Here is a 53,135-nt window from a genome sequence, read left to right on the forward strand (position 1 = left end):
GCAGCGGCGTCACCCACGCCGCTGCCGGGCCCCTCGGCGCCTGCGGCCGCTCGCCGCTGCGGCCGGGTCAGCGCGTGCCGGTCAGTCGGTCAGTCGCTGACCGAGACCGTGGTCGTGCGGCCCGGGGCGAGGGTGACGGTGGCGGTGGTGTACGTCCGGCCGTCGACCGTCGTGGTGCGGGTCGGCTGCGGGTGGCCGTCGACGGTGAGGGTGGTGTGGGCGCCGGGGAAGCGGGCTTCCCAGGTGAGGCGGTCGGGGCCGGTGTCGGTGAGGGTGCTGCTGCGCTGCCCGTCGTGGCGGAGGGTGACGGTGCCGGAGCCGACGGGGATGTCGGCGACCTGGACCCAGCCGATGTCGGCGGGCAGCTGGGAGGTGGTGGTCAGGGCGTGGGCCGCAGCGTCGGGTTGGACGCCGAGGAGGCCCTGGACGGTCTGGGCGAGCAGGGTGAAGGGGAGCTCGGGGTAGTCGCCGTTGAGCATCCGGCCGCTGGCGTGGGTCCGGTCGACACCGCGGTAGATCTGCCGCATCCACTTCCAGGCGGTGGCGCCGTCGTGGTTGGCGAAGTAGGTGTCGGGCAGGTAGGTGAGGGCCTCGGCGTTGACGGAGGCCTGGGGGCCCGACTCCTGGGTGTCGATGTACCGGAGGTAGTCGTCGAGGCGGGGGCCGGGGGCGAGGAGCTTCTTCATCGGCATCAGCACGCTGGTCTCGTAGCCCCAGCCGCTGACCGGGCGGCCCTGGGTGTCGTAGCCGTGGACGAGTTCGGCGGGGTGGTCCGGGTCGGTGCTCCAGGTGGTGTTGACGTAGGTCCGCAGGGTGTCGGCGGCCTGCCGGTACCCGGCCGCGCCGGCGGTGTCGCCGCGGGCGGCGGCGAGGGTGGCGGCGGCGAGGTAGGCCTGGTACTGGGAGGCGAGGGCGTCGCCGGCCTCGGCGTAGGCGGTGGTGGCGTTCTCGGCGTAGCCGGCGGTGCCGGCGAAGATGCTGCCGCTGGTGGCCTGGGGGATCGGGACGCCGTGGTCGTCGATCGGCCCGGGGTGCCGGGTGATGAAGCTGCCGAGGGTGGTGCGGACGTAGTCGGTGAGGAGCGGGTCGTCGGCGTAGTCGCGGTCGCCGGTCCACTGGTAGGCCTCGCCGGTCTTCTGGACCAGTTCGAAGGGGGCGGGCAGCTCGCGGACGAAGCTGGTGGGGCCGTGGTAGTCGATGGCGGCGTTGGTCCTGGCGTCGAAGTTGAGCGCCCAGACCGGGTAGTCGCCGTTGAGGTCGGTGGCGGAGGCGGCGAAGGCGCGCAGCATGGTCTTGTTCTGGGCGTCGAGGCCGAGCAGGTGGGCGCCGACCAGCTGGTGGGCGAAGTCGCGGCTGTAGAAGGCGGAGCGGAAAGGGTAGCCGGCCCAGTAGGTGGTGTCGTAGGTGCCGGTGGAGGTGCCGCCGGTGTTGTTCTCGTCCATGTTCAGCACGCCGGGGGCGCCGGCCTGTTGGACCCAGCCGTTGGCCTTGGTCTTCGCCCAGTCGAACAGGGCCACCAGCTCGGGGTCGGAGGAGCTGATCCGCGGGTCGTTCGGGGCGGCGGGGGCCACGGACGCGTCGTCGACGTTGATCCAGCCGGACGGGGCGGAGCCGATGGCGAGGGTGATCCGGTCGCCGGGTGCGACCGTGACGCGGGGGAGGGTGTACCTGGCGTACACGGGTTGTTCGGGCAGGGTCAGGGACCGTACGACGGTGCCGTTGACGGCCACCGAGAAGCTGCCCCCGGCCGCGCCGGTGGCGATCCAGGCGGACAGGTCGTACGTCCCGGCGGTGACGGCGGTGAGCTGCCGGCTCACCCGGTGGTCGGGGCCCGCGTCGAGGTAGGCGAGGCGGCCGCCGTAGTGCGGGTTGTTGGTGGCGACGCCGGTGTGATCGGTGAACGTCCAGCCGGTGGTGCCCTGTTCGAAGCCGGGGTTGTCGAGGACCAGCGGCTCGGTGCGGGTGAGGGTCCAGCGCTGGTCGGGGGCGGAGTCGCAGCGGCGGGCCAGCACCGGCAGGTCGGCCCGGTCGGAGTGGTCGGTTCGGCCGGGGTGGTCGGCGGGCGTGGCGTGCGGCGCGGTGAGGCACTGGCCGTCGTCGAGGGCGGTCAGGGTGTGGCCGCCGCCGGGGGCCGGGGAGACGGCGAACCGTTCGTGGTCGGGGTGGCTGCCGCAGTCCTCGGTCACGGCGGTGCGGGCCCGTTGGTGCGCGGGGCCGGTGACGACCAGGCACTGCCCGGTCGCGGCGTTGACCAGGAGGTAGCCGGCGGGGGTCGCGGTCGCTCCCGGGGGCGGGGCGCCGGTCCGGCGCAGCTGCCAGCGCTGGCTCAACAGGCCCTCACAGGCGGCCCGGACGGCCGGGGTGCCGGGCCGGGCCTCGGCGAACCTCGGCCCGAGGCACCCGCCGCCCGGGGCCGCCCCGAGGACGTAGCCGCCGCCGTCCACCAGGGTGTCCTGGGCGGCCCGGGCCGGGGTCGCGGTGGTGACCTGGGCGCCGAGGACGGTGAGGGCGGTGAGGAGGGCGAGGCCGGACGGCAGTGCGGTGGCGCGGACACGGGGCGCGGGGGGCATGCGGGCTCCTTGACGGGGACCTGAGCATTTGAACGTTCAAAATCGCGGCAAAAGCCTTGACCCATGTGATCGGTGACATGTGTTATTTCACATGTCGCATCGGAAGCCGTCAACGGAAAGCGCACGGGCGGCTGCCAGTCCCCCCGATTCCGACCGAGTGTCACCCCCGACCAAGAGCACCCCTGACCGAGCGTCACCCCCCACGCACCCCCACCACCCCCACAGGAGCGCACGTGCGCCTTCTCCCACGCCGCCTCGCGGTACCCCTGCTCGCTTCGGCCCTCGCCGTGACCGGCCTCGGGGCCCTCACCCTCGGAGCGGCCACCCCGGCCGCCGCGCTCGGCAACGGCAACGCCCTCACCCCGCCGATGGGTTGGAACTCCTGGAACTCCCTCGGCACCGAGGTCACCGAGCAACAGGTCGTCCAGACCATCGACTTCATGGCCGCCAACGGCCTGGTGGCGGCCGGCTACAACACCGTCACGGTCGACGACGGCTGGTCGCTCTGGCATCGCGACGGTCAGAGCGCCGACTTCGTCCGGACGCCGTACGGCTCGATGCAGCTGTACGACACCGCCGGGAACCCGGTCGCCGGGACGGACGGCACCGGCAACGACCCCACCTCCGGCCACCTCGTCCCGCGCCCCGACCACTTCCCCTCGCAGACCGTCGACGGCCGGACCGTCAACGGCATCCAGTACCTGGCCCAGTACGCCCACGGCAAGGGCATGAAGTTCGGGCTCTACGCCACGGACACCTACGAGACCTGCCAGATGCACCCCGGCAGCCTCGGCCACGAGGCCACCGACGCGGGCGACTTCGTCTCCTGGGGGGTCGACTACGTCAAGTACGACGACTGCCCGTACGGGCCGCAGATCACCGGCCCGGACGGCCACGACTACGCGACCCAGGGCGAGGGCAAGGAGCTCACCCGCTCCGTCTACGCCCGCGTCCAGACCTTCCAGCGGGCCCTCGACGCCGCCTCCGCCGCCCAGGGCCGCCCGAAGGTCACCCTCAGCGTCTCCGCCCAGCCCGCCCACACCGGCGTGCCCTACCTCCTCGACCCGGCGGACCCGGCCCGCACCGACCCGGTCGTCCGGGCGGCGGGGACGGCGCCGTTCAGCGCGCCCGGCTACGCCCCGACGGGCGTCTGGTGCGGCCAGGTGGCCAACCTGTGCCGGATCGGCGGGGACCGGGACAGCGAGCTCGACGGCGTGCTGTGGAACGGCCAGTTGCAGACGGCCCTGCGCTACCCCGGGAACGTGCGCCCGGGCAGCTGGAACGACCTCGACATGATGTACACCGGCTGGAACGACGTCTACGGCCTCTACGGCACCACCGACACCTGCACCTGCCACAAGCCGTTCACCGACGACGAGTCGCGCACCGAGACCTCCGTGCTCGCGATGCTCGCCGCCCCGCTGATCTCCGGGGCCGACCTGCGGACCGCCGCCCAGTCGCAGCACACCGACGGCGGCCACACCTGGTCCACCGGGATCGGCGCGTCGAGCCTGGCGGTCCTGGAGAACCGGGACGTGGTCGCCGTCGACCAGGACGCGCTGGCCCAGCCCGCCACCCTGGTCGGCGCCGCGCCCACGAGCAGCACGGCGCCGGTGGTGCTCAAGCGGCAACTGGCCGACGGGAGCACCGCCGTCCTGCTGGTCAACCAGGACCCGGCCGCCGCGCACACGATCGGCACGGACCTCGCCTCGCTGGGGCTGACCGGCGGGTTCGGCTACAAGGAGCTGTGGTCCGGCGCGACCGGCACCGTGACCGGCAGCGCCGCGGTCGGCGGCACCTGGGTGCCCGCGCACGGCGTCGCGATGTACCGGCTCACCCCGCAGGCCGCGACCGGCCCGGCGACGGTCGTGGACGACGGCAAGTACCACGCCCTGGGCACGGGCGGCTCCGGCGGCCCGGTGCTGGAGGTCGCGGGCACGTGCAGCGCGCCGCTGGGCGCGGCCGCCGACGTCAACACCTGGTGGCCCACCCACACGTCGGAGCAGTGGATCTTCACCGGCAACCCGGACGGCACCGTGCGGATCAGCGATAACTGCGACACCGCCACCCACGTCCACACCGTCCTGGCGGCGGGCACCTCGCCGGGAGGCAGCGCCTACCTGCTGAACTACTCGCCGGGCAACCCGTGGCAGGAGTGGCGGGTCGTCCGGAACACCGCGACCGGGGTGCTCACCGTCACCAACGTGGCCACCGGGCTCGCGCTCGACGCGGGCGGCGGGGCGGCGGGCACGACGGTGACCACCGCGGCGCCGAACGGCGCTGCGGCGGGGCAGGGTTGGAGTGTCCTCTCGTAGCCCCGACCGCGTGACGTGACCGGGTGACGTGACCGGGTGACGCACCGCCGGGGCCGGGCGCCGGGGTCCGTGGTGGGATGATGGCCCGGACGGTTCCGCAGGTGAGGGGTGGCGCGGCGCATGAGCAGCAGGTTGCGGGTGCTGAGGCAGCAGAACCGGCTGAGCCTGGAGGCGCTGGCCGAGCAGGTCGGCGTCACCAAGAGCTACCTCTCCAAGGTCGAGCGCGGCCTCAGCGACCCGTCGATCTCGACCGCCCTCAAGCTGGCCCGCGCCCTCGGGGTCGACGTCGGCCGGCTGTTCTCGGACGAGGTCGAGCCGGAGCTGGTGACCGTGGTCCGCGCCGGGGAGCGGACCCCGATCGCGGGCGGGGCCGGCCCCGGCGCCCCGCACTACGAGGGCATCGCGACCGGCCTCAGCGGCAAGCGGATGGTGCCGTTCGTGATGTACCCGCCGACCGACGCCACCGGTTCCCCGTTCAAGTCGCACCCGGGGGAGGAGTTCTTCTTCGTCCACGCGGGCGCGGTGGAGCTGGAGTTCCCCGAGCGGACGGTGGAGCTGGGACCGGGGGACAGCGTGTACTTCAACTCGGCGGTGCCGCACCGCTGCCGGAGCACCGGTCCGGAGCCGGCCCACATCCTCGTGGTCATCCACGACGAGCAGGACGGCACCGTGGACCGGGTCCCCAGCCTGCCCTGAGCGCCGCTGTTGCCCGGTTCCCCTGTTCCCCGGCGGGGGTTCAGCCGGTGGCGTCCGCCAGCAGCCGGGCCAGCTCCGCCCGGCGCTCCTCCGCCAGCGGCAGCAGCGGCGGCCGGGGCTCGCCGACGTCCAGGCCGAGCAGGGAGAGGCCCGCCTTGACCGTGGTCGGCAGCCCGCCGCGCATCAGGAACTGCAGGACGGGCAGCTGGCGGTAGTACACCTCGCGGGCCGCGTCCAGATCGCCCGTGCGCACCGCCCGGTACAGCTCCAGCGGGAGTTCGGGGATCAGGCAGGGCGCGGCCGTGCACCAGCCGCTGGCGCCGGCCGCGAAGGCCGCCAGCGCGAGCGGGTTGGAGCCGTTGTAGAACGGCAGCGCGCCGTCGGAGAGTTGGGTGAGGCGGTGCATCCGCTGGATGTCGCCGCTGCTCTCCTTGACCATGGTGATGTTGTCGACGTCCCGGACCAGCCGGTGGATGAGCTCCGGCGGGAGGTCGACCCCGGCCGTCCTGGGGTTGTTGTAGATCATGATCGGGATGCCGACGGCGTCGGCGACGGCGGTGTAGTGCCGGGTGATCGCCTCTTCGTCGAGCGTCCAGTAGGAGAGCGGGAGGAGCATCACCACGTCCGCGCCGGCCTGTTCGGCGAAGCGGGCGCGGCGCACGGCGCTGCGGGTGGTGAGGTCGGCGATGCCGACGACGGTGGGGACGCGGCCCGCGACGGCGGAGACGGAGGCCTCGGCGACGGCGTACCACTCCGGGTCGTCCAGGTAGGCGCTCTCGCCGGTGGAGCCGAGCGGGGCGACGGCGTGGCAGCCGGAGACGACCAGACGGTCGATCAGTGCCGTGAGCCCGTCGAGGTCGAGGCCGCCGTCGGTGCGGGAGAACGGGGTCACCGGGTACGCGATGATCCCTTCCAGGGTGGTCGCCATGTCAGGACTCCTTCCGGGCGGGTGCGGCGGGTGCGGTGCGTGTAGCGGGTGCGGCGGTCGGGGTGGTGAGGGCGTCGCCGTGGCCGGCGCGCAGGGCGCGGCGGGCGTAGTAGGCGAAGTTCGCCTGGCCGCGCTTGGGGGTGGAGATCCAGTCGTGGGCCTCCTGGGCGAGCAGGCCGGGGATCTCCTGGATCTTCCCGGCCGCGCTCGCCAGCAGCTGGAGCTTGGCGGCCCGCTCGAAGAGCAGGGCGAGGGTGCAGGCCTCCTCGACCGTACCCGTGGCGACCAACTGGCCGTGGTGGGCGAGCAGCAGGGCGCGCTTGTCGCCGAGGGCCGCAGAGATGATCTCGCCCTCCTCGTTGCCGACCGGGATGCCGGGCCAGGTCTCCAGGAACGCGCAGTCGTCGTACAGCGGGCACATGTCCATGTGCGAGACCACGAGCGGGGTCTCCAGCATGGACAGCGCGGAGATGTGCAGCGGGTGGGTGTGGATGATGCAGTTGACGTCGGGTCGGGCGCGGTAGACCCAACTGTGGAAGCGGTTGGCCGGGTTGGCCATGCCATCGCCCTCCAGGACGGTGAGGTCCTCGTCGACGAGCAGCAGGTTGTCCTCGGTGATCTCGTCGAAGCCGAGGCCCAGCCGCTGGGTGTAGTAGGTGCCGGGGCGTTCGGCGCGGGCGGTGATCTGCCCGGCGAGGCCGGAGTCGTGCCCGGCGTCGAACAGGATGCGGCAGGTGAGCGCGAGCTTCTGGCGCACCGTCCAGTCGTTGTCGGGTATCGCGGTCTGCATCCGGTGGTGGGCGAGTTCCACCAGTTCGGACTTGCCGGCCTCGAAGGTGTCGGTCATGGCCGTGGCTCTCCTCGGTGACGTGACGCGGTGGTGTCGCGTACGGTCGGGTGCGGTCAGGTGCGGCTGGCGTGCCTGTGGTTGTGCCTGCGGGTGTTCCTATGGGCGTGCCGCAACCGGGTGACACCTCGTTCACTGTAGGACACAAGGTGTCCTGCGTCCATGTCGCCTGCCGGAGAGGGCAGTTCAGCCGGCGGACCGGTGCTGGTGTCGTCGCTGGAACTGCCGGTGCCGTCGCCGCCGTCGGGCGAGCGCGATCAGCGCCGCGCACAGCGCGGTGGCGGCCAGCAGGAGCAGCCAGTTGCGCAGGTACGGCAGCGGTAGCACCGTCGGGTTGCCGGAGTCGCGGCCCGCCCGCAGGACGGCGGGCAGGCCGACGGCGGTCAGCGCGGCGGCCACCACCAGCCAGCCGCGCAGCACCCAGCCGGGGGCCGGGCCTGGCGCGCGGAGGGCCGGGCCCGCTGCGCGGAGTGCGGCCGCCACGGCGGCGCCCGCCAGGCAGGCCAGCGGCAGCCACAGCCCGTCGTGCAGGACCAGGGCGCCGACGGCCCACCACAGCACCCCCGCGGGCTCGGTGACGTAGGCGTCGTCGAGCAGCCCGTACAGGCCGACGCCGGTCAGCGTCAGCCCGGCCGCCAGGGCCGCCCCGCGCAGCCAGGTCGCGAGCGCGGTCATGCCAGCACCTCGATCCGGGCCACCCACTTGGTCTGCAGCACGCCGGGCCGGTTCGGCGCGATGATCCGCGCGGGGAAGCCGTGGTCCGCGCTGAGCTCCTCGCCGTCCACCCGCAGCGCCAGCAGGGTGAGCGGGTCGGCGGCGTACGGGGCGGGCAGCTCGGACACCCGGTACGGCCCCTCGGCCTCCAGCGAGGTGACCCGTACGGCCGCTCCCGGCGGCGCCCCGGCCCGCGCCAGCAGGTCCGCCACCCGGACCCCGCCCCACCGGGCGCTCACGCTCCAGCCCTCGACGCAGGCGATCGGCAGCACCGCCTCGTGCTGGGGGAGTCGGCGCAGCTCGGCGAGCCCGATCCGGAACGGCCGGGGGCCGTCGACCACCAGCCGCCAGTCGGCGGGCACGGTCACCGTCCCGGCCTGGGCGGCCGTACGGTTGACCGGCAGGCCGCCCGCCCCCTGGCCCGGGCGGCGCGGGGCCAGCAGGTCCACCGCGCGCAGCCAGGGCACGGTCTGCCCGGCGGTGGTGAGCGTCACCGCGCCGACGGCCGCTCCCACGGCGGTCAGGAACCCCCGGCGCCCGGCCACCGCCGGGGTACCCCGGGCGCGCCAGTGCCGGGCGACGAGCGGTGCCTTGACGGCCAGGTGGACCAGCAGGCCGCCGATCGCGAGCCAGGCCAGCCAGAAGTGGGTCTGGCGGAACGGGAACGGCCAGGGGTACCACTGGAGCGTGTTCAGGAGACCGGTGCACAGCTCCAGCAGCACGGCCGCCACCAGGACGGCGATGCCCAGCCGCTCCAGGGCGTGCAGCATGCTGCGGGCGGGCGGCCAGTCGAACAGCCGGGGGTAGACCGTCCACAGCTTCGCGCCGGTCAGCGGGATCGCGGCGATGCCGCTGATCACGTGCAGTCCCTGGGTGATCCGGTAGCCGTCCACGGGCCGGGAGGGCAGGTGCGGTGCGAGCCAGTGCGGCGGGTCCTGGAGGAGGTGGCTGGTCAGGCCGGTCAGGAAGCAGACCAGCAGGGCCGCGCCGAGCCACCGGCCGAGCACGACGGCCGTGCGCGGCTCGTGCAGCGCGGAGGTGAACGTGCCGTCGCGGAAGGGGCCGCGTCGCAGGGAGTCGGGCGGGGGAGGGAGCGGGCGGTCGAGGCGGCGCCGGGCACCGGAGGGCTTGGAATCCACCCGTCCATCGAAGCGCGCCGGACGTGCCGTGAGGTGCTGCGACGTCCTTACGGAATGCGAACGGCGCCGACCAGGGGGAGGCCCGGTGGGGCCGCGAGGGCCCTCGGTGTTCGGTCTTGGGGAACCGGACCGTGCCCGTTCCGGTGGGGCGAAACGGGCCGGCACCGGGAGCCTCATGCTCGTCACGGCTGCCAACGTTCCGCCAACGAATCACCAATGCCCCGCTGGTGACGGAAGTCTGGTGTGACGAAAGCCTGGTGACGAATGGTCACCGCACGTAGGGTCCACCCATGAACGACGAGATCACGACCACGTGCGGCAACAGGTTCTACTCGTTCGACGGTCGGATTCTGGAGATCTTCGGCAGTGACCCCATCCGCTTCCACGTCCGGTACCTGCACCTGAGCGTCACCGGCCCGGACCGGAAGGGGAAGCGGACGGTGGAGATCGCGCACGGCCGGCCGGAGGCGCCGGGGGCCCGCTACGTCTGGACGTACACGGCCGCCGAATGGGAGCAGGCCCAGGGCCTGGTCGAGCTGCTGGAGGCGGTGCAGGCGGCCGTCGACTCCGCTGCCGCCGTCTCCGTCTCCGGCCCCGGGCCCGGAGACGGTTCCGGTTCCGGGCCGGGGTGATGCGGCCATCGGGTCGACATGCCCGTACCCACCCGCTCCCCGGGTCGTTGCTCCTGGCACGCAGGGACCGGTCCCTCGTCAGGGCGGCCGGACCGACGGGCAGCGAGCCGCGGCAGCCGAGCTGCGGCAAGCGAGCTGCGGGAAGCGGAAGCGAACGAGGGGTGCGACATGGGGCGAATCACGAGGCGGGGCTTCGTCGCGGGCACGGCGGCGGCACTCGGAGGGCTGGCCGCGGCCGGCCCGGCGCTCGCCGCAGGCCGGGGCGGGCCGCAGCAGAAGCCCCTGCGGGCGACGGCTGAACGGCGGGACGGCGCGCGGGACTTCCGCGGTGTCTGGCTGGCGACGGTGGCCAACCGGGACTGGCCCTCCCGGCCCGGCCTCACCGCGGAGGCCCAGCGCGCCGAGCTCCTCACCCTGCTCGACCAGGCGCAGGAGCGGCGGCTGAACGCGGTTCTGCTCCAGGTCCGCCCCACCGCGGACGCGCTGTGGCCGTCCCCGTACGAGCCCTGGTCGGCCTGGCTCACCGGGGTGCAGGGCCAGGACCCCGGCTGGGACCCGCTGGGCACCGCCGTCCAGGAGGCGCACCAGCGCGGCCTGGAACTGCACGCCTGGTTCAACCCGTACCGGATCGCGACCCACGACGACCCCTCGCGGCTCGTCCCGACGCACCCCGCCCGGGTCCACCCCGACTGGGTGGTGAGCTACGGCGGGCGGCTCCACTACAACCCGGGCCTGCCGGAGGTCCGCAGCTTCGTGCAGGACGCCGTGCTCGACGCCGTACGCCGCTACGACGTCGACGGCGTCCACTTCGACGACTACTTCTACCCGTACCCGGTCGCCGGGCAGCGCTTCGACGACGACGCGGCCTACGCCCGGTACGGGGCGGACTTCCCGGACCGCGCCGCGTGGCGGCGCGACAACATCGACCTCCTGGTGCGGGAGACGGGCGCCCGGATCAAGGAGGCCAACGGCCGGGTGCGGTTCGGGATCAGCCCGTTCGGGGTGTGGCGCAACCGGGCGACCGACCAGCGGGGCTCGGCGACCACGGCGGGCATCGAGGCCTACGACGACCTGCACGCCGACACCCGGACGTGGGTGCGCGAGGGCTGGATCGACTACATCTGCCCGCAGCTCTACTGGAACATCGGCTTCGCCCCCGCCGACTACGCGGTCCTGGTGCCCTGGTGGGACGAGGTGGCCAGGGGCACCGGCGTCGACCTCTACCTCGGCGAGGCCCTGTACAAGGCGGGCGCGTCGGGCCAGCCCGCCGCCTGGCAGGACCCGGCCGAACTGTCCCGCCACCTCACCCTGGCCCAGGACTACGGCACGGTCCGCGGCCACTGCTTCTTCGCGGCACAGGACGTCGCGGAGGACCCCATCGGCGCCATGGCCCGCGTCGTCGCCGACCACTACCCGCCGTCCCCGTCCCCGTCCCCGTCCCGGGGCCGGGACCTGGACCGTCCGTGAGACCGTCCTGGTAGATGCGGACGGCGGCGTCCGCCCCCCTCACGACAGCCCGGTGCCGGAGCGGCGGCGCTCCACGGCGCGGACGAGGTCGGTGCCGATCTCCGCGAGGAAGTCCGCCGCCGTGTCGAGACGCTGCCCGGCCGGGGTGCTGGCGCCCAGCAGGTCGGCGCCGGTGCGGGCGAACTCGGCGAGCAGGGCGTTGCGTTGGGCACTGGCCAGCATCGAGCGGTACCAGACGTCGCCGTTGATGGTGTACTGCTCGCGGCGGCCGTGCTGCCCGTCCCGCTCGCGGCGGATCAGCCCCTGGTCCGCGAGGTAGCCCACGGCCTTGGACACCGAGGCCGGGCTGACACCGAGGCGCCGCACCAGGTCGGCCGCGCTCAGGCTGCCGCTGTCGGTGACGTACAGACAGCTGAGCACCCGGGCCACCATGCGGGGCAGTCCCATGTGGACGAGGAGGTCGGCGAAGCGGCCGGCGTAGTCGTCGACGGCCGCCGGGTCGCGCCCGTCCGGTGCGGCCGGGGTGCCCCCGGACGGTCGGGCGAGGCCGGGCCGGCGTCGGGCCCGGCGGGCGGTCGCGCGCTGGGCGGTCTCCGCGCGGTAGCGGCCGGGCCCGCCGTTGCGGGCGATCTCCCGGGTCACCGTGGAGGTGGGGCGGGCGATCAGCCGGGCGATCGCGGCGTAGTCCAGTCCCTCGGCGAGACCGGTCGCGATCGCGAGACGGTCCTGCGGGCTCAGCCTGGCACCCGGCACGGGTGGCTCCTCTCCTCGGGCCTTCGCACGAGTATCCGGATCCGGGCCGCGCGGTTGCAACCGCGTTTGCATTCGTCGGCATCGTCATTGCAATGATTGACCGTCACTGACCTGCTGTGACGCTGGCGTTGAAGCAATCAGATGTTGATGGATCCTCGAACTCGGCCGTACGTTCTTCACCGACGACGAAAGCCCGACCGACCAGGGGGACCCACCGTGAAGACCACCACCCGCACCGCCCTCGCCACCGGCCTCGCCACCGCCGTGGCCGCCGCCCTGCTGACCGCCACCGCCCCGGCCGCCCTCGCCGCCGCCCCCGATGCCAGGCACGGCGGCCACCAGGGACTCCAGGCCGCGCTCGACCAGGCGGTCACCGTCAACGGCCTGCCGGGGGTCACGGCCGAGGTCCGCGACCACGGCTCGACCTGGTACGGGCAGTCCGGCACCGCCGACCTGGCCACCGGGCAGAAGTTCAAGCCGCAGGACCGGTTCCGGATCGGCAGCACCACCAAGACCTTCGTGGCCACCGCGCTGCTCCAGCTGGAGGCCGAGGGGAAGCTGACGCTGGACGACAGCGTCGAGCAGTGGCTGCCCGGCCTGGTCGACGGCAACGGGTACGACGGGTCGAAGATCACCCTTCGCCAGCTGCTCAACCACACCAGCGGGATCGCCAACTTCGCGATGGACGAAACGGTTTCGAAGGAGTTCCGGGGCGAGGCCTTCCTGCAGCACCGCTTCGACCGGTTCACCCCGCGCCAGCTGGTCGGGATCGGCATCGGCGTGAAGCCCAGTTTCGCGCCCGGCACCAGCTGGGAGTACTCCGACACCAACTACGTGCTGGCCGCGCTGGTCGTCGAACAGGCCACCGGCCACAGCCTCGCCCAGGAGATCGCCGACCGCTTCGCCAAGCCCCTGCACCTCAAGAGCACCTACGAGCCCGCCGCCGACGACACCGGCATCCAGGGGCCGCACGGCCGCTTCTACTCCAAACTCGGCCCGTTCGACGCCCCGACGCTGCCCGTCCACGACGTCACCGAGCTCAGCCCGTCCTGGGGCTACGGCTCGGGGGACATGATCTCCACGGTGGGGGACCTGAGCACCTTCTTCCAGGCGCTGCTGGGCGGCCGGCTGCTGCCGCCGGCCCAGATGGCGGAGATGGTCACCATGAAGGACCCGAAGGCAGGCCCCACGGGGTGGATCCCGAACTCCCACTACGGCCTGGGAATCGGCTCGATCACGCTGTCCTGCGGCGAGGTGTGGGGGATGGGCGGGGCGATCAACGGCTCCTGGTCGTACACGTTCGGGAGCCGGGACGGCCGCCACATGATGTCGACCCAGGTCAACGGCGACTGGGCGAACGGCGAGGCGTGGGGGCCGGTCGCGGTCTTCACGAAGGAACTGGAGGCCGAGTTCTGCGGCGAGGGGAAGAAGTAGGGAACCCGGAACCCGGACAACACCGAGGAGTGGGACGTCGGCCCCACCGACTTCCCACTCCTCGGCCGTCGAGTGCGTCAGGCGCTCTGGACGGTCCCGATGTCCGGCAGCTCCACGAAGGTGACTCCTCTCGGGCCGAACCGCCGCGCGGCTTCGGCGAACCTCTCCGAGCAGAAGGCAACCCCGAGGAGCGGGATGGAGTCGAAGAGGAACAGGTCGCGCTCCGGCGGCGTCCCGAAGCGCAGTTCCCAGACCTTCTTGATCTGCCCGTCGCGGCGGAAGTCGATCCTCGACCCCGCGAGGTCGACCACGTCCTCGACCTTGAGCAGTTCGGTCCGGGGGAACTTCACGAAGTAGTAGTCCTTCGCGGGGATCCGCCTGCCCTTGCTGGACACCACGTTCAGCTTCGCGGCCTGCCAGCCACCGGTGTCGGTGGCCCGCATCAGGGCCAGGAACTCGCCGCTGACGACGTGCCCGTCGAACTGCGTGTGGAAGTCGAAGTCGTAGGCCCGGTCCTTCGTGATCAGCCACAGCTCGGCCGGCAGGTCGGCGAGCGGGGCGTCGCCCGTGGCGTAGTGCCAGGCGTACTGCATCGGCCGGTCGTGGCCGTCGTCCGAGAACTCCTCGTGGATCAACCCGTTGAGGAAGGCCGGGCAGCGGGCCTCGTCCTGGTACGCCAACGCGAAGTGCAAAGCGGTGATCCCCCGTCCACGGCCGGACGCGGAGCCGGCCCCCGCCCCCGTCGCCGCCAGCCTACCGATCAGTGCGGCCGCACGGGATTCGTGAATGCGGCGGTACCGGGCCTTCACCTCGCCGCCGGTCCTCCGTCTCGACCTACGAATATCGCTTGCAGGGCTGCCACGCCCGCACGAGCATCGGCCCATGCCTGTCGATCCGCACCTCTTCGCCGTCTTCCTCGTCACCACCCTCGTCGCGATGGTCACCCCGGGACCGGACATGCTGTTCATCCTCGGCTGCGGGATCCGCGGCGGCGCCCGTGCCGGGCTGCTCGCCACCGCGGGGGTCGCGACCAGTGAGGCCGTTCACATCGCGCTCGCCGCCGTGGGACTGTCCGCGTTCTTCGCCGCCGCGCCGACCGCGTTCACCGCGCTGCGCCTGGCCGGCGCCGCCTACCTGGTGTACCTCGGTGTGCAGGCGATCCGCCACCGCGGCCGGGAGCGGGTCGAGTCGGCGGGCGCGAACGGGGTCTCCGGCCGACGCGCTTACGTTCGCGGGCTGTTGACCAACTTGGTGAACCCGAAGATGGTCACGTTCACGATCGCGTTCCTGCCCCAGTTCGTCGACCCCGGCCTGGGTCGGGTCTGGCTCCAGTTCCTGCTCCTCGGGGCGGTCTTCATCGCGATCGAGTTCCTGGTCGACGGCACCGTGGGCGTGCTCGCGGGCCGGATCGGGGGCTGGCTCGACCGGCGCGCGGCCGCGCGCCGCCGACTCGACGTGGCGACCGGCGGCGTCTTCATCGGCCTGGGCGTACGTCTCGCGGTCGAGCGATAGGGCGTTCCGCACGGATCGACCACCCGTCGGCCCAGCTCAAGGGTGTGATCCTCAAGGCAACGAGGAGTGGGGAGTCGGCCCCACCCCCATACCACACCAGCGCCTGAGCGGCGTCCTCGCCGTGCGCTGTGCGTCCGAGCTCGGCGTCGCTGGAGTTGTCACCCCTGGGCATCCGGTTCTCCGGTCTCGCTCGATACTGTCGCCGGGAAGCAGATCGGCGGGTTCGTCCCACGCGGCGTTGTCGGCTGCCCCGGCTTTCGGGCCAGGAGGTAGGCCTGCTGGCCCTGTCGGGGCCTCTCGCTCCGCGAAGACCACCGGCAAGAGCTCCGGAGGGGTGTGGACGGTCGAGTACCAGGCGAGGATGCCGCCGAGAGTGCCGTCCGGCAGGTCCAGGTCGGTCATCGACCCTTCGTCGAACTGCAGGTCCGGGTGCGTGCGACGGGCGACGGCAACGGTCTCCGGCGACAGGTCGATGCCGAACGCGGTCAGCCCGAAGGAGTGCAGGTGTGCCGTCACGTGGCCGGGCCCGCAGCCGAGGTCAGCGACGGGCCCGGCGTCGACGGCCCGGGTGAGTTCGGCGAATGTGCTGATCATCGCGCGGCCGTACAGGTCGCCCTCGAACGCGGGTGGCACGAGTTGGGCGTAGTCGACGGCAACGGTGTCGTAGGCCACCCGAGTGGCGTGTCGGTAGGTCGGCTCGGTCATGGCTGAGGACGGTAATGCCTGCCGAGGGGCGTCGCGCTGGCGCCGGTGTACGCGGCTCGGTGAGTTCGGGTGCCGGGTGCCGGGTGCCGCCCGGTGTGATGGTGTGCGGCACGCCGCCGTCGGAGCAATCGGGGCGCGAGGGCCGGCCGGTCGTCACGCTGGGCCGGGTGATCACGCTCCGGAGCAGGGATGCCACCGCTGCACGGGTCGCGTGATCCAGCACCCCGAAGCCCCACCTCCAGCCAGCACATCGGGAGACACCAGTGATCGGACACCACGCCCCAGGACATCCCGTCGTCGCAGGAGAGGCGGGCGTCCACGTTCGTGCGCGGTGGTGGCGGGCCGGGGTGGTGGCAGGGGTGTGCGTGGCGCTGGCCGGTACCGGGGTGATCCCCGCGACCGCTGCGGCGACGGGGTTCGCGCCGGGCACCACCCCGGTGCGGACCCGAGGGGCCGACCCGGTGGTCACCTTCGCCTTCACCGGCGGCTCGCAGAGCCTCACCATCCCGGCGCAGGCGGTGGTCACGATCACCGCCGACGGTGCGGGCGGCGGCGACAACACCGGTACCTCCTGTTCCGTCACGGGGACGGGCGGGACGGGGGCGCGGGTCGTCACCACCCTCCCGCAGACCACCGCCCCGACGACGGTCACCGTCAACGTCGGCGGCGCGGGCGGCAAGGGCTGCAACGGCACGGGGACGGGGGGTGCCGGCGGGTTCAACGGCGGAGCTCCGGGTGGGGGCATCCCGGTCACCGGCTTCCGGGCGGAAGGGCCGGGCGGGGGCGGTGCGTCCAGCGTCAGCGTGGGCTCCTTCCTGGTGGTCGCCGGGGGCGGCGGTGCCGCCGGGGGTACCGGGGGCAGCCTGAAGGGCGGCGACGGGGGCAACGGCGGGACGACACCCGACGCCACCGGCGGTACGGCGGGAAGCGCGACCGGCCCTGGAGCCGCGCCGGGGCAGGGCGGTGGCGGCGGCAGCACCAGCACGAACACGGGTGGTCCGGGCGGGGCGGCCGGCACCGTCGCGTTCTGCAACGCCACGACGGGTGCGCCGGGAAGCGGGTTCGTCGGTACCGCGATCGGCACCGGCGGCACCGGCGGGGCGATCGACGGCGGCTGTGCCGCCACTGCCACCGGTGCGGGGGGTGGCGGGGGCGGCGGGTACTTCGCCGGCGGGGGCGGCGGCAGCGCTGCCGTCAACAGGACCGGCACCCTGGCGAGCGGTGGCGGTGGTGGTGGCGGGAGCAGCTTCGCGACCCCGTCGGGGACCGGGACGTCCTACGCGGCCTCGACGATCGGGACGGCGAACCAGAACGGCCAGGTGATCATCAGTTACACCGTGGGCAAGCCGGTCACCACGACCATGACCGCGATTCCCCGGAGCACCCGGATCGGTTCGCCGGTCGTGCTCAGCGACACCGTCTGCCCCGGCGCGGGCTCCACGACCAGGCCCACCGGAACCGTCACGTTCACCGACACCACCACCGGGACGGCCCTCGGCACGGGACGCCTGTTCCTCTCCCTCGGCAGGTGCGCCGCCGGCGGGACGGTCACCGCCTTCCGCACCGCAGGCACCCACACCGTCACCGCCGTCTACAGCGGCGACTCGGTGTACCAGGACAACGCCGCCGACCCCGAGACCATCACCGTGACGGTGAGTCCCTGATCGGAACGCCGCCGCAGCACCGGAGGCAGACCCTGCCTCCACCGGTGGCGGGAGGAACTGGACTCCGCCACCTCCCCGTTCACCTGGTGGTGGGGCACCCTGGCCGATGAGCGGGCCGCCTGGCTGGAGACGAAGGAGTGGCCGGCGCAGCGGCGCCGACCGGCAGTTCGGCCTCACCGGCTGCCGGCCCGCGCGGCTCAGGCGTGGCCGGTGGTGTTGCCGGTGGCGTGGTCGGGGGCTTGGCCACGGGTGTAGGAGGCGAGGCGGTCGGCCAGGGCGGCGACGAGGGCGCGTAGTTCGTCGGGCCGCTCGATGGCGAACGGCCGGTCCAGTGAGGCGAGTACGGCGGGCAGCCAGTCGAGCCGCTCCGCCCGCAGCTCGACAGTCCGCCAGCGCTCGGCCGTCGCGTCGTCCTGGAGGGCGACGCCCTCAGCGGCGTCGTCCGCCAGGCGCGCGACGCTCGCCGGGAGCCCAGCGCGGATCTGCCCGACCGTCCCGTGGATCCGGACCGTCACCTCGTACCGGTAGTCGGCCGTGGCGAACGCCGACAGCACGCGGTCCGCCGGATCCGGGCCGTCGGGCACGTCGAAGGAGCCGGGCAGGGTGCGGGCGTCCGCGATCCGGTCGAGGCGGAAGGTCCGGTCCTCGTCGATCAGGGCGTCGCGGCCCGTGACGTACCACCGGCCCGCGTGGGCGACGATCCCGTACGCGTGCAGGGTGCGCTCGGTGCGGCGCCCGTCGCGGCCGGTGTGGTGGAGGGAGACCGGTCGGCGGTGGCGGACGGCGTCGGCGAGGGTGAGCAGGACCTCGGCGTCCGGGGTGTCGAACTCGCCGGGCCGGTCCGTGAAGGCGAGGGCGTCCAGGAGCGAGTCGAGCCGGCGGGCGAGGTGCTGGGGCAGTACCCGGCGGATCTTCGCCGCCGCCGTCTCGCCCGCCGTGCGCTCCGCTGTGCTCAGGCCCGCGCGGCGGCCGGCGAGCAGGCCGAGCAGGACGGCCAGCGCCTCGTCCTCGCCGAGCATCAGCGGGGGCAGCCGGTACCCGGGGGCGAGCCGGTACCCGCCGTAGCGGCCGCGCACCGACTCCACCGGGATGCCCAGCTCGCTCAGCTGGTCCACGTACCGCCGCACGGTGCGCCCCTGGACGCCGAGCCGGTCGGCGAGTTCGGCGACGGTCCGGGTGCCGCCGGACTGCAGCAGCTCCAGCAGGGTCAGTACGCGGGCGGTGGGTCGGGGCATGGTCGAAGCCTAGGCGGAATAGAGGACCGGTTCTGTCCGGTATCCCGCCTAGCCTGCGACGTGCAGGTTCCCGAGTCCCGTTTCAGGTTCAGCCAAGGAGATCCCCATGGACTTCGTCTCGATCCGCGTCATCACCGCCGACGTCGCCCGCCTCGTCGCCTTCTACGAGCAGGTCACCGGGGTGCGGGCGGTGTGGGCCACCGAGGACTTCGCCGAACTGGGGATCGGCGGGGCCACCCTCGCGATCGCCGGCACCCGTACCGTCCCGCTGTTCGCCCCCGGCTCGGCCCGCCCGGCGGACAACCACAGCGTGATCACCGAGTTCCTGGTCGACGACGTGGACCGCGTCCACCGCAATCTGACCGCCGTCCTCACCGAGGTGGTCGCCGGTCCCACCACGATGCCCTGGGGCAACCGGTCGCTGCTGTTCCGCGACCCCGACGGCAACCTGGTCAACTTCTTCACCCCCGTCACCCCGGCGGCGCGGCAGAAGTTCGCCCGCTGAGCCCGCTGAGCCCGCTGCCCGCCGAGCCCGCTGCCAGGGGAGGCCCGCCCCTGGCCCCCGCGAGTCCGGTTCGACAGAATGTTCCGGTGACGAACTGGACCCGGATCCTGACGATGACCCGCAGCAACTTCCGTGCGGCCGACCCGGTCGAGCGGTGGACCGCCCGGGCGGCCTGGGCGCTGCTGACGGCGACGGCCTGGCTGCTGGTGATGTTCACGACCGTCTTCGGGGCCGAGGTCGCCGGGGTCCCGATGGGCACCGTGAGGTGGCTGGCGATCGTGCTCACGGTGGCGGTCCCCGCCGTCTCCTGGGCCGCCGTCACCTCCGGCGGCCCAGGCGGCCCCGGCAGCCGCAGCGGGACGTCGGCGTTGACGGTCGCGCTGCTGGTGGCGGCCGTCCTGCTCGTCATCGCCTTCGTCTGAGAGGTCGGGGGAGAGCGACGGGAGGGGCCGCGGGTTACGCCTCGCCGGCCAGGAGGCGGGCGTTGACGGTGGGGTGGCCGGCCTGGGCGAGGGGGAAGGCGGTGCCGACCTTCTCGGAGTGCCCGGGGACGTCGATCCGGACGCTCAGGGTGCGGTCCAGGACCTGCTCCCTCGTCAGCCGGAAGTCGATGTTGACGGTGGCGTGCTTGGCGCACGTCTCGCACTGGCGCGGGTTGTTCGGCTGGAAGAAGAACCGCTTCGCGACCGGCTCGCCGTCGGCGAGCAGGCTGACGACGAACGAGCCCGGGATGTTCAGCCGGTTGATGCCCTTCACCCGCACCGAGACCGGGTCCGCGCTGCGGAAGGAGAAGGTACGGGCGGCGTCGATGCTGCCGGAGAGGTTCTCCATGAGGGTCTCCGCGGGGGCGGGGGGCAGGTCCAGCCGGTCGTACCCGATGTCGGTGGCGATGGTCTGGTCGGCGGTCGCGGTGAACGGCGGCAGCGGGTTGAAGTTCGGGTCGGTGAGCCAGCTGTCGTCCCCGCCGGCGAGGGTGGTGCGGAACCCGGCCAGGGTGGTCGCGGTGTTGAGGTGCTGCCAGCGCAGCCACAGCCGGTCGATGTTGCAGTGGAAGAACCAGAAGACCGGGTCGAAGGCGGAGACCTCCTGGACGCCCATCGTCGGCCCGACCGATCCGTGGCCGCTGTCGTGGGCCTGGATCGAGAACTTCTGGTAGCCGTTGATGTCGGACGCGCCCCAGAGGGACTGGGCCATCGACGTGGCGATGTCGTCGAGGACCCCGAAGCTCGTCACGTTCGCCGTGATCTCGGCGACCGGGTAGCGCTCGGTCGTGTACGGGAAGAGCCCGGTGACCGGCGGCGTCGCGGTGGCGCCGGGGTCGGCCGGCAGGACGTACTGGTCGAACGGCGGGTGCTGGAGGCGGTCCGGCAGCGGGGTGGAGATGTCCCAGTAGGGGAGCGTCACGTCCTGGCAGCCCGGGACGGAACGCAGCGCGTCCTCGAACTCGCGCAGGTAGACGCGGTGCCAGGGGTTGAAGCGGGGCTCGTGGTGCAGGCACCAGGCCTTGGGGAGCCCGTGCTGCCCGGCCAGGGTGAAGTAGCCGTCCGGTGCGGTGCTGGAGCGGGCCATGACGCCGTTGAACGCCGTTGTCAGGAGGGCGAATTCGGCGTCGGTGAGCGTGGTGACGTCCTTGCGCAGCCGGGCCGGGGCCGCCCCGCCGGGCGGCGTCGTGACCGGTGTCGAGGTGCCGAGCGGGAAGCCGTTGACGATCCAGTTCTTGAAGGTCTGCGAGCGGTTGGCGCTCCACTTGCCCGCCGCGTCCGGGGGCATGCCCGCGTTGGGCGGCGAGGTGTGGGCGAAGATCGTGAGGGCGTTCTGCTTCACCCCGTCGTAGGTGCCGAGGTCGATGCCCTTGGTGGCCATGTGGGCCACGTCCTCGGGGCGGAAGTAGGTGCGGATGTCCGCCAGGTACGTCGGCGCCGCGACGACCGGATCGGGGTCGGGGGTGGTCGGGGGTGTGGTCACGGGTCCTCCGGCGGGCTCGGGGCGGGTGCTCGGGTCGGCTGCCGGGCGCGGCGTCGGCGCCCTCGAACAGCGATCGCGAGTATGCGGGAGCCCGAAAGGTCTCTGTACGACCGACACGTGCCCGGGTGCGGAGATACGTCGACCGGCCGTCGGAGCGTGACCCGGTCCGGGTGCGCGGCGCGGGGCCGGTGACCTCGCGGTTCGACGACATCGATGTAGACCGGAGCCGCCGACCGTGGGTAGGGTGTGGCTGCTCCCGCCCGTCCGCGGCACCGCGTGCCCGTGGTCCTCGCGCCCTCCGCGCGTTCCGTACCGCTCACCGCCGGTACGACTCGGCCCGGCGCGGGCATGGGCGTCGGCACTCCGGGGCCCGGACCGGAGGTGGTGCAGCCCTCTCCCAGCGATTGGATGGCACGTGTACGACGGGCGGAAGGGATCGTCGAGTCCCTTCGAGCAGACGGTCTACCTGCTGTCCGCGGCCGGCCGGGCGGCGGACGGCCTGCTGGCGGACCGCTGGCGGGCCCGGGGGATGGGTCAGACCCACCTGTCGGTGCTCGCGGCGCTGTCCCGGCAGGGCGCGCACGCCCGGCCCGACCTCGCCGCCCGGCTGCGCCTGCCGGAGGCGGAGGTCTCCGGGGCGCTCGACGAACTGCTGGCCGCCGCGCTGGTGCAGTCGATGGTCGTCCAGGTCAACGGCCGCCACGAGGTGGTGACCCTCACCGCTGCGGGCGAGGCCGCCCTGGAGGGGCTGCACGGCGACGCCGCCAGCGTCCAGGAGGACCTGCTGGCCCCGCTGACGAAGGGCCAGCGCACCGAACTGAACGCGCTGCTGCGGCGGGTGTGCGCCCGGGCGGCCCGCATCGCGGCCGGGCCGCAGTCCGTTTCGGGCTGACGCGCCGGGGCCGCCGACGCGCCGGGTTCCGTCGTCGGTTGACGCGCCGGGTTCCGTGGTCGGTCCGGTTCAGGCCGCGCCGCCTCGGGGCCCCGCCCCGACCCCGTGCTCGCGGAGCGGGCCGACCTGCCAGCCCCGGGTGGCGCAGTGGTCGAGCAGCCGGGGCAGGGCGCCGAGGGCGGAGCGCCAGGCCTCGGGGGCCGAGGTGCAGTCCGAGTCGTGCAGCAGGACGGTGCCGCCGCCGTAGAGGTCCGCGGTGACGGTGCGGTGGACGGTGTCCGGCGTGGCGCGGCCGGTCCAGTCCTCGCCCCAGCTCGTCCACAGCACCGGGGCCAGGCCGAGCCGGCGGGCCGCGAGGTGGGCGCCCGCGCTCATGACGCCGTACGGGGGCCGGAACCACTGCGGCGCGGTGCCGGTGAGGTCGGCGACGGTGTCGCGGGCCCGGCGCAGGTCCTCGTAGGTGGCGCGCGGCCCGCGCAGCAGCAGCGGGCGGTGCGCCCAGCCGTGCACGGCGATCTCGTGCCCGGCGTCGGCGATCTCCCGCACCAGCGCGGGCGCGCGGACGGCCATCGAGCCGAGCAGGAAGAAGGTGGCGTGCACCTGGCGCTCCTGGAGCAGGGCCAGGAAGGCGGGCGTGGAGGACGGGTCGGGGCCGTCGTCGAAGGTGAGAGCCACGTGGTCGGGGCGGCCGGTCCCAGCGAGCCGGGGCAGCAGCCGGTTGCGCAGCGGTCCGTAGGTGGAGAGCACGGGAGCCGCGTGGAGGGCGGTGACGGCGACGGCGGCGGTGGCAGCGGCGGCGCCGAGCAGCGGGAGCGCGCGGGGCTTCATGGGGGCCTCAGGAAAGGGAGTTCAGCGCGCCGAGGCGCGGCGGGCGGTGGGAGGTGAGCAGGCGGTTCATGGTCGTGGTGAGCCCCGCCGGATCGGCGCTGCCGCACTCGACCAGGACGATCTGGCCGGGTCTCAGCTGCGGGGTGACGGCGCTGCCGCAGGCGATCCGGAGGTCCGGGACGACCAGGTGCTCGCGGTGGTAGGCGGCCAGGCCGAGGTCGAGGGCGTCCACGTCCCGGCTGGAGAGGAAGAAGGAGCTGCCCGCGCCGGTGGCGGAGCGCAGGGCGTCGGCCCCGGCCTCGACGGAGTCGCGGCGGGTGACGATCCCGCTCTGGTAGGGCGGGCCGTAGCCGGCGTTGACCAGGGTGAGCCCGGCGGCCGCGAAGCGGCGGACCTCGGCCGGGTCGGCGGCGGCCTCGTCCGTGTCGACCGAGACGGCGGCCTGCACGGCCGACAGAGCGCGCAGGGTGGCGTCGTCGAGGTGCCCGCCGTGCGGCGGGTGCACCACGAGGAAGGCCCGGCCGGTGCGGCCGGCGTCGACGGCGTCGAACCCGCCGTAGGCGACGGCGAGTTGGGTGCCCGCGGTGGACAGCCAGGCGGTCGCGCTGAGCGCCGCGACCGCGAGGCCGACGCGACGGCCCGGGCGGCGGTCGGGGCTGCGGTCGGGGCGGCGTGGGGTGGGAGCGGAGGCGCGGGTGGGGATGGCTTCCCGGTCGGGGCGGCGGCGTTGCGCGGGGATCAGCGGTGGCGGTCCGGCGTGCACCGGGGGCGCGGCGTCGGCCGGTACGGCGGGGGAGGCGGCGGAGTCCGGTACGGCGGGGGCGGAGCCGGAGTCCGGTAGGGCGGGGGAGGGGGCGGAGCCCGGTACGCCGGGAGAGCCACCGGCGGCCCGTACGGCGCCGGAGGAACCGGCCGCGATGGCCGCGATGGCCTCCGCCGGCCCGGACGCGTCGCGGTGCAGCGCCAGCCCCGCCTCCCGGTACCGGCGCCCGGTGGGCCCGTCGACCATGGCGGTGAGCACGGCCGCGAGCTCCGCCGGGTCGCGGACCCAGGGGGCCAGGCCCGCCTGGTCGAGGGCGGCCGCGTTGGTCAGGCCGTGCCCGGGTATGCAGCGGTAGCTGACCACCGGCAGGCCGCAGGCGAACGCCTCCAGCGAGGTCAGGCCCCCGGCGTTCTGCACCAGCACGTCGCAGGCGTGCATCAGGCCGGGCATGTCCCGGACCCAGCCGAAGGCGTGCTCGACGCCGTCCGCCCGCAGCCGTTCCGCCAGGGCCCGGTTCTTCCCGCACACCACGACCGGCACCGCCGCCCCGGTGGCCCGCACCTCGGCGGCCACCCTCGCCACCTCGCCCACCCCCCAGGAGCCGGCCACCAGCAGGGCCAGCGGTGCGCCCGGAGGCAGCCCGAACCGGTCCCGGGCGGCCGTGCGCAGGGCCTCCGTGGTCGGGGTGAACCGGGGGTCGACCACCGGGCCCGCGACCGCGACCCGCTCGGCCCCGTGCGCACGCGCCTGTTCGGCGGGGACGGGATGGGCCGCCAGGTGGAGGTCGACGCCGGGCGCCACCCAGAGCGGGTGCACGGAGAAGTCGGTCAGGTAGACCGCGGCGGGCACCGCCAGCCGACCCCGGCTGCGCAGGGTGCCGAGCACCTGCCCGGCGATCGGGTAGGTGGCCACCACCGCGCGGGTGTCCGGCGGCAGCGCGCGCAGCAGCTTGCGGTGGGTGCTGCGCTGGATCAGCCGGATCAGGGCGCCCGGCCGGCCGGTGGACTCGGTGCTGGAGTAGATCCGCTGGTAGGCGGAGGGGGCGATGGTCAGCAGCCGCCGGTAGCACTCCGAGACCAGTGGTCCGAGCCCGGCGGGGACCAGGTCCAGGAAGTCCCAGCGGTCGACGGTGTGGCCCGACCCGGCCAGGCGCAGGGCGAGTTGGGCGGCGGCGCCGTCGTGCCCGGCGCCCACGCTCGCGGAGACGATGACGACGCGCCCGGCGGCGGTCCCGGCGGCGGTCGAGGCGGCTGGCGCGGACGGGCGGGACGCGTCGGCGTGGTGCGCCGATGCCTCGTGGAGGTGCGGGAGTTGCGACACGATCGGCCGATCCTCTGGCGGTGACGGGGCAGGGGCGGGTGGCTTCCGGTGCCCGTCCGGGCACGATCCGGTGCCCGGACGCGGCCGGGGCGCGGGGGGAAGCCGCCTGGTGCGACGAGCGGCGGCTGGGGCCGCGGCGAACCGCGGCACGGTCAGGATGACAGGGGCTTGCTGAAGATCCGCTTAAGCTCAACTACCGCTCCGGCGTGCCGCGATGAAGGCCTGCGGCCCGGTTTCCCGGACGGGTCGTACGGCTGTGGTAGCCGGGGCGGGGTGGGCCGAAACGCCGCCGGGCGCCGGATCGGGGACGAATCAGGGGAGACCCCGACGGGGCCCAGGGATCCCGTGCCATGATGGCGCCGCCATGACCGACCTCGACGCCGGGCCCGCACCGCTGCCGGTGCGCGCCGCCGCCCTCGACCTTCGCGTGCTGCGGGCCCTGCCCTTCGCGACGGTCTGCCTCGTGCTGTCCGCCGCCGGGCACGTGCTGGCCTCGGGGGACCGGCTGTCGCCCGGCGTGCTGCTGCTCGGGTGGGTGCTGGTCGTGGCGTTCGCCGTGCTCGGTGCGCGGCGGGAGCGTTCGGCCCGGGCGATCGTCGGCGCTCTGCTGGGCGGCCAGGCGGGCCTGCACCTGTTGTTCCACGCGGCCGGGGCCGCTGCCGGGGCTGGTACCGGGGCCGGGCAGTCGGGGACGGCGCGGGGCGGCACCGGTGGGACGGCCGGAATGCCGGATATGAGTGGGATGCCGGACATGGCGGGCATGCCGGGGATGAGCGGTATGCCGGGGATGGCCGGGCGTCGGAGCGCTGCCATGACGCACGTCACGGCGAGCGCAGGCGCGGGCACCGCCCACCACACCGCCGTGGCGGCGAGCCACCTCGGCTTCTGGTGCCATGCGACGCTCGTCGGGCTGAGCCCCGCGATGCTCCTGGCGCACCTGGGCGCGACCCTCGCCGCCGGCTGGTGGCTGCGCCGGGGCGAGGCGGCGGTGTGGGCGTTGGTCCGGCTCGCGGCCCGCGCCGCCGAGGCCACCGGGCGGGCCTGCGCGGCTCAACTCCGAGGAGTGCTGGCCCTGTTCACGGCCCTGCGGGACGGGCTGAACGCCCCCGGGCGCGCGCTGCGCCGGGCCTCGGGCGCCGACCGCTCGGGCCGGGCGTGCTCGGCCTTCCTACGGCACGTGGTGATCAGGCGCGGCCCGCCGGGGTGTGCGACGGCGTGACCGGAGCGGGGACGCTCCCGGGCCAGGCCGTCCTCCCGCCCCCGATCACCCACCGCACGCGACCTCCCGTACGGCGGCCGACGACGTCCCGGTTCGGACACCGGCCCGCCGCCCGCCCGTGCGCGGCCACGCGTGCCCTCCCCTGGAGAACGACCGCATCATGCGAGCTTCCCGCCTGACCCGCCCGACTCCCTTGACCCGCACCACCCGCCTGGCCGCCGCTGCCGCCCTGGCGGCCGCGACCGTCCTGGCCGCCGCCACCACGGCCTCCGCGCACGTCATCGTGGACCCGTCCAGCGTCCCGAAGAACGCCACCGACCGGACCTTCGCCTTCCGGGTGCCGAACGAGGACGACACCAAGAGCACCGTCAAGGTGGAGATCGACTTCCCGACCGACCACCCCGTCCCGTCCGCCCTGGTCGCGCCGGTGCCCGGCTGGACCGACAAGATCACCACGACCAAGCTCACCACCCCGATCCACACCGACGACGGGGACGTCACCGACGTGGTCTCCCAGGTGATCTGGACCGGCGGCCAGATCAGCCCCGGCCACTACCAGGACTTCACCGTCGAGCTCGGCGCGCTGCCCGAGGGCACCGACCAGGTGGTCTTCAAGGCCCTCCAGACGTACAGCGACGGCAATGTGGTGCGCTGGATCGAGGAGCCCCAGGCCGGACAGCCGGAGCCGAAGAACCCGGCCCCCGTGCTGCACCTGACGGCCGCGGCCGCCGACGGGGACAGCGCGGGCGCCGCGACCCCGGCGCCGTCGGGCGGTGCGACGGCAGCGCCGACGGCGACGGCTGCGGCTGCTGCGGCGAAGGCCGACGCCAGCGACGCGACCGCCCGCGGTCTCGGCATCGCCGGCATCGTGGTCGGCGTCCTCGGCGTGCTCGCCGCGGCGGCTGGCGTACTGCTCGGCCGCCGCGGCCGTACGGGCACCTCGGCGTGAGCCCCGGGCCGGTGCGGCGCTCTCCTGCCGCACCGGCCCGGCCCGGCCCGGCGGCGTAGCGGAGCGGGAGGTTTCGGCCGGAAACCCCGGCGGTGGCGTGTTTCCGGACGACCTGGCCCACGGTCGTTGACCGGCCGTCCGCGCGGGCGGTTGGCTCGTCCCGAACCGGGCCGCGGGGGGTGTTCGGGCCCGGCACCGTCATCTGGGGAGGATGATCCATGACCACCGCCCGCACCCGTCGCCGGTCGGCCCGCGCCGCCGCCGTCCTGGTGGCCGCCCTCGCGGCCGGCGCCGCGATGCCCGCCGCCGAGGCCCGGCCGCCCAAGGGCGAGACCGCCCGGGTCAGCGAAGGCCCCAAGGGCGAACAGCTCGACGGCTACTCGACCGCCCTCGGCCTGAGCGACGACGGCCGCTACGCCCTGTTCTCCTCGACCGCCACCAACCTGCTGCCGCTACCCGGTACCCCGAACAACGTCGAGATCTACGTCCGGGACCTGCGCAACGGCCACGTCGAGCGGGTCAGCGTCGCCGACGACGGATCCAAGCTGAACGCCATGACCTTCCAGGCCTCGATCAGCGGTGACGGCCGGTACGTGGCGTTCAGCGCCAGTGCCACCAACGTGCTGCCTGGCGGCGCCAAGCACCGCAGCGACGTCTACGTCCGCGACCGCTGGACCGGCCGCACCGAGCTGGTCACCGCGGGCGGCCTGCCCACCACCGACGACCAGAGCCGCTACGACGCCGAGAGCCCGTCGATCAGCCGGGACGGGCGCTACGTCGCCTACGTGTCCAACCGCGGCGACCTCGCCAGCGGCGCGGCGGTCACCGGCCAGAACAACGTCTACGTCACCGACCGCCGGACCGGCACCAGCCGCCTGGTCACCGTCGGCGCGGACGGCACGGCCGCCGAGGCCAACTCCTTCGACCCGACGATCAGCGCCGACGGCTCCACCGTCTCCTTCGGCTCCCGGGCGGGCAACCTGCTCCCCGCCGCGACCCCGGACGCGACCCCGGCCGCCGCCCCGGCTGCCACCGCGGCCCCCGCTCTGGCCCGGCCGCACTACTACCCCTACTACGTCTGGAAGGCCGGCACCGGCCGGATCGCCGCCGGCAGCCTGGACGCGGCCGGGCACCTGGGCGACGCCGCCCACGACGCCCGGATCAGCCGGGACGGCCGCTACCTGCTCTACTCCCTCGCGTCCTACGGCCAGGGCAGCCCCGGCCACGGCGGCACCCGACTGGACGTGTACGCCCACGAACTGGCCACCGGCCGGACCACCCAGGTCGACACCGGGCTGTCGGGCAGCACACCGGACGGCGAATCCTCCGGCGGCGAGATGACCGCCGACGGCCGCTGGGTCTACTTCGACTCCGCCGCCGACAACCTCGTCCCCGGCGACACCAACGGCGCCGTCGACGTCTTCCGCCGCGACCTGCGGACCGGGACGACCGAGCGGGTCAGCCTCACCCGCGACGGCGCCCAGAGCACGGCCGCCTCCTCCGCCCCCCGGGTCGACGCCACCGGCGACACCGTGATCTTCAACGCCGACGACGGCAACCTCGTCCCGGGGGACACCAACCTCCTCCAGGACGTCTTCCTGCGCCGCCCGTGAGACGGACCACCTGCCGGTCACCCCGGTGGTAGCGTGCCCCGACACCGTCGAACGGGGAGGGCCGGCAGGTGGACCAGCAGTTCCGCCGCACCGCCGTCACAGCCCTCGGCGCGCACCGTCCGAGCAGAAGGCATCGACCCCGGCCGGCGCCCGGCCCGAGGTGAGGAGGACCGTAGCCTGATCGACGGAGACCGTCGATGCGCTCGGCGGCATACTGGTCGGATGGGCTTCGAGGTGGGGTCCGGCGAGGACGACTGGGGTGGCGTGACGCTCGGGGAGAGGTTGCTGCGTGCGGCGGAGGGCCTCGGGGTCGTTCTGCCTGAGCACGAAGGACCGTGGAGGGGCACAGCCGCGTACGTCGACGCGGGGCTCGACCGGCGGGTGTGGGTGCGCCCGGCCGACGAGCAGGGTCGGACCTTCTGGGTGTACCTCCAGAGCAATGGCCGGTGCCTGGCCGGCGGGTCGACCGCCGATCCGGCCGAGGTGGTCAGGGCGGTGGTGGCCTGGACGGGTGGAGCGGGGCTCGCGGGAACCAGGGAGCAGGCCCCGTGCATCGAGTTCCGCCCTTGGGCCCTCGCGCACGAGCGGGAGCCGCTCGGTGCCGTCGAGCTGGAGTGGTGCCGCCGACTCGACGGCATCCACATGCCGCCGATGAACCGGTTCCCGCGCGTGCATGCGCTGTTGGCGGCGGCGTACGCCCAGCCGGTGCTCCGCCAACTGATGCCGGTGACCAGCCACTTCAACCTCGGGTTCTCCACCGGCATCACGGCGAAGCGGACCACGACAAGGGTCGGGCCCATGATCTGGCCGCACGACGAGGGGTTCTACGGGGTACGGAACGGGGGCACGTTGCTCGCGCGCTTGGAGACGCCGGAGGAGGCCGTGGCCTTCGTGGTGGCCGTCCTGCCGGAGGGGATCGGAGCGGCGCGTTAGAGCGCCGTTCGAGCGGCTCGGCTCGGGATCCGAGGCCTGCTATCGGTCCGTGCCCGGGGCGGCGTCGAGGCGGTGGAGGCGGGCCCGGACGGCTTCGGCGTCGCGGTGCTGGAGGTCGTCCAGGATGGCCAGGCCGCGGGTCCAGTCGGCTCGGGCGGCTTCCCGGTCGCCGAGGGCGAGGTGGGTGTCGCCGAGGTGGGTGTGGATGTCGGCCTGGAGGAAGTAGTCGCCGACCGCCCGCCGCAGGTTCAGGGACTCGTGGTAGGCGGGCAGGGCCTCGCGGTACTCGCCGAGTCGGTGGTGGATGTAGCCGATGCTGTCCCAGATGGAGGACTGGCCGGGCAGGTTGCCGGCCTCGCGGGCGAGGTCCAGGGCGCGCCGGCAGTGGGTGAGCGCGGCGCGCAGCTCGCCCTGCTGGGCCAGGTACCAGCCGATGCTGTTGAGGGCGAGGGCCTGTCCGGAGGGGTCGCCGAGTTCTTCGAACAGGGCCAGGGCCCGTCGGGACTCGGCCACCGCCTCGGCGTCGTCCCGGACCTCGCCGTGGGCGATGGCGAGGTCGAGCCTGGTGCGGCCCTCGCGCGGCCGGTCGCCGGTCTCCTCGAACAGGGCCAGGGCCAGGCGTAGTTCGCGCTGGGCCTCGGGCTGGCGGTCCTGGGAGCGGTGCACCTGGCCGAGCCAGCGGTGGGCGTGGGCCCGGCGGTCGGGGTCGCCGGCGCGTCGGGCGGCGGCCAGCGCGGTCTCGCCGGCGCGCTGCCACTGCTGCCACAGGCCCGACTTGAGCAGGTAGGGCACCTGGGCGCCGACCAGTTGCCAGGTGTGCAGGTCGGCCCCGGCCGCGTGCGAGGCGTCGACGATCCGTTCCAGCACGGGCTGTTCGTCCCGGTACCAGGCGAGCGCCTGCTGCCGGTCGGTGAGCTGTTCGGGTGTCACTCCGGCGGCGGGGCGGGCGAGGTCGAGCGGGTGCCAGGAGGCGTCGTCGGCGTAGGCGAGCCCGGCCGCGCGGTGGGCGGTGTGGAGGTAGTGGTCGAGCATCCGCCGGGTCGCCCCGGCCCGGCCCTGCGGTGGTTCGAGGGCGGCCGCCTGTTCGGCGGCGTACGCGCGCAGCAGGTCGTGGAAGGTGTACCGGCCGGGCTCGGGTGCGGTGATCAGGTGGGCCCGGTGCAGGTCGTCCAGCAGGGCGCGGGTCTCGGTCGGCGGGCGGCCCGTGAGGCTCGCGGCCGCCGGCACGCTGATGGTGGGGCCCGGGTGCAGGCCGAGCAGCCGGAACAGCCGGGCGGCCTGCGGGGCCAGGGCGTGGTAGGACCAGGAGAGCACCAGGCGGACGTCGGCGTGGCTGTCGCCCGCCGACAGCAGGTCCAGGCGGGCCCGGGAGTCGCGCAGCTCGCGCGCCCAGACCCCGAGCGGGGTGCCGGGGTGGTCGGCGGCCCGGGCGGCGGCGATGTTGAGGGCGAGCGGCAGCCGGGCGCACAGCTCGATCAGTTCGTCGACCGCGTCGGGCTGTTCGGTGACGGTGGTCGCGCCGAGGCGGCGGGCGAACAGTTCGCGGGCCTCCTCGCGGGAGAGCACGTCCAGGGCGATCGGCACCGCGCCGTCCAGGGCGACCAGGCCGGGCAGCCGGTTGCGGCTGGTGACGACGACCAGGCAGGTGGTGGAGCCCGGCAGCAGCGGGCGGACCTGCTCCGCCTCCCGGACGTTGTCCAGGACGATCAGCGTCCGGGTGCCCGCCAGCCGGCTGCGCAGGAGCGCGAGCTGCCCGTCGGGGTCGGCGGGGATCCGCAGGGCCGGGACGCCCAGGGCGTCCAGGAAGCCGCGGGCCACGTCGGCGGCGTCGACCGGGGCCCGGGCCGGGTCGAACCCGCGCAGGTTGGCGAAGAGTTGGCCGTCGGGAAAGCGGTCGGCCACCCGGTGGGCGAAGTGCACGGCGAGGCTGGTCTTGCCCACACCGGCGGTGCCGGCGATCGCCGAGATCACGACCGCGCCGCAGCCCGGGGTCACGTCGGCGAGCAGGGCGTCGAGGGCCCGGAGCTCACCGGCCCGGCCGGTGAAGTGCCGGATCGCCATGGGGAGTTGCTGCGGGCCCGAGGCCCCCGGGGAGGGCAGCGGCGGCGGGGAGGGCGGCGGCGCGCTCTCCGGGGCGGGCACGGCGGGAGGCGCATCGCTCTCCCGGGCGGCGGCCAGCCAGTGGGCCCGGGCGTCCGGGGCGACGCCGAGGGCCTCGGCGAGCCGGACCACCGAGGACATCCGCGGTCGGCGGCCACCGGCCTCCAGCGCGCTGATCGACCGGGCCGACACCCCTGAGCGGTCGGCCAGTTCGTCCTGGCTCCACCCCACCGACAGACGTCGCTCGCGCAGCAGCGCGGCGAAAGCAGCAGCCCCCACCCGTTCCCTCCGGATTCCCTGCGCACCGTGTCGCCGCCCCGCCCGGCCGACCCGGATCGCGCCTGAGCGTAGTCCCCCGGAGGCCAAGTGTCAGGTCAACGTCAGGTCAACGTCGTGGTCGTCGTCCTCGTCCCGGGGCGAGGATGAAGGCTTGGCCCGACGGTGTCGGGCCCGTCCGGCGGCGAGGCGCGGTTACGGGGGTACCGCGGCTCGCCGCCGCACCGGCCGCGCGCCGGCCGTCGCCGGGTCGCCGGGTTCGCGCCGCAGCGGTCGCCGAACCCGATTCCGCCGCAGGTCGAACGGTGTCATGCTGACGCCATGACAGATCGCATCGATACCGCCCCCGCCCGTGACGGGGTGCACGACGGGGGCCGGCGACGGGAGTTGGCGGCGGCGACGGTGGGGTCGGTGGTCGAGTCCTTCGACTGGAACGTGTACGCCGTGCTCGCGCCCTACTTCGCCGCCGACCTCTTCGGCCACGGCAAGGGCGGGGTCAGCGGCACGCTCGCCGCGTACGCCACCTTCGCGGTCGGCTTCGTCGCCCGCCCGGTCGGCTCGTACCTGATCGGCCGGCTCAGCGACACGCGGGGGCGGCGCTTCGCGCTCAGCCTCGGCATGGCCGTGATCGCCGTCGCCAGCCTGGGCCTCGCCGTGCTGCCGGGGCAGCGGACGATCGGCGTCTGGGCGGCGGTGCTGGCCGTCGTGGTGCGGGTGGTGCAGGGGCTCGCCTTCGGCGGGGAGGCGCCGAGCGTGGCCGCGTACGTGACCGAGACGGCGCCGCCCCGGCACCGGTTCGCGTTCAGCTCGGTCTCCTACGGCGGGATCATCCTGGGTTCGCTGCTGTCCTTCGGGGTGCTCACCCTGCTGATCCACGCCATCGGCAAGTCCGGTCTGGAGAACGGCGGTTGGCGCTGGGGCTTCGTGGCCGCCGCGCTGCTGGGGCTGGGCGCGGTGTGGGTGCGGCGGGCCGCGCCGGAGAGCGCCGAGTTCCAGCGCGCCCGGGCCGCCGCCGGGCCGGGCGGGCGCCCGCCGTTCCTGCGCACGCTCCGGGAGCACCGCTGGGCGGTGCTCACCGTCTTCCTCAACACCCTGGGCGGCACGGTCGGTTACTACTTCGCGCTGACCTACCTGCCGCAGTACGCCGCCGCCTACCACGTCATCGACAAGGAACGGGCGGCCTCCTTCATGACGGTCGTGCTGGCCGTGGTGCTGGCCACCATGCTGCTCACCGGCGCGGCCGCCGACCGCTTCGGCCTGCTGCCGGTGGCCCGGATCGGGTTCGGACTGCCCGTGCCGCTGGTCGGGTTCCTGCTGGCCGGGCTGCGCGAGGGCTGGCTGCCCTTCCAACTCGTGGCCGTGCTGCTGGGGATGATGGTGGCGACGGTGCTCGGCACGCTCAACGTGTTCACCGGCCTGCTGTTCCCGACCGAGGTGCGCGCGGTGGGCCTCGGCGTGGTCAACGCGGCCACCATCGCGGCCTTCGGCGGCACCTTCCCGCTGCTCGCCGCGTGGCTGGACTCCCACGGCAAGCTCGGGCTGATCCCGTTCTACGTCACGGTCTGCACGGCGGGGCCGGTGCTGGGCCTGCTGACGGCGATGCGGGTGCCCTCCTTCACCGCCGTGCTCCGGGAGGCGGAATCCGGGGTTCAGCGGACACCGGGAACCGCCTGACGGACGTTCACGTCCTGTGGTTGAGTGGTCCGGACCAGACGCCGGACGGGGAGGGCGACGATGGACGGCAACGGGCCGGAGAGCTGGCTGACCGAGGTGGACTTCGAGCCGCCGCCGCAGGTGGACCTGCGGACGGACCGGGCGCACTCCGCGCGGGTCTACGACTACCTGCTCGGCGGGAAGACCAACTTCCCGGCGGACCGCGAGGTCGGCGACCGGGTGCTCGCCGACCTCCCGGAGGCCCGGACCGCCGCGGCCGCCGCGCGCGCGGTGATGCACCGGATGGTGCGCCGACTGGCCGAGGAGCACGGCGTCCGCCAGTTCCTGGACGTCGGCACCGGCATCCCGACCGCGCCGAACCTGCACGAGATCGTCCAGGCGGTCGACCCGGCCTGCCGGGTGGTGTACGTCGACAACGACCCGATCGTGCTGGCCCATTCGCGCGCGCTGCTGAGCAGCACCCCGCAGGGGCGCACCGCCTACGTCGAGGGCGACCTGCGCGAGCCGGAGAGGTTCCTGGCCGATCCGGGGGTGGCCGCCACCCTGGACCTGACGCAGCCGGTCGCGCTGACGCTGATCAACATCGTGCACTTCCTCTCCGACGAGGCCGCGCACCCGCCCGTGCGCAAGCTCGTGGACGCCCTGCCCTCCGGCAGCTTCCTGGCCCTGAGCGCGGGCACGGCCGACAATGCGCCCGAGGCGGCCAAGGCGGGCGCCCGGCGTTACGCGGAGGCCGGAATAGAGGTCCACACGCGTTCGCACGCCGAGGTGGAACGTTTCTTCACCGGCCTGGAGCTGGACGACCCCGGCGTGGTCCTGATCAACCAGTGGCACCCCGAACTGGGCGACCCCGCGCAGCGGCTCGACGGCCAGGTCTCGGTGTACGGCGGCGTGGGCCGCAAGCCGTAGGCAGGCCGTCGCCGGCTCTGCCGCTCCCTCACGGACGTTGCCGAGGCCGGCGTCCGTGAGGGACCGGTCGTTCCCGGAGGAACAGGGACAGTACCGCCGGGACGACCATCACCCAGGCGGCGATCGCGAACACCGTGTGGGTGGAGGAGACGATCGCGTCCAGCGCGACGCGCTTCTGCTCCGGGTCCAGGGTGGGCAGGGCGGAGGTGTTCAACCGGCCGTCGGCGTCGGCGGCGCCCGCCGCACTGCTGAGCTTCGAGGCGAGTTCGCGGTTGAGCACGGTGCCGAACAGCGCCAGGCCGGCCGAGGCTCCGAGTTGCTGGGCGAAGCGCACCGAGGTGGTGGCCACGCCGAGGTGCTCCGGGCCGACCGCGCTCTGGGTGATCATCAGGCCGATGCCCAGGCAGAGCCCGAGTCCGAGGCCGAGCAGGAACAGTCCGAAGCCGAGGAACCAGAGCGGGGTGTCGGTCCCCAGGCCGGTGAAGACCACCATCGCGCCGGCGACCAGCAGGTGGCCGACGAGCAGCTGGTAGCGGTGGCGGCCGGCCATCCTGACCATGGCCTTCCCGGAGAGCACACCGATGACGACCATGCCGATGGCCATCGGGAAGAACAGCAGACCGGCGCCGGTGGGGGTGAGCCCCCGGGCCTCCTGGAGGTAGCCGGCCAGGTAGGCCACCGAACCGGCCAGGCCGATGCCGCCGAAGAAGCCGAGCGGCACCATGATGCGGACGACCGGGTTGCGCAGCAGGGCCGGTGTGAAGATCGGTTCGGCCGCGGTGGTCTGACGCCAGGCGAACGCGGCCAGCAGGACGAGCGCGGCAGCGCCCAGGCCCTCGATGGTCGGTGAGGTCCAGGCGTAGTCCTTGCCGCCCCACTGGGAGACCATCAGCAGTGCGCTCGCGGCTGCGGCGATGAGGGCCGCGCCCAGGAAGTCGATGCGGCGTCCGACCGGTGTCACCGGCAGTCGGACCAGCAGTGCGGACGTGACGAACGCGGCGATGCCCAGCGGGATGTTGAGGTAGAACACCCAGCGCCAGTTCAGATGGTTGGCGACCAGTCCGCCTGCGGCCGGACCGAGCACGATGCCCAGGCCCACCATGATCCCGCCCATGCCCGCCTTACCCGAATCCTCCTCCGCGTGCGTCCCGCCCGGCCTCGTGAGCAGTCCGAGGACCACCATGGTCACGGACATCAGTCCGCCGCCGCCCACGCCCTGCACGGCCCGGAAGGCGATCAGCTCGGGCAGGTTCCGCGCGAGGCCGCACAGGACCGACCCGGCCAGGAAGACGCCGAGCGAGAACAGGTAGACGCGCTTGGCGCCGTGGACGTCGGCCAGTTTCCCGTACAGCGGGAGCACGATGCAGTCGGCCAGGGTGTAGGCCGTCAGCAGCCACGGCAGGTGATCGACGCCGTGCAGCGGGTCGAGATCCTTGACCATCGTCCAGGACACCGCGCTGACGATGTTCTGGTCGAGCAGGCCCAGTAACAGGGTGGCGAAGCAGCCCGTCACGGCGATGACCACGTGCTTCCGGCTCATCGGCGGGTCGGCGCCCTCCCCGGGCACCGCCCCGACCGCTGCTGTGCTGTGCATCCGACCCCTCCTCCTGGGCGCGGTCGCCCGGTGGCGACCCCTGGGAGGATTTTTATAGTCACTAAAATGCTGTTGTCAATAAAATCTTTGAGCGACACAAGTGATGTGGTAGCGTGCCGGCATGAGCAACGGGACCGGCAGCCTGCGGGAGCGGAAGAAGCAGCAGACGCGGCGGGCCGTCTCCGAGGCGGCGATCGCGCTGTTCCTGGAGCGCGGCTTCGACAACGTCCCCGTCTCCGAGGTCGCGGCGGTGGCCGAGGTCTCGACGATGACGGTCTTCAACCACTTCCCGACCAAGGAGGACCTGGTCCTGCACCGCTTCGAGGACCACTTCGACGACATCGTCGCCGTCGTCCTCGACAGGGCCCCCGGCGAGTCCGCGATCGTGGCCGTGCGCCGGCGCTTCCTGGCCGGACTCGACCGGCACGACGTCGTGACCGGCCTCGACGACGACCCGCACGTCCTCGCCTTCCATCGGATGGTGCTCGCCGCGCCGAGCCTGCGGCTGCGCGTCCTGGAGCAGGCCACCCGCACGGTCGACGCGCTCGCCGACGCGCTCGCCGAGCAGAGCGGGGCCGGCGTGCGGGATGTCGCGTCCCGTACGGTGGCGCGTACGGTGGCAGCCCAACTGTGCGGGGTGCAGGCCGAGTTGGTCCGGGAGAACGTCCGGCGACTCGCGGCCGGTGAGGCGGCCGAGGTGGTCCACCCGGACGCGGTGGCCGCCGCGCGGCGGGCGTTCGACCTCCTGGAGCACGGGCTGGGCGGCTACTGCGTGTGAGGTGCGGGCTCGGGCGGCTGCCGTGGGGGCGACGGGGGTGACGTCCGCCCGGCGGGCGTCACGGTGCCATGGTGAGGCCCGCCGCGCCGGCGCCGCGGCTGAGCACCATCGTGCGGATGTGGTCCAGCGCGCGGACCCAGTCGGCGCGGCCCGGGTTGCGGCGGACGGCCTCGCGCAGGTCGAGCACCCGGTAGGGCGGGCCGAGGTCGGTGATCTGCGGGACGAACTCGGCCCGGCTCACCGTCCAGCGCTGCCCCGGCCCGGCGGGCGGACCGACGGTGAAGCGAGCGAGCGAGCTCCAGTTGCCGCGCGGGTCCTCGGTGTCGCCGTGGGTGAACATGTGCCCGGCGAGCTGGTCCCCGAGGCCGTAGACCGTCCAGGTGTCGCCGATCTTCTCGTAGGCCTGCGGGATGTGGGCGTGGGTGCCCAGGATCAGGTCGACGTCGGGGCGGCCCGGGCCCTCGCCGGCTGCGGCCAACTCGCTTGCCAGCGTGAGCTGTTGCTCGTTCGGGGTGTCCTGCCACTCGGTGCCCCAGTGGATGCTGACCACCACCAGGTCGGCGCCCCCGGCTCGGGCGGCGCGGGCGTCGGCGAGGATCCGGTCCCGGTCGATCAGGTTGACCGCCCAGGGCTCGTCCTTCGGCAGTGGGATGCCGTTGGTGCCGTAGGTGTAGGCGAGTTGGGCCACCGTCGCGCCGCCCGCCCGCAGCAGCGCGGGCTTCCCGGCCTCCTCGGCGGTGCGGGCGGAGCCGGTGTGGGCGAGGCCGACGGCGTCCATCGCGTCGAGCGTACGGCGGATGCCGGCCGGGCCGTCGTCCAGGGTGTGGTTGGACGCGGTGTCGCAGGAGGCGTAGCCCGCGTCCCTGAGCGCCTTGGCGACCTGGGGCGGGGACTTGAAGGCCGGGTAGCCGGTGTACGGGCCGCCGTCGGCGCCGTAGACGGTCTCCATGTGGCAGATGGCCAGGTCGGCGCCGCTGATCAGCGGTTTGACGCCGGCCAGCATGGCGGTGAAGTCGTAGCCGGTGCCGCCGGAGTCCTCCTTCGCCTGCTGGATGATCTCGGTGTGGGGCAGGACGTCGCCGGTGGCGACCAGGGTGAACGCCCTTGGCTCGGAAGGGGTTTGGCCTCCTGCCGTCGCGGTGGCCGTCGCGGTGGGGTCCTCGGTGGCCGTCGCGGTCCGGTCCCCGGTGGCGTTCGGCGTGGGTGCCGGGGCTCCGCAGCCGGGGAGGGCGAGCAGCAGGGCGAGGGCCGTGGTGGCGGTCCGGCGGCGGGGGAAGGGCACGGTCGTCTCGTCTCACGATCGGAAGGTGTGATCAACCCTCCGACTATGCGGGTGCCCGATCCACCGGACCCGCGCCCCACGCCCGCAGGTCACCCGGGGGGCCGCCGAGCCCGTCGACAGTGACCATGCGTCACCCCTTGTACACCGTCCGCGCGATGTGCTGACATAGCCACGTCAAACCCGAGGGGGCCGCGCTCGGCCTCGTCCGCAGCGCCGTCGCGCCGCCCTGCGCCGCAGCGCGCCGCTCCGCCCCCGAACCTCCGTGGACGATCGAATGGGAAGCCCATGCTGCTCCGTACCCTGGCCGTCGCCGCCACCGCGACCGCCGCACTGGTCGGCACCTCGACCTTCGGCGGCGACTCGCTGCCGACCCCGCCGGACCGCATCGTCATCGACGTCGCGACCGTCAACGGCTCCGGCTGTCCGGCCGGAACCGCCGCCGTCGCCGTCTCGCCCGACAACACCGCCTTCACCGTGACGTACAGCAGCTACCTCGCCCAGGTGGGCGTCGGCTCCAAGCCCACCGACTTCCGGAAGAACTGCCAGCTCGACCTGCGGGTGCACGTCCCCCAGGGCTTCACCTACGCCATCGCCTCCGCCGACTACCGCGGCTTCGCCCACCTGGAACAGGGCGCGAACGGCACCGAACGGGCCAACTACTACTTCCAGGGCGACTCCCAGACCAGCTACCAGAGCCACCGCTTCGACGGCCCGAAGGACGACAGCTGGCAGGCGACCGACACCGTCGACGTCGCCGCCCTGGTCTTCGCCCCCTGCGGCGAGGAGCGCAACTTCAACATCAACACCGAACTGCGCGTCGCCGGCGGCAGCTCCGACCAGGCCCACACCACCAGCTTCATGACGATGGACTCCACCGACGGCAACATCAACACCACCTACCACCTCGCCTGGAAGCAGTGCCCCTGACCTCCCCGCACCCGCCCCGGCCCCGACGGAGCCCCGGCCGTCGGGGCCGCGGCGCGCCCGGGGGTGGTGCGGGCCCGGGGGTGGTGCGGGCCCGGGGGTTGTGCGCGCCCGGGGCCCGTCGGACGGCGGGGGAGGGGCCCGCCGTTCGGCTGAAGTCGTGGGGCTACCGGGCGGTAAGGCTCAAGTGACCATCAGATCGCCTTGATCGGCGCTTCGGCGGCTCCGTAGTTTGAACCCCCCCCGCACCGTGATCCGCAGAACGACAAGGAGCCCCATGCGCTTCCACCCGCCCACGTCCGGCGCCACCGCGCCAGGGAACGAGTGCTGACCGTGGCCGCCTCCGCAGCGACCGCTGCCACCCTGACGCCGATCCCCGCCGCCGCCCAGCAGCGCGCCCTCGCCCTGTACGCCGAGGGCGCCGAGGTCAAGGCCGCCCGCGCGCTGCGCGAGGACACCTTCCTCGCCCTCCTCCACAGCCCGGCCGCCCTCGCCGCCCTGGTCCGCGACGGCAGCCTGCCCGCCACCCCCGCCGAGGCCGCCGCCCGGCTGGCCCGCGAGGACGCGCAGCTGCACGACGCACTGCTGCGCCTGCTGGCGCAGGGCGACCGCAACGGGGCGGTCCGGCAGCTGCGCCGCGCCACCGACCTCGACCTCGCCAACGCCCACCTGCTCGTCCGGGCGCTGGAGCGGCCGGCCGGCTGAGCCCGCCGCGCACGGGTGCCCGTCGGCTGCCGGGCCGGCCTCCCGACCCCGGTGGTGCGATCTGTCGGGTATCTGGCGATACCGCCCCTGACCTGCGAAAACCCACTGGCAGCCGGGGTCGCTGATCCCCTAGAGTCGGCGCGCCCGTCCCGGTCGGGGCGGTGGCGTACCGGTGTGCCCGGTCGAGCTGCCCGGCGATTCCAGGAGTTGACGATCCGATGAAGTGTGCGTGCGGGGCGCGCCCGGTGGGGACGGACAGCGGACGCTGTTTCGGCTGCGCGGAGGCGGCCCCCGGATGGGCGGCCGCGCTGCGGCCGGCGAACGGCCTCGCCACGGCGCTGAACGTGCTGCTGGGCCTGGGCGCCGTGGCGGCGCTGGCGGTGGTCGTCCTGGACGTCTGGCTGGACGTGCTCGCGGGGCAGCTGCTGGACGGCGCGGACGGCGTCGATCCGGACACCCCGGCGGCCCTGGGGTCGGTGGTCCACACGTTCAACGGGGCGGTCGTCCCCGTGGGGCTGGCCACCGTGGTGGTGTTCATCCTCTGGTTCCACCGCACCCGCGGGAACGCCGACCTGCTGCTGCCGAAGGGGCACCGCCTCGGGCGCGGCTGGACCATCGGCGGCTGGTTCACCCCGATCGTCATGTTCTGGTTCCCCTGGCAGCTGATGGTGGACTGCTGGCGGGCCAGCGCACCGCTGGACGCCGAGGGCAGGCGCCGCACGCCGTCCGAGAGCATCGTCGCGGTGTGGTGGCTGACCTGGATGGGCTCCCTGATCCTCGGCCGGCTCGCCACGCTCAAGAGCACCGGCTTCACCGTGCGGGACTACGCCGACCTCGAGAGCCTGCGCATCGGCCTCCGGCTGGAGACCGCCGAGGAGGTCCTGCGACTCGTCGCCGCGATCACCGCGATCCTGATGGTCACCCGGCTGACGGCCATGCAGCGGGAGCGTCGGGCCGACATCAACCCGCTGGCGGCCAGGGCCGCCCAGGAGGCCCGCGTCCAGGCCGTGACGACGCCCTCGGCCTCGGCCTGACGGACCGTGCCGCCGCCCCGGGGGTGCGACCCCCGGGGCGTACCGGCCTGTGCCTCAACTCTCCGTCGGTCCCTCCTGCGCGACGAAGCGGGCCAGCAGGTCGTGGAGTTGCCGCTGTTCGCGCGGGGCGAAGACCGCCAGCAGGCTCTGCATCGCGCCGCGGAACAGCGCGTCGGCCTCGCGCAGGTGCTGCTCCCCGTCCTCGGTGATCACGATCTCGTAGGCGCGGCGGTCGTGGGCCGTCCGGCGGCGTTCGAGCAGGTGCCGGCGTTCCAGGTCGTCGACGATCCGGACCAGGGTGGACTTGTCGATGCCGAGGGCCGCGCCCAGTTCGCGCTGGCTGCCGATCCCGCCGGCCCGGACGGTGGCGAGCACGGCGGCCTGATGGAGTTCCAGCCCGGTGGGCCGGGCCGCCTCGTTGGCGCCGGCGCGGGCGAGTCGGTGGGCGCGGTACAGCAGCAGTCCGAGGGCGCTCGGATCGATCGGCGGGGCCGTCATGCCGCCGATGCTACCGTGTTGAGAAAGTCTCAGCTGAGATGATCTCAACCTGGGGGTTTCATGCGCGTCCTGATCATCGGCGCGGGCCTGGCCGGCCCGTGCCTCGCCCACGGCCTGCGCAGCCACGGCCACGACGTCCGGCTCTTCGAGCGGGACGGCGCCGTCGACGCCCGCGCCCAGGGCTACCGGATCCACATCAACGGCGACGGGGACGCCGCACTGCGCACCTGGCTGCCCACCGCCGCCTACGAGCAGGCCGTCGCCACGTCCTGCCGGGCGGGCGGCGGCGTCACCATGACCGGCCCCGACCTGCGCGAGTTCACCGCCATCCCGCTCCCCCCGGACGCCGCGGGCATCACCGTCGACCGGCTCACACTGCGCCGGATCATGCTGCAGGGCCTGACGGACTCGGTCCGGTTCGGCGCCGGGTTCTCCCGCTACGAGCTGCCGGAGGACGGTACGGTACGGCTCCTCCTCACGGACGGCTCCGTCGCCGAGGGGGACCTGCTGGTCGCCACCGACGGGGTCAACTCCGGCGTCCGACGCCAACTGCTGCCGCACTTCCCGGTCACCGCGTACGACAGCCGGCTGATCTACGGCCGCACCCCGCTGACCGCCCGGGCACGGGAGCTGACCCCGCCGCCGGCACTCGACGGCTTCCTGGGCGTACTCGGCCCGGACGGCCGCGGCCTCGCCCTCGCCGCCCAGCGCTTCCGCCGCAACCCGGCCGAACTGGGGCTGCCACCGGCGGAGGACTACCTGATGTGGGGCCTGACCGCCCCGGCCGGGAGGTGCGGCCCCGACTTCTTCCGACTCGGCGCCGCCGAGCTGCTGGAACTGGCGGCGGACATCGTCGCCGACTGGGCCCCCTCGCTCGGCGCGCTGCTGCGACTGGCCGAGCCCGGGTACCTCGTGCCCGCGGGCATCCAGGCCTCCGCACGCCCCGAACCGTGGCCGCCCGGACCGGTGACCCTGGTCGGCGACGCGGCGCACCCGATGCCGCCGGCCGGCCTCAGCGCCGGAGCCGCCCTCCACGACGCGGGCCTGCTCGCCGCCCGGCTGACCTCGGGCGCGCCCCTGCTCGACGCGGTGCGCCGCTACGAGCGGGAGATGCTCGACCACGGCTTCGCCGTCGTCGCCAGGGCCGTCCGGAACCACGCGGGCGAGTACGGGGACCCGCCGTGATCGGAGGACGGCCTCAGCCGTGGGCGTGGGGGACGGGCCTCCCGGTGACGGCGTCGGTCAACGCGCGTGCGCCCAGCGGGCGGTGGAGGACGGCGGTGAGCCGGGCGATGCCGCCGTCCTCGCAGCCGATGTCCGGGCCGGAGGCGTCGCGGCGGTTCAGCATCAGGGTGACCTGGTCGGCCGATTCCCTCACCACCAGGTCGGGCTTGTAGTCGCAGCCGCTCCAGGAGGCGTCCAGCGTGATGGTGCGGTCGTCGGCCGCCACGGTCGTGTGCAGCGCGTCCGGGTCCGCCAGATCGATCCGGAACAGCAGCGAGGCGGGGCGGCGCTTGTACGGGAGCGGGTCGTCGGATCCGCTCCCGTCACCACCCCACGCGTAACAGGCCGCCACCCCGACGCAGATCAGCCCCACCGCCACGATCGCGCGCTTGTCGCCCCTGGTCAGTTCCATGCCGTGCTGCTCTCCAGTGGTCGTGGGTGTGCGCCGGGCGCGGTCAGCCCGCCAGGCGCTCCGCCCAGGGATGGCCCGGGTGCACCAGCGCCAGCCACCCGCGCAGGGCCTCGCGCCGCGTGCGGTCCAGTGACGGCAGTACGGTGTCGAAGTCCGCCCGGTCCTTGGGCCGCATCGTCTTCGCCTTGAAGAGCAGCACCAACTCCGGTGCGAGATACGGAATCCCGTCCGCCGTCCGTTCGACGACCGCATCGTACGGCAACCGCAACCGCTCGTCCCGGCGGCAGATCCAGGTACCGCCCCGGTGCGGCTCACGGAAGACGTCGAGCAGGAAGCGGCCGCTCGACGGCTCCCGCACCCAGGTCTGGTGGGTGGCCGCCAGCGCCGCCGCGTCGGCCGCCGGCCAGACCCGCCCGTGACCCGCCGCGTCGAACACGAACTCCGGGAAGCGTGCCCGGAGCTCGGGAAAGGACGCGGCCGGCACGGCGATCTCCAGGTCGCCGTGCGGCCGCGTCTGCCGCCCGAGGAACAGGTCCAGCGCCCAGCCCGCCGCGACGCACCAGCTCGCGCCGAACCCGCCCAGCCGCTCCGCGGCCTGTTCCGGCCGCCACGCGTCGGCCCAGCGGTCGATCAGCTCGTCCGTACCCAGCACCAGGCCGCCGGGCGGGAGGGAATCGGTCATCACGACAACCTACCGGTCCCGGTCCCGGGCGCGGGCGTGGCGGGTGCTCCGGGCGGGCGCGGGGAAAGCGGTCGCCTTTGCATGCTCATGTCGTTACAGTGCTGCGGGTCCCGAACCCCCACTCGGCAGACGGAGCGTCATGACGATCGCACGCAGGTCCATCCTCAAGGGCACGTCGGCGGCCGGGGCCGCCCTGGTCGGCGGGGGTGCCGTCGCCGGGCCGGCGGCGGCGGAGGACGGGGCGGCCGACCCGCCCGCGAGCCCGCTGCTGCAGGCCAGGCCGCACCGGATCGGCGCGCCCTCGGTGAGCGGCCTGCACCTGCAGTTCGGCACCGACCCGGCCACCGAGATGACCGTCTCCTGGCTCACCCCGCAGTCCGTCCGGCGCCCGCTGGTCCGGCTCGGCACGCCCGAGGGCGGCACCGGGGCGGCGGTCGAGGCCGAGACCCGCACCTACCGGGACTCCCTCGGCAAGGACGAGGTGTACGTCCACCACGCCCGGCTCACCGGACTGCGCCCGGCCACCACGTACCTGTACAGCGCCGGGCACGACGGCGCGAACCCGGAGACCGGTACGTTCACCACCGCCCCGCGCGGCCGCACCCCCTTCACCTTCACCAGCTTCGGCGACCAGGCCACCCCCAACCTGCGCCGCAAGGTGGACTTCCCGAACGGCATGCCCTCACCGCTCGGCAAGTACCCGGTGTACACCACCAGCCAGATCGGCAGCCCGCACGCCGCCGACATCGTCGCCGCCGTCGAACGCGTCGGCCCGCTGTTCAACCTGGTCAACGGCGACCTCTGCTACGCCTCCTACGGAGGCCGGCACGGGCAGAGCCGCACCGCCATCTGGGCCGACTGGTTCATCAACAACAGCCGGTCGACACGGCTGCGCCCCTGGATGCCGTGCGCCGGGAACCACGAGAACGAGGGCGGCAACGGCCCGATCGGCGCCGACGGCTACCAGGCCTACTTCACCCTCCCCGCCTCCGCCGCCGACCGCGACGAGGAGACCCGGGGCATGTGGTACGCCTTCACCGTCGGCTCGGTGCGCTTCATCAGCCTCGCCAACGACGACGTCGCCATCCAGAACTCCGGCGAGACCTATCTGCGCGGCTACTCCGGCGGCGCCCAGCAGCGCTGGCTGGAGCGGGAGTTGCGCACCGCCCGGGGTGACCGGGGGATCGACTGGATCGTGGTCTGCATGCACCACCCGATGATCTCCAGCTCCCAGCACGGCTCCGGCAGCGACCTCGGCATCCGCGAGGCCTGGGGCCCGCTGTTCGACGCCTACGGGGTCGACCTGGTGGTCAGCGGCCACGAGCACTACTACGAGCGCTCCCACCCCGTCCGCGGCACCCTGCCGAACGACGCCCGCACCCCGGTGCCCACCGGCACCGACCCCCGGCTGGCCGACACCGGACGGGGCACCGTCCACATGGTCATCGGTGCCGGGGGCAACGCCGCCACCACCCAGGACGACCTGTTCGAGCGCCCCCAGGGCCGGGTGGTGATCGGCCTGGCGGACAAGCCCGCGCCGGGCGCGCCGTACCGGGAGTCGATCTGGCTCACCGAGGACGCGCCCTGGGCCGCCTACCAGGACCGCACCCACACCCACGGCTTCGCCACCTTCGAGGTCGACCCCGGTGACCGCCGCGGCGGCACCACCACGATGCGGGTCACCTACTACACCTTCGACGGCCCGCACGGCGACCTCACCCCGGTCGACACCTTCACCCTGCACCGCCGCCGCACCGACGGGCACGGCTGAGGCGGAGGTGCGGGGGCGGCGCCGACGGCAGGGCGGGGCCGGTGGCGGCCTACCCGGCTACCCGGCCAGGGCGTCGCCCCCGGGTGAGCCGGGTTCGCCCGGGGCGGACCGAGCGGCGGTGCGGGGTGCCGCGCCCTCCTCGACGGCGCGGCAGTTCCGGCAGGCGTTCCAGTGCGCACGCGGCCGGCCCCGGTCGGCGGAGCGGTGCGGGGCGAGCGTCATGCCGGAGGTGTCCAGGCCGCACAGGGTGAGCGGGCCGCAGACGCCGGAGGCCTCCGCGGGGGCGGCGTGCGCGAGGCGCACCGGGTTCTCCGGATCGGCCGGCTGGTGGCCGGGGCCGAGGAGCCGGACGTTGGTCGGGATGTCGGGTTCGAGCACGATGACGGTGTCCATCCCATCAACGTCGTCGCAGAACCGGTGCGTTGCACGCGCACCGGGGCATCCGGACGAGTCGGGGCGGCGACCGCTGCGCAGCGGCCGCCGCCCCCCGGGGGCCGGCGCCCCGGGGCTCAGCGCCGGGGCTCCGCGCCGGCACAGGCCGGTGAGGGCGTCCCACCAGCTGCGCCGCTGCGCGGGGACGGTCGCGGTCGTGGTCGCGGTGTCAGCGGGTGTCGATGCCGAGGCCGCCTCCGTCCCCGCCGCCGATGCCGCGGCCTGGGCGGCCGCCCGCTGGGTGGCCGCCAGTGCGCGTTCGGCGAGCTCCCGTGCCTCCTCCGCCGCCCGCTCCGCCTCGGCGACCGACTCCGGGTCGGGCTCGATCTCCTGCGCCGTGAACTCCACCGGCAGCGCCGTCAGGTGGCGCGAGATCCAGGCCGAGCTCCAGGTCAACTCCTCCTCGGGGACGGCCAGTCGGAGGTCCGGCAGGAGGGTGAGCAGGATGTCGATCCCGGCCTCGGCGACGTGCCGGCCGATGTCCTGCCCGGGGCACTCGTGCGGTCCGGCCCCGAAGGACAGGTGGGAGCGGTTGCCGTAGAGCGGGGTGGCGAGGTCGGGCCGGACGGTCGGGTCGACGTTGCCCGCGGCGAGGCCGAGCAGCAGGAGGTCGCCGGCCAGGATCTGCTGGCCGCCCAGCTCGGTGTCGGTGGTGGCCCAGCGCCCGGCGACCAGGGACATCGGCGGGGAGTCCCAGAGCACCTGGTCGAGCGCCTCGCCCAGGGTCATCTGGCCGCCGGACAGGTGGGCGCGGAAGCGCGGGTCGGTGAGCACCATCTTCAAGGAGTCGGCGATCAGGTTGACGGTGGTCTCGTTGGCGGCGAGCAGCACCACCCGCAGGTGCTCCATCACCTCGTCGTCGGTCAGCCCGGCCGGGTGGGCGAGCAGGCGGCTGGTGAGGTCGTCGCCGGGGGACTCGTGCTTGATCGCGATGGTGCGGCGCAGGCTCGCCACCACGTACTCGTTGCTGGCGATGGCCGTCTCGGTGCCCTTCATCAGGTCCCGTGCGGCATCGACGAGTTGCGGGCCGTACTCGTCGGGCATGCCGAGCAGCTTGGTCATCACCAGCATCGGCAGGTGCTCGGCGAACTGGGTGATCAGCTCGGCCCGGCCGGTCGGCCCGACCACCTGGACCAGGTCGGTGGTGAAGCGGCGGACGTGGCGGCGGATGCCGCGCCGGTCGAAGCCGTTCAGGCCGTCCAGCAGGGCGTTGCGCAGCCGGCGGTGCTCCTCGCCGTCGGCGAAGACGCAGATCGGCTGCCAGGCGACCACGGGCAGCAGCGGGGAGTCGGGCGGGACCTCGTCGTTGCGGAAGGCGCTCCACAGCCGGGAGTCGCGGGAGAACAGCGAGGGGGTGCGCATCGCGGTGATGTTGGCGGCGTGGCCGAGGATCAGCCAGGCCCGCTGGTCGCCGTGCAGCAGCACCGGGGCGACGTCGCCGTGTTCGGCGCGCAGCTTCTCGTAGAGGCCCGCCGGGTCGGCCTCGGCCTCGGGGCCGTACAGCCGGCGCAGCCCGCCGGGGCCGGTCGGCTCGACGGCGTGCCCGTGGGCGGGGCAGCCGGGCGGCGGGACGGGGGCGGCTTCGTCGTCGGGGAACGGGGTGGTCAACAGGGTCTCCGGGTCACGAGGTTCGGAAGCGGTACGACGGGGGTGGGGGCCGCGGGAGCGGGCCTCAGCCCGCGGGCGGTGCGGCCAGCTCGTACAGGTAGTGCATCAGCGTCATCAGGGTGTCCCGGCTGGACTGCCGGCTGCGCGCGTCGCAGGCGACGATCGGCACCTCGGCCGGCAGGTCGAGCGCCTGGCGCAGCTCGTCGAGGGCGTAACTGGGCGCCTCGGGGAAGCCGTTGACGGCCACCACGAAGGGCACGCCGCGGTCCTCCAGGCGGCCGATCACCTCGAAGCTGACCTCCAGCCGACGGGTGTCCACCAGGACGACGGCGCCCAGCGCGCCCTCGAACAGGCCGTTCCAGAGGAACCAGAACCGCTCCTGCCCGGGGGTGCCGAAGACGTACAGCACGAGTTTGTCGCTGATGCTGATCCGGCCGAAGTCCATGGCCACCGTGGTGGAGGTCTTGCGTTCGACCCCGGTCGGGTCGTCCACGCCGACCCCGGCCTGGGTCATGGTCTCCTCGGTGGTCAGCGGACGGATCTCGCTGACCGCGCCGACCAGGGTGGTCTTGCCGACGCCGAAGCCGCCGACGATCACCACCTTGACGGCCGTGGTGACGGTGTCGGGCAGCAGGTCCGCGCTCGCCGGGCCGACGACGGTGTCAGAGCCGCTGAAGTCCATGGATCACCGCCTCCAACAGGGCACGGTCGGGGAGTTCCGCCGCGGGCACGGCGGAACGGGCCTCGATCCGCCCGTCGTCGAGGAGGTCCGCCAGCAGGACGGTGACCACGCTCGTGGGCAGTTCGAGGTAGGCGGAGACCTCCGCCACCGAGAGCGGCGAGCGGCACAGCCGCAGGATCGCCGCGTGCTCGGGCTGCATGGCGGGGGTGGGCTCCGCGAGGGAGACGATCAGGGTGACCAGGTCGAAGACGCCCGGCCCGGAGGGGCCGCTGCGGCCGCGGGTGATCACGTACAGGCGATCGGGCTCGGGTCCGTCCCAGCCGCCCTGGTCGGCGGTCATGTCACTGCCTCACTGTGCTCGTTCACGTGCCCGCCCGGGGGCCGGGGGTGCTGGTCGGGGCCGCTGCCAGGGCCGCTGCGGGGGTCGTCACCGGGGCCGCTGCCGGGGCCGTGGTGCGGGCCGCGGTGCGGCGGCTCACGCGACCACCTCCGGGTTGCGCGGCGGGGTGGAGAGGTGCTCGCCGATCCGGTCGACCAGGTCGCGCATCTGGTGGCTGACCAGCCCGGCGTCCACGCCCTCGTCGGCGAGCACCGCGAGGTAGGCGCGGTCGCCGGCCGACATCAGGTAGAAGTAGCCGCCGTCCACCTCGATGACGACCAGCTTCATCGCGCCGTTGCCGTGCGGGAACTCGTGCCCGACGGCGGCGGCCAGGCTCTGCAGCCCGGCGCAGGCGGCGGCCAGCCGGTCGGCGGTGTCGGGGTCGGCGCCGTACTGGGCGATCCGCAGGCCGTCGGCGGACAGCACGATGACGTGGCGCACGTACGGGACGCTGTGTGCGAGGTCGTTGAGGATCCAGTCCATGTTGCTGCGGTGCGGAATCACTGCTCGCCTTTCGCTGCCGTCTCTTCGGTACCGGGCTGTCCGGCGCTGTGCTGCGGGGTGGTGCCCGAGGTGGTGCCCGGGGGGTTGCCCGGGGTGGCGTCCTTGGTGCCGCCGGTGCCCTTGTAGCCCTCCATGAAGGCCTCCAGCCACAGGCCGGGCTGCTTCTTGGGGCGGGGCGCCGGGGCGGCCGGTCCGGCGGCGGGCCCGGCGGTGGGGCCGCTGGGCTGGGCGGTGCCGCGCGGGGGCGTGGCGAAGGCGGCCCGGCCGGTGGGGCGGCTGCGGCGGCGCTGGGGCAGGCCGTTGGGGGTGCGCTCGGTGACGACCACCTCGTCGTCCCCGGCCGCGGCGGGGGACGGCCCCCAGGGGGTGGTGGCGCCGAAGGAGGGCCCGATGCCGGCGGACCGCGCCGGTTCGGCGGCGGTGCCCAGGGTCGGGTGCCCCGGCCCGCCGGGCGCCCCGGCACCGGCCGACCCGGCACCGGCCGGGGTGGTCCGGGCGCCCCAGGGCCGGGCGGGGGCAGCGTGCCGGGGCGGGTTGGCCGGGAGCGGCCGCGGCCCGGAGAAGGCGCCGATGCCGTGCGCCCGCCCGGTCGGGGGAGCGGTGGTGAGCAGTTCCTGCGGCACCACCAGCACCGCGCGCACGCCGCCGTACGCGGAGCGGCGCAGCGACACCTGGAAGCCGTACGCCTGGCAGAGCCGGCCGAGGATGGCGAAGCCCAGCCGGGGGGACTCGGTGAGGTCGTCGAAGTCCTTGGACACCATGGCCTCGCGCATCGAGCGCTCGGCCCGGATGCGGGCCTCGTCGGTGAGTCCGAGGCCGCCGTCCTCGACCTCGATCGCTATCCCGCTCTGCACCTCGGAGGCGCTCAGGTGGACGTGGGTGTGCGGCGGGGAGTAGCGGGTGGCGTTGTCGAGCAGCTCGGCCACGGCGTGGATCAGGGGTTCGACGGCCGGTCCGGTGACCGAGATCTGGGTGACCGGGTGGAGGTCGACCCGCTGGTACTCGAGGATCCGGGACATCCCGCCGCGCAGCACGCTGTAGAGGGCGATCGGGCGGGTCCACTGGCGGCCGGGCCGGGCGCCGGAGAGCACGGCGATGGAGTCGGCGAGGCGGCCGACCAGGGCGTTGCCGTGGTCGAGGCGCAGCAGGTCGTCGAAGACCGCCGGGTCGTTGCCGTGCCGGTCCTCCATCTCCCGCAGGTCCTTGGCCTGGCGGTGGATGATCGCCTGGACCCGGCGGGCCAGGTTGACGAAGGCGCGCTCGGCGGAGTCGCGCCGGCTGACCTCGTCGTCGACGGCCTGGGCGATGCCGCGCACCACCTGCTCCAGCGAGGCGCGGAACTTCCGTGACAGCAGCGGGTTCGGGCGCTGGAAGGGCTGGAGCAGCACGTCGATCGAGGAGCCGTACCGGGCGCCGCCGACGAGCCGGCGCAGTTCGCCGGTGGCCATCCGCTCCAGCTCGTCCTCCTGCCCGGCCAGCTTGCGGTGCAACTCCTCGACGCGCCGGGTGTGTTCGTCCCGCAGGTCGGCGAGGGCCCGCCCGCGGCGGGCGGACTCGGCGGCCACCACCGCGACCAGCACGGTGGCCGTCGCCCCGCACCACAGCACCTGGGCCCGGGCTCCGGCCGACACCACCACCGCGGCGACCGCGACCGCCGCAGCCATCACGGCGGTGGGCAGTATCCAGCCGAGCAGGGGCGCGGGGCGCCGTCTGGTGGGTGACGTACCAGCTCGAAGCATTCGGCATCCTCAAACGATCGGACGATCGGAACAGAAGTCGGGAACGGGTGGGAACGAACGGGGTCGGGCGACGACCGGCTCCGGAGGCGTGGTGCTGCAGCATAGCCAAGTTCAGGACAATCCTGACCGAAACTCAAAAATACTGTCCGTCAACCGACTTGTGGCAACTTGCCGGACATGACCGACATCTCGCACACCTGTCGGAGTCCGGTCGGCCACCGCCCGTCACCAGGCTTCTCGCCCGGCCGCCCGCGCACCGGCAACCCGGCCGGGATTCGCCCATGTGAAGGGTTTCCGGCCCAAGTCGCCACGATCAGCGACGAGTTCGTGCTACGAGCGGCTCGCGGTGCGCGGTGATCACTCCTCCGGGGGACGTCCCGGCGTGGCGCAACATCTGTTGCGCCAGCGAGCAATGACCGTTGACGCCCTCGGCGGTCCGCCCCTACAGTGCGGGCCATGGACGACAACGACCCCGGACGGCGGGTGGCGGCCCAGGTGGCCGCAGGTGGCGGGCTGGACGGCCTGCACCGGCTCTCGGAGACGATCGAGGCGCTGGAGGAACGGCGCACGGACCTGGTCGAGGAGCTGCGGCGCGGCCGGCAGGCGACCTGGGAGGAGATCGGCCGCGCCTGCGGGATGACCCGCCAGGGCGCCACCCGCCGCTGGGCCGGCCGGCTGCGCGCGCGCTCCTTCGGCCTCGCGGCCACCGCCTACCAGCACGGCCGGCCCGGCTACCCGCAGGCCCTGATCGGCTCCGCGGTGCCCCGCGAGGCCCGACGGGTGCTCGACCTGGGCGCCGGCACCGGCAAGTTGACCGGGATGCTGGTCGAGGCCGGGCTGGACGTGGTCGCGGTCGAACCCGACCCGCAGATGCGCGACCGGCTGGCCGCCGCCGTGCCGAAGGCCGCCGTACGGGCCGGCTCGGCCGAACGCATCCCACTGCCCGATGCCAGTGTGGACGCGGTCGTGGTCGCCCAGGCCTGGCACTGGTTCGACCAGGCCACGGCCGTCCCGGAGATCGCCCGGGTGCTCGCCCCCGGCGGGACCCTCGCCCTGATCTGGAACGTCCGGGACGAGACCGAGCCGTGGGCCGCCGAACTCGGCGCCCTGATGCACCGCGCGGCGCGGGCGCGGCGGGGCCCCGCGCCGGGCCTGCGGGCGCCCGTGGGGGGCCCCGCGCGGCGGGCGGTCCGCTGGGAGCACCCCACCACCCCGGCCGGCGTCCTCGACATGGTCGCCTCCCGCAGCTACGTCATCGCCCTGCCCGAGGCCGACCGCGCCCGGCTGCTGGCCGACGTCGAGCAGCTGCTCGCCAGCCACCCCGACCTGGCCGGCCGGGAGGAGGTCGCCGTGCCGTACGTGACCAGGTGCACCCGGGTCCGCCTCGGCTGAGCCCGGGCACCGGGCCGCGGCCGGTCGGGCACCGGGCCGCCGGCGGGTGGGGCGCCGCTGGGGCGCCGGGGCGCAGCCGGTGGCGAGGGGCTGACAAATGTCACGGTCCGGCGGTGTGGCAGCACACTGCCGGCCGCCCCGGTCCGACGGCCACGATGAAGCCATGACCTCCACCGACCTGCACCACCCCGACACCCGTCGGGTCTTCCGCACCGTACGGCACCTCGTGCTCGTCTACCTCGGCCTCAGCGCGCTCACCATGCTGGCGGCCTTCGCCCTCCGCTCCCACACCGACCTGATCACCCCGTCCGTGTGGGTGCGCGGCACCATCGTCCTGGTCAGCGCCGCCGTCACCCTGCTGCTGACCGTCCGGGCGGCGCGCGGCTCCCGCGGCGCCTTCCGGCGGCTGCGGATCATCTCCGGCGTCATGCTGGTCGCGATTGCTGCGATCATCGCGGTGCCGGGCGTCTTCCCGGTCTGGATGAAGATCGAACAGGGCCTGTGCGGCCTCGCCCTCGCCGGGGCGGCCGTGCTGCTCAACGGACGGCAGCTGCGCACGCTGTTCGCCGCCCGGCCCTGAGGAAGGACAGAAGGTGACCGACAGGGTGACCGACCTCGACCGGGAGGGCACGCCGGCGCCCGCCCACCGCTGGGCGGGGGGCCTGCGGCGGATACTGCTGGGCGCCGGGATGCTGGTCTTCCCGGCGCTGACCGCGGTGGCCATGAGCGGCAACGCCAGCGGCACGGCGGCGCTCGCCGGGTACGCCGTCGTCGTCGCGTTCTGCCTCTGCTACGTCCTGCTCGCGCTCACCCTCGGGCGCACCGGGCCGCAGCGGACGCGGTGGATCAGAGCGCTGCTGGCCGTGATGACCGCGCTGTTCCTGGCCGCGCTGCCGTCCGCCCACGCGGACGCCTTCTTCCTGGCCACCGTGCTGGTC

47 protein-coding genes and 1 pseudogene are annotated in these 53,135 nt (G+C 74.1%); 25 read left to right on the forward strand and 23 right to left on the reverse strand.

All coding sequences use genetic code 11. The features are described 5' to 3' along the window. Positions 1 to 89: 89 nt before the first annotated feature. Entirely contained in the window at positions 90 to 2,570 is a 2,481-nt protein-coding gene (locus ACFXPX_RS24175) for an RICIN domain-containing protein (protein WP_380643195.1), read from the reverse strand. A gap of 233 nt (positions 2,571 to 2,803) precedes the next feature. Here ACFXPX_RS24175 and ACFXPX_RS24180 point away from each other — a divergent pair, with 233 nt between their 5' ends. Continuing rightward, on the forward strand, positions 2,804 to 4,885 hold the full coding sequence (locus ACFXPX_RS24180) for an alpha-galactosidase (protein WP_380643197.1): 2,082 nt from the start codon (positions 2,804 to 2,806) through the stop codon (positions 4,883 to 4,885). 120 nt (positions 4,886 to 5,005) lie between these two features. After that, positions 5,006 to 5,581, forward strand: coding sequence for a helix-turn-helix domain-containing protein (locus tag ACFXPX_RS24185; protein ID WP_380643199.1), 576 nt, complete (start codon positions 5,006 to 5,008; stop codon positions 5,579 to 5,581). 40 nt (positions 5,582 to 5,621) lie between these two features. Here the strand turns inward: ACFXPX_RS24185 and ACFXPX_RS24190 are convergent, their stop codons facing one another. The 4 genes from ACFXPX_RS24190 to ACFXPX_RS24205 form a co-directional block, all read right to left on the reverse strand. Then, positions 5,622 to 6,509 (reverse strand): dihydrodipicolinate synthase family protein, encoded by an 888-nt coding sequence (locus ACFXPX_RS24190; RefSeq protein ID WP_380643201.1) that lies wholly within the window; start codon positions 6,507 to 6,509, stop codon positions 5,622 to 5,624. A 1-nt stretch (position 6,510) separates the two neighbouring features. Beyond that, positions 6,511 to 7,356: an aldolase gene (locus tag ACFXPX_RS24195; protein WP_380528690.1), complete on the reverse strand. Its 846-nt coding sequence runs from the start codon at positions 7,354 to 7,356 to the stop codon at positions 6,511 to 6,513. 186 nt (positions 7,357 to 7,542) lie between these two features. Further along, positions 7,543 to 8,031 carry a hypothetical protein gene (locus ACFXPX_RS24200; protein ID WP_380528692.1) on the reverse strand — a complete coding sequence of 163 codons (489 nt, stop codon included), beginning with the start codon at positions 8,029 to 8,031 and terminating at the stop codon, positions 7,543 to 7,545. Next, positions 8,028 to 9,143: a molybdopterin-dependent oxidoreductase gene (locus ACFXPX_RS24205; protein WP_380643252.1), complete on the reverse strand. Its 1,116-nt coding sequence runs from the start codon at positions 9,141 to 9,143 to the stop codon at positions 8,028 to 8,030. The genes ACFXPX_RS24200 and ACFXPX_RS24205 overlap by 4 nt, the downstream gene beginning before the upstream one ends. Before the next feature lie 356 nt (positions 9,144 to 9,499). Between ACFXPX_RS24205 and ACFXPX_RS24210 the strand changes: the two genes are divergently transcribed. Continuing rightward, entirely contained in the window at positions 9,500 to 9,841 is a 342-nt protein-coding gene (locus tag ACFXPX_RS24210; RefSeq protein WP_380643203.1) for a hypothetical protein, read from the forward strand. A gap of 168 nt (positions 9,842 to 10,009) precedes the next feature. After that, positions 10,010 to 11,308 (forward strand): glycoside hydrolase family 10 protein, encoded by a 1,299-nt coding sequence (locus ACFXPX_RS24215; RefSeq protein ID WP_380643205.1) that lies wholly within the window; start codon positions 10,010 to 10,012, stop codon positions 11,306 to 11,308. Positions 11,309 to 11,347: 39 nt separating this feature from the next. Here the strand turns inward: ACFXPX_RS24215 and ACFXPX_RS24220 are convergent, their stop codons facing one another. Continuing rightward, entirely contained in the window at positions 11,348 to 12,061 is a 714-nt protein-coding gene (locus ACFXPX_RS24220) for a MarR family transcriptional regulator (RefSeq protein ID WP_380592164.1), read from the reverse strand. Between the two features lie 216 nt (positions 12,062 to 12,277). On the opposite strand from ACFXPX_RS24220, the gene ACFXPX_RS24225 reads away from it, so the two are divergent. Then, positions 12,278 to 13,495 carry a serine hydrolase domain-containing protein gene (locus tag ACFXPX_RS24225; RefSeq protein ID WP_380643207.1) on the forward strand — a complete coding sequence of 406 codons (1,218 nt, stop codon included), beginning with the start codon at positions 12,278 to 12,280 and terminating at the stop codon, positions 13,493 to 13,495. Positions 13,496 to 13,572: 77 nt separating this feature from the next. Here the strand turns inward: ACFXPX_RS24225 and ACFXPX_RS24230 are convergent, their stop codons facing one another. Next, on the reverse strand, positions 13,573 to 14,187 hold the full coding sequence (locus tag ACFXPX_RS24230; protein WP_380532921.1) for an Imm43 family immunity protein: 615 nt from the start codon (positions 14,185 to 14,187) through the stop codon (positions 13,573 to 13,575). A 190-nt stretch (positions 14,188 to 14,377) separates the two neighbouring features. Here ACFXPX_RS24230 and ACFXPX_RS24235 point away from each other — a divergent pair, with 190 nt between their 5' ends. After that, positions 14,378 to 15,007 carry a LysE family translocator gene (locus ACFXPX_RS24235; RefSeq protein ID WP_380592170.1) on the forward strand — a complete coding sequence of 210 codons (630 nt, stop codon included), beginning with the start codon at positions 14,378 to 14,380 and terminating at the stop codon, positions 15,005 to 15,007. A 51-nt stretch (positions 15,008 to 15,058) separates the two neighbouring features. Here the strand turns inward: ACFXPX_RS24235 and ACFXPX_RS24240 are convergent, their stop codons facing one another. After that, entirely contained in the window at positions 15,059 to 15,712 is a 654-nt protein-coding gene (locus ACFXPX_RS24240) for a class I SAM-dependent methyltransferase (RefSeq protein ID WP_380643209.1), read from the reverse strand. Between the two features lie 365 nt (positions 15,713 to 16,077). Between ACFXPX_RS24240 and ACFXPX_RS24245 the strand changes: the two genes are divergently transcribed. Then, complete coding sequence (locus tag ACFXPX_RS24245) at positions 16,078 to 17,376, forward strand: Ig-like domain repeat protein (RefSeq protein WP_380643211.1); 1,299 nt, start codon at positions 16,078 to 16,080, stop codon at positions 17,374 to 17,376. Between the two features lie 197 nt (positions 17,377 to 17,573). Here ACFXPX_RS24245 and ACFXPX_RS24250 read toward each other — a convergent pair whose 3' ends face one another. Further along, a complete protein-coding gene (locus ACFXPX_RS24250) occupies positions 17,574 to 18,611 on the reverse strand; it encodes a helix-turn-helix transcriptional regulator (RefSeq protein ID WP_380643213.1) in 1,038 nt (345 codons plus the stop codon). A 106-nt stretch (positions 18,612 to 18,717) separates the two neighbouring features. Between ACFXPX_RS24250 and ACFXPX_RS24255 the strand changes: the two genes are divergently transcribed. Both ACFXPX_RS24255 and ACFXPX_RS24260 read left to right on the forward strand, forming a co-directional pair. Further along, a complete protein-coding gene (locus ACFXPX_RS24255; protein ID WP_380643215.1) occupies positions 18,718 to 19,116 on the forward strand; it encodes a VOC family protein in 399 nt (132 codons plus the stop codon). 86 nt (positions 19,117 to 19,202) lie between these two features. Next, complete coding sequence (locus ACFXPX_RS24260) at positions 19,203 to 19,538, forward strand: hypothetical protein (protein ID WP_380531155.1); 336 nt, start codon at positions 19,203 to 19,205, stop codon at positions 19,536 to 19,538. 34 nt (positions 19,539 to 19,572) lie between these two features. On the opposite strand, the gene ACFXPX_RS24265 is transcribed toward ACFXPX_RS24260, so the two are convergent. After that, on the reverse strand, positions 19,573 to 21,081 hold the full coding sequence (locus ACFXPX_RS24265) for a tyrosinase family protein (RefSeq protein WP_380643217.1): 1,509 nt from the start codon (positions 21,079 to 21,081) through the stop codon (positions 19,573 to 19,575). A 415-nt stretch (positions 21,082 to 21,496) separates the two neighbouring features. Here ACFXPX_RS24265 and ACFXPX_RS24270 point away from each other — a divergent pair, with 415 nt between their 5' ends. Further along, on the forward strand, positions 21,497 to 21,973 hold the full coding sequence (locus tag ACFXPX_RS24270; RefSeq protein WP_380531150.1) for a MarR family transcriptional regulator: 477 nt from the start codon (positions 21,497 to 21,499) through the stop codon (positions 21,971 to 21,973). 69 nt (positions 21,974 to 22,042) lie between these two features. On the opposite strand, the gene ACFXPX_RS24275 is transcribed toward ACFXPX_RS24270, so the two are convergent. After that, positions 22,043 to 22,801, reverse strand: coding sequence for a polysaccharide deacetylase family protein (locus tag ACFXPX_RS24275; protein WP_380592181.1), 759 nt, complete (start codon positions 22,799 to 22,801; stop codon positions 22,043 to 22,045). A gap of 7 nt (positions 22,802 to 22,808) precedes the next feature. Next, entirely contained in the window at positions 22,809 to 24,884 is a 2,076-nt protein-coding gene (locus ACFXPX_RS24280) for a glycosyltransferase (RefSeq protein WP_380643219.1), read from the reverse strand. A 364-nt stretch (positions 24,885 to 25,248) separates the two neighbouring features. On the opposite strand from ACFXPX_RS24280, the gene ACFXPX_RS24285 reads away from it, so the two are divergent. From ACFXPX_RS24285 to ACFXPX_RS24300, 4 genes are all read left to right on the forward strand, one after another. Further along, positions 25,249 to 26,103 (forward strand): hypothetical protein, encoded by an 855-nt coding sequence (locus ACFXPX_RS24285; protein WP_380643221.1) that lies wholly within the window; start codon positions 25,249 to 25,251, stop codon positions 26,101 to 26,103. A gap of 160 nt (positions 26,104 to 26,263) precedes the next feature. Then, positions 26,264 to 27,052, forward strand: coding sequence for a YcnI family protein (locus ACFXPX_RS24290; protein WP_380643223.1), 789 nt, complete (start codon positions 26,264 to 26,266; stop codon positions 27,050 to 27,052). A gap of 218 nt (positions 27,053 to 27,270) precedes the next feature. Next, positions 27,271 to 28,665, forward strand: coding sequence for a TolB family protein (locus ACFXPX_RS24295; RefSeq protein ID WP_380643224.1), 1,395 nt, complete (start codon positions 27,271 to 27,273; stop codon positions 28,663 to 28,665). Positions 28,666 to 28,887: 222 nt separating this feature from the next. Next, positions 28,888 to 29,598: a DUF6193 family natural product biosynthesis protein gene (locus tag ACFXPX_RS24300; protein ID WP_380643226.1), complete on the forward strand. Its 711-nt coding sequence runs from the start codon at positions 28,888 to 28,890 to the stop codon at positions 29,596 to 29,598. Positions 29,599 to 29,637: 39 nt separating this feature from the next. On the opposite strand, the gene ACFXPX_RS24305 is transcribed toward ACFXPX_RS24300, so the two are convergent. Continuing rightward, a complete protein-coding gene (locus ACFXPX_RS24305) occupies positions 29,638 to 31,977 on the reverse strand; it encodes an ATP-binding protein (RefSeq protein ID WP_380643228.1) in 2,340 nt (779 codons plus the stop codon). A gap of 318 nt (positions 31,978 to 32,295) precedes the next feature. On the opposite strand from ACFXPX_RS24305, the gene ACFXPX_RS24310 reads away from it, so the two are divergent. Both ACFXPX_RS24310 and ACFXPX_RS24315 read left to right on the forward strand, forming a co-directional pair. After that, on the forward strand, positions 32,296 to 33,648 hold the full coding sequence (locus tag ACFXPX_RS24310; protein ID WP_380592195.1) for an MFS transporter: 1,353 nt from the start codon (positions 32,296 to 32,298) through the stop codon (positions 33,646 to 33,648). Between the two features lie 60 nt (positions 33,649 to 33,708). Continuing rightward, positions 33,709 to 34,557, forward strand: a complete 849-nt coding sequence (locus ACFXPX_RS24315; protein WP_380592197.1) for an SAM-dependent methyltransferase — start codon at positions 33,709 to 33,711, stop codon at positions 34,555 to 34,557. Between the two features lie 28 nt (positions 34,558 to 34,585). Here the strand turns inward: ACFXPX_RS24315 and ACFXPX_RS24320 are convergent, their stop codons facing one another. Continuing rightward, entirely contained in the window at positions 34,586 to 36,151 is a 1,566-nt protein-coding gene (locus ACFXPX_RS24320) for an MFS transporter (RefSeq protein ID WP_380643230.1), read from the reverse strand. A 121-nt stretch (positions 36,152 to 36,272) separates the two neighbouring features. On the opposite strand from ACFXPX_RS24320, the gene ACFXPX_RS24325 reads away from it, so the two are divergent. Next, positions 36,273 to 36,929, forward strand: coding sequence for a TetR/AcrR family transcriptional regulator (locus ACFXPX_RS24325; protein ID WP_380527051.1), 657 nt, complete (start codon positions 36,273 to 36,275; stop codon positions 36,927 to 36,929). A 58-nt stretch (positions 36,930 to 36,987) separates the two neighbouring features. Here the strand turns inward: ACFXPX_RS24325 and ACFXPX_RS24330 are convergent, their stop codons facing one another. Beyond that, the gene (locus tag ACFXPX_RS24330; protein WP_380527053.1) at positions 36,988 to 38,211 is read right to left on the reverse strand and encodes a CapA family protein; all 1,224 of its coding nucleotides are present in this window, start codon (positions 38,209 to 38,211) and stop codon (positions 36,988 to 36,990) included. Between the two features lie 285 nt (positions 38,212 to 38,496). On the opposite strand from ACFXPX_RS24330, the gene ACFXPX_RS24335 reads away from it, so the two are divergent. The 3 genes from ACFXPX_RS24335 (at position 38,497) to ACFXPX_RS24345 (ending at position 40,874) form a co-directional block, all read left to right on the forward strand. Continuing rightward, a complete protein-coding gene (locus ACFXPX_RS24335; RefSeq protein WP_380527055.1) occupies positions 38,497 to 39,138 on the forward strand; it encodes a DUF4360 domain-containing protein in 642 nt (213 codons plus the stop codon). A gap of 330 nt (positions 39,139 to 39,468) precedes the next feature. Then, positions 39,469 to 39,840 (forward strand): hypothetical protein, encoded by a 372-nt coding sequence (locus tag ACFXPX_RS24340; protein ID WP_380643232.1) that lies wholly within the window; start codon positions 39,469 to 39,471, stop codon positions 39,838 to 39,840. 218 nt (positions 39,841 to 40,058) lie between these two features. Beyond that, positions 40,059 to 40,874, forward strand: a complete 816-nt coding sequence (locus tag ACFXPX_RS24345) for a DUF4328 domain-containing protein (protein ID WP_380643234.1) — start codon at positions 40,059 to 40,061, stop codon at positions 40,872 to 40,874. Positions 40,875 to 40,928: 54 nt separating this feature from the next. Here the strand turns inward: ACFXPX_RS24345 and ACFXPX_RS24350 are convergent, their stop codons facing one another. Further along, positions 40,929 to 41,372: a MarR family winged helix-turn-helix transcriptional regulator gene (locus ACFXPX_RS24350; protein ID WP_380643236.1), complete on the reverse strand. Its 444-nt coding sequence runs from the start codon at positions 41,370 to 41,372 to the stop codon at positions 40,929 to 40,931. A 60-nt stretch (positions 41,373 to 41,432) separates the two neighbouring features. Between ACFXPX_RS24350 and ACFXPX_RS24355 the strand changes: the two genes are divergently transcribed. Further along, positions 41,433 to 42,557, forward strand: coding sequence for an FAD-dependent oxidoreductase (locus ACFXPX_RS24355; protein ID WP_380643238.1), 1,125 nt, complete (start codon positions 41,433 to 41,435; stop codon positions 42,555 to 42,557). Positions 42,558 to 42,570: 13 nt separating this feature from the next. On the opposite strand, the gene ACFXPX_RS24360 is transcribed toward ACFXPX_RS24355, so the two are convergent. After that, complete coding sequence (locus ACFXPX_RS24360) at positions 42,571 to 43,008, reverse strand: hypothetical protein (protein ID WP_380643240.1); 438 nt, start codon at positions 43,006 to 43,008, stop codon at positions 42,571 to 42,573. A 43-nt stretch (positions 43,009 to 43,051) separates the two neighbouring features. Then, entirely contained in the window at positions 43,052 to 43,690 is a 639-nt protein-coding gene (locus ACFXPX_RS24365; RefSeq protein WP_380643242.1) for a nucleotidyltransferase domain-containing protein, read from the reverse strand. A gap of 139 nt (positions 43,691 to 43,829) precedes the next feature. On the opposite strand from ACFXPX_RS24365, the gene ACFXPX_RS24370 reads away from it, so the two are divergent. Further along, positions 43,830 to 45,461: a purple acid phosphatase family protein gene (locus ACFXPX_RS24370; protein ID WP_380643244.1), complete on the forward strand. Its 1,632-nt coding sequence runs from the start codon at positions 43,830 to 43,832 to the stop codon at positions 45,459 to 45,461. A gap of 57 nt (positions 45,462 to 45,518) precedes the next feature. On the opposite strand, the gene ACFXPX_RS24375 is transcribed toward ACFXPX_RS24370, so the two are convergent. From ACFXPX_RS24375 to ACFXPX_RS24395, 5 genes are all read right to left on the reverse strand, one after another. Continuing rightward, positions 45,519 to 47,501, reverse strand: a complete 1,983-nt coding sequence (locus ACFXPX_RS24375) for a cytochrome P450 (protein ID WP_380643246.1) — start codon at positions 47,499 to 47,501, stop codon at positions 45,519 to 45,521. A 64-nt stretch (positions 47,502 to 47,565) separates the two neighbouring features. Beyond that, a complete protein-coding gene (locus ACFXPX_RS24380; protein WP_380527076.1) occupies positions 47,566 to 48,183 on the reverse strand; it encodes an ATP/GTP-binding protein in 618 nt (205 codons plus the stop codon). After that, entirely contained in the window at positions 48,164 to 48,523 is a 360-nt protein-coding gene (locus ACFXPX_RS24385; protein WP_350510307.1) for a DUF742 domain-containing protein, read from the reverse strand. The genes ACFXPX_RS24380 and ACFXPX_RS24385 overlap by 20 nt, the downstream gene beginning before the upstream one ends. 135 nt (positions 48,524 to 48,658) lie before the next feature. Continuing rightward, positions 48,659 to 49,045: a roadblock/LC7 domain-containing protein gene (locus ACFXPX_RS24390; protein WP_360231742.1), complete on the reverse strand. Its 387-nt coding sequence runs from the start codon at positions 49,043 to 49,045 to the stop codon at positions 48,659 to 48,661. A gap of 17 nt (positions 49,046 to 49,062) precedes the next feature. Beyond that, on the reverse strand, positions 49,063 to 50,805 hold the full coding sequence (locus ACFXPX_RS24395) for an ATP-binding protein (RefSeq protein ID WP_380527078.1): 1,743 nt from the start codon (positions 50,803 to 50,805) through the stop codon (positions 49,063 to 49,065). A gap of 456 nt (positions 50,806 to 51,261) precedes the next feature. On the opposite strand from ACFXPX_RS24395, the gene ACFXPX_RS24400 reads away from it, so the two are divergent. From ACFXPX_RS24400 to ACFXPX_RS24410, 3 genes and pseudogenes are all read left to right on the forward strand, one after another. Further along, a complete protein-coding gene (locus ACFXPX_RS24400; protein ID WP_380643248.1) occupies positions 51,262 to 52,197 on the forward strand; it encodes a class I SAM-dependent methyltransferase in 936 nt (311 codons plus the stop codon). A gap of 163 nt (positions 52,198 to 52,360) precedes the next feature. Next, positions 52,361 to 52,777: a hypothetical protein gene (locus ACFXPX_RS24405; RefSeq protein ID WP_380643250.1), complete on the forward strand. Its 417-nt coding sequence runs from the start codon at positions 52,361 to 52,363 to the stop codon at positions 52,775 to 52,777. A 13-nt stretch (positions 52,778 to 52,790) separates the two neighbouring features. After that, positions 52,791 to 53,135 (forward strand): annotated as a pseudogene (locus ACFXPX_RS24410) (hypothetical protein); the annotation flags it as partial.

This window comes from Kitasatospora sp. NPDC059146 (assembly GCF_042786665.1).
Taxonomy (GTDB): Bacteria; Actinomycetota; Actinomycetes; order Streptomycetales; family Streptomycetaceae; genus Kitasatospora.

Excerpts from the sequence above, each read along its gene's own strand:
- ACFXPX_RS24175 (WP_380643195.1), bottom strand. The coding sequence starts at position 2,570 with ATGCCCCCCGCGCCCCGTGTCCGCGCCACCGCACTGCCGTCCGGCCTC.
- ACFXPX_RS24185 (WP_380643199.1), top strand. The coding sequence starts at position 5,006 with ATGAGCAGCAGGTTGCGGGTGCTGAGGCAGCAGAACCGGCTGAGCCTG.
- ACFXPX_RS24190 (WP_380643201.1), bottom strand. The coding sequence starts at position 6,509 with ATGGCGACCACCCTGGAAGGGATCATCGCGTACCCGGTGACCCCGTTC.
- ACFXPX_RS24195 (WP_380528690.1), bottom strand. The coding sequence starts at position 7,356 with ATGACCGACACCTTCGAGGCCGGCAAGTCCGAACTGGTGGAACTCGCC.
- ACFXPX_RS24200 (WP_380528692.1), bottom strand. The coding sequence starts at position 8,031 with ATGACCGCGCTCGCGACCTGGCTGCGCGGGGCGGCCCTGGCGGCCGGG.
- ACFXPX_RS24210 (WP_380643203.1), top strand. The coding sequence starts at position 9,500 with ATGAACGACGAGATCACGACCACGTGCGGCAACAGGTTCTACTCGTTC.
- ACFXPX_RS24215 (WP_380643205.1), top strand. The coding sequence starts at position 10,010 with ATGGGGCGAATCACGAGGCGGGGCTTCGTCGCGGGCACGGCGGCGGCA.
- ACFXPX_RS24235 (WP_380592170.1), top strand. The coding sequence starts at position 14,378 with ATGCCTGTCGATCCGCACCTCTTCGCCGTCTTCCTCGTCACCACCCTC.
- ACFXPX_RS24240 (WP_380643209.1), bottom strand. The coding sequence starts at position 15,712 with ATGACCGAGCCGACCTACCGACACGCCACTCGGGTGGCCTACGACACC.
- ACFXPX_RS24250 (WP_380643213.1), bottom strand. The coding sequence starts at position 18,611 with ATGCCCCGACCCACCGCCCGCGTACTGACCCTGCTGGAGCTGCTGCAG.
- ACFXPX_RS24255 (WP_380643215.1), top strand. The coding sequence starts at position 18,718 with ATGGACTTCGTCTCGATCCGCGTCATCACCGCCGACGTCGCCCGCCTC.
- ACFXPX_RS24275 (WP_380592181.1), bottom strand. The coding sequence starts at position 22,801 with ATGAAGCCCCGCGCGCTCCCGCTGCTCGGCGCCGCCGCTGCCACCGCC.
- ACFXPX_RS24285 (WP_380643221.1), top strand. The coding sequence starts at position 25,249 with ATGACCGACCTCGACGCCGGGCCCGCACCGCTGCCGGTGCGCGCCGCC.
- ACFXPX_RS24290 (WP_380643223.1), top strand. The coding sequence starts at position 26,264 with ATGCGAGCTTCCCGCCTGACCCGCCCGACTCCCTTGACCCGCACCACC.
- ACFXPX_RS24295 (WP_380643224.1), top strand. The coding sequence starts at position 27,271 with ATGACCACCGCCCGCACCCGTCGCCGGTCGGCCCGCGCCGCCGCCGTC.
- ACFXPX_RS24300 (WP_380643226.1), top strand. The coding sequence starts at position 28,888 with ATGGGCTTCGAGGTGGGGTCCGGCGAGGACGACTGGGGTGGCGTGACG.
- ACFXPX_RS24310 (WP_380592195.1), top strand. The coding sequence starts at position 32,296 with ATGACAGATCGCATCGATACCGCCCCCGCCCGTGACGGGGTGCACGAC.
- ACFXPX_RS24315 (WP_380592197.1), top strand. The coding sequence starts at position 33,709 with ATGGACGGCAACGGGCCGGAGAGCTGGCTGACCGAGGTGGACTTCGAG.
- ACFXPX_RS24320 (WP_380643230.1), bottom strand. The coding sequence starts at position 36,151 with ATGCACAGCACAGCAGCGGTCGGGGCGGTGCCCGGGGAGGGCGCCGAC.
- ACFXPX_RS24325 (WP_380527051.1), top strand. The coding sequence starts at position 36,273 with ATGAGCAACGGGACCGGCAGCCTGCGGGAGCGGAAGAAGCAGCAGACG.
- ACFXPX_RS24335 (WP_380527055.1), top strand. The coding sequence starts at position 38,497 with ATGCTGCTCCGTACCCTGGCCGTCGCCGCCACCGCGACCGCCGCACTG.
- ACFXPX_RS24345 (WP_380643234.1), top strand. The coding sequence starts at position 40,059 with ATGAAGTGTGCGTGCGGGGCGCGCCCGGTGGGGACGGACAGCGGACGC.
- ACFXPX_RS24350 (WP_380643236.1), bottom strand. The coding sequence starts at position 41,372 with ATGACGGCCCCGCCGATCGATCCGAGCGCCCTCGGACTGCTGCTGTAC.
- ACFXPX_RS24355 (WP_380643238.1), top strand. The coding sequence starts at position 41,433 with ATGCGCGTCCTGATCATCGGCGCGGGCCTGGCCGGCCCGTGCCTCGCC.
- ACFXPX_RS24360 (WP_380643240.1), bottom strand. The coding sequence starts at position 43,008 with ATGGAACTGACCAGGGGCGACAAGCGCGCGATCGTGGCGGTGGGGCTG.
- ACFXPX_RS24365 (WP_380643242.1), bottom strand. The coding sequence starts at position 43,690 with ATGACCGATTCCCTCCCGCCCGGCGGCCTGGTGCTGGGTACGGACGAG.
- ACFXPX_RS24370 (WP_380643244.1), top strand. The coding sequence starts at position 43,830 with ATGACGATCGCACGCAGGTCCATCCTCAAGGGCACGTCGGCGGCCGGG.
- ACFXPX_RS24380 (WP_380527076.1), bottom strand. The coding sequence starts at position 48,183 with ATGGACTTCAGCGGCTCTGACACCGTCGTCGGCCCGGCGAGCGCGGAC.
- ACFXPX_RS24385 (WP_350510307.1), bottom strand. The coding sequence starts at position 48,523 with ATGACCGCCGACCAGGGCGGCTGGGACGGACCCGAGCCCGATCGCCTG.
- ACFXPX_RS24390 (WP_360231742.1), bottom strand. The coding sequence starts at position 49,045 with ATGGACTGGATCCTCAACGACCTCGCACACAGCGTCCCGTACGTGCGC.
- ACFXPX_RS24395 (WP_380527078.1), bottom strand. The coding sequence starts at position 50,805 with ATGCTTCGAGCTGGTACGTCACCCACCAGACGGCGCCCCGCGCCCCTG.
- ACFXPX_RS24400 (WP_380643248.1), top strand. The coding sequence starts at position 51,262 with ATGGACGACAACGACCCCGGACGGCGGGTGGCGGCCCAGGTGGCCGCA.
- ACFXPX_RS24405 (WP_380643250.1), top strand. The coding sequence starts at position 52,361 with ATGACCTCCACCGACCTGCACCACCCCGACACCCGTCGGGTCTTCCGC.